The following is a 57,250-nucleotide window of genomic DNA, read 5'->3' as shown; positions in this document are numbered from 1 at the left end:
CGTTGGCGATGAAGTCTTTACGCATCTGTTCCAGCTGATGGATGCGCGTCACGTCGCGCACCAGCATCAAGTGTTCGTTGTTGCCATAACGGGTGATGTACAGCTGAATGCGCAGGCGATCATTGATCGGCGAAGGAATTTCCAGCGGTTCGGCGTAGCTGTCCTGCTCGAAGTATTCCTTGAAGCGCGGATGGCGCACCAGATTGGTCACGGGCTGGCCACTGTCCTGTGGGGTCTTGAGGCCAAGCAGGGTTTCGGCGGCGCGGTTCCACCATTCCAGGTTGCCATCGCTGTCGAGCATGATTACCGCATCTTTAAGCGCAGCGGTGGATTCCTGGACCCGGTCGATCACCGCTTGCAAGCGCCCGCGCACTCGTTGGTCGCGGCGTTGCAGGTGGTAAATGCTGTCGAACACTTCGCCCCACAGGCCATAGCCATCGGGCGGTGCTTCATCGGGTTTGTGCAGGCGTAGCCATTCGTGCAAACGCAGCAGTTGCTTGAGGGTCCAGGCCAGATAAAGGCCCAGGCCCACGGCGAGGCTCCAGCCGTAGAAGCCGGTGATCAGGCCGATCACCAGGCAGGCGGTGACCAGCAACAGCATGTGGCGAATCAGGGTGCCATGCCAGTTTTGGTTCACGGAAAAATGCGTCCTTGTCAGCGAGTCTGGCGGTCGGCTCAGGCCTTGGTGGAAAACCGGTAACCGGTGCCGCGCACGGTTTGTACCAGATTTTCGTAAGCATCGCCGAGGGCTTTGCGCAGGCGACGGATGTGCACATCGACGGTGCGCTCTTCGACATAGACATTGCCGCCCCAGACCTGATCCAGCAACTGGCCGCGAGTGTAGGCACGTTCCTGGTGGGTCATGAAAAATTGCAGCAAACGGTATTCGGTCGGGCCCATCTCGGCGGGTTTGCCGTCGATGGTCACGCGGTGGCTGATCGGGTCCAGCAGCAGGCCGCCGACTTCGATCGGCGTCTCGCCATCGGTTGGCCCGGCACGGCGCAGCACGGCCTTCAGGCGCGCAACCAGCTCACGTGGGGAGAAAGGCTTGGTGATGTAGTCATCGGCGCCGACTTCCAGGCCCTGGATCTTGTTGTCCTCTTCGCCCTTGGCGGTGAGCATGATGATCGGGATGTCCCCGGTCAGCTCATCGCGCTTGAGGCGTCGGGCCAGCTCGATGCCGGACGTGCCGGGCAGCATCCAGTCGAGCAGGATCAGGTCCGGCTTGCGGTCGACAATGATGGCGTGAGCCTGCTGCGAGTTCTCAGCCTCCATGCAGTCATAGCCGGCCATCTCCAACGCAACGGCGATCATTTCGCGAATGGGCGCTTCGTCGTCGACGATCAGAATGCTCCTGCCAACCATGCCTTAATCCTCTTGTCATTTAACTGTCTTGCGCCGCATTAGATAACGGAATTATTGCAGTCGTGTGACAGTATTTTAGCCGTCCTGCGATTGGCGTGATCCTGAACTAAGCTCTAAGTCCGAATCCTGACAACCACAAGAGGAAGGTTTCCATGAATCACATTGCTCAATCCTGGAAGGCCCTGCTGGTCACGGCTGCGCTAACGCTGCCGTCCCTGGCCTTTGCCGCCGAACCGGCCATGATGAAGGACGGCATGATGGTCGACCACAAGGGTATGACCGTTTACACGTTCGACAAGGACACTGGCGGTAAGTCGATGTGTAATGCCGAGTGCGCCAAGATGTGGCCACCGATGATGGCTCCAGCGGGCGCCAAGGCCGAAGGTGAATGGACGATCATCAAGCGTGATGACGGCACGATGCAGTGGGCTTATGACGGCAAGCCGATGTACACCTACAAAATGGACATGAAGCCTGGCGATATGAAGGGCGAAGGTTACAAGGATATGTGGCACATGCCGAAGCACTGACCCGTGTAATCCGCTCCTCGGACCTGGTCACGGGGAGCGGATCTGCCCTCATTACCTTCAGTGCAACGCGTAATCCAGCACAATCCCCACGAAAATCGCCAACCCGGCCCAATGATTGTGCAAAAACGCCTGGAAGCAGCGCATCCGGTCCTTGCTGCGGGTGTACCAGAACTCCCACGCAAAACAACCCGCCGCCGCCAGCAATCCAAGGTGGAACCAGCCGCCGAGCTGGAATTTCGAACCCGCCAAAAGCAAACACCCCAGTGCCAATCCTTGCAGGGTCAGAATGATCGCCCTGTCGGCGTCGCCAAACAGAATCGCCGTCGATTTCACCCCGATTTTCAGATCGTCGTCGCGGTCGGTCATGGCGTAATAGGTGTCGTAGCCAACGGTCCACAACAAGTTGGCGATCCACAATAACCAGGCCGCCGCCGGCAATTCACCGGTTTCGGCTGTGAATGCCATCGGCATGCCCCAGGAAAACGCCGCGCCTAGCACCACTTGCGGGTAGTAGGTGTAGCGCTTCATAAATGGATAACTGAACGCCAGGGCCAAACCGCCCAGCGACAGCCACATGGTCTTCGCGTTAGTACACAGCACCAGCAAAAAGCTCACGCCCATTAGCACCGCAAAGAACACCAGGGCTTCTTTGGAGCTGATCTTGCCGCTTACCAGTGGCCGCTGTTCGGTGCGTTTCACGTGGCCGTCGACCTTACGGTCCGCCCAATCGTTGATCACGCAACCGCCGGCACGGGTCAGTACCACGCCGAGCACGAAAATCACGATATTGGCCAATGAAGGCGAACCTTCACCGGCAATCCAGAGTGCCCACAGCGTTGGCCACAGCAGCAGATAAATGCCGATCGGCTTGTCCATGCGGGTCAGCTGAATGAAATCCCAGGCCCGTGGGTTCAAGCGATTCAGGGACTTGAGCAGGCTCTGGTACATCAGCAATTCTCCGGATGGGCGCGGGCGGCGTTCCATAAGGTCGGCAGGAAGATCTCGGCCACCAGCACGCTCAAGGCGCCGCGGTCGAAACGCGAGCGCCGGCCCCATAATTCAGGCGCCTGAGCATCCATCGGTAGCCATGCCTGAGGATAGTGACAAACCTCAATGGCCCGGCGCTGAAATGCCTGATCACAAAACAGCAATTCGCCCAGCGAACGGCTGCCCAATTCATCCATATGCAACCCGTCGCCCTGCAACGCGCTACGCGCTGCCACGCTGCGGGCAAACACCCAGGCTTCACCGTGCCCGCGCAGATACACCTCGCGCACCCAGCCTTCACTGCCTTCGGCCAGCTCCAGCGCGGCACATTCATCGGCGCGCAGCGGTTGCCAGCCTTCGAACAGCGGCGTGACGCTGAAGCCATCATTAGACAGACGGATCAGGCGCCGGGTCAGCGATCCTTCATCGAACAACCAATCGAGCGTAGACGTGTCGGGGAGGGGCGTCAGTTGGCTTCGAGAGAGCCAGAGCGGCGTCGGGGAGGGGAATTTTGAGTGCGGCACAGTGAGTCATTATTGGCAGCAAATGAGGCGGCGAGCTTACCATGTCAGACGACGCTTTTGATTGAACCGGCCTGCCGTTGCGCCGAACAGGCTTGCATCTGCCGGGCGCGATCAGTACAAAACGCCCTGAGCCGGACGGCAGCGCTCCACCTATCGACCGTTCGCGCCGGCAAAAGCCTGAATCCCGAGGAAATACCTGAATGAAAAAGTGGCAATGTGTGGTCTGCGGCCTGATCTATAACGAAGCCGAGGGCTGGCCGGACGACGGTATTGCGGCGGGCACACCGTGGCAGGACGTGCCGGAAGACTGGCTGTGCCCGGACTGCGGCGTGGGCAAGATGGATTTCGAAATGATTGAAATCAACTAAGACAAGCAAGGAGCAAGGAATGAACGCACCTGTCGTGATCGTCGGCACTGGGCTGGCTGGCTACAACCTGGCCCGGGAGTTTCGCAAACTCGATGGCGAAACCCCGCTGCTGCTGATTACCGCAGATGATGGGCGCTCCTACTCCAAGCCGATGCTCTCCACCGGCTTCGGCAAGAATAAAGACGCCGACGGCCTGAGCATGGCCGAACCGGGCGCCATGGCCGAGCAATTGAAGGCCGAAGTGCGCACCCACACGCGCATCAGCGGTATCGATCCAGGCCACAAACGCCTGTGGATTGGTGAAGAGGCGGTGATCTACCGCGACCTGATCCTGGCCTGGGGCGCGGAAACCGTGCGGGTGCCGATCGAAGGCGACGCGGCCGAAGCCGTTTTCCCGATCAACGACCTTGAAGACTACGCACGTTTTCGCGCGGCCGCGGCCGGCAAGCGCCGGGTGTTGCTACTGGGCGCCGGTTTGATCGGCTGCGAATTCGCCAACGACCTGATGCTCGGTGGTTACGAGGTGCAACTGGTTGCACCGTGCGAGCAGGTCATGCCGACCTTGCTGCACCCGGCGGCGGCCGCTGCGGTCCAGGCCGGGCTAGAAGGCTTGGGCGCGCGCTTCCACCTCGGGCCGGTGCTCAATCGCTTGCAGCGAGTGGCGGACGGCCTGGAAGCGCACCTGTCCGACGGCCAGGTCATCCCTTGCGATGTGGTGGTGTCGGCCATCGGTCTGCGTCCGCGCATTGACCTGGCGGCCGCTGCCGGGCTGCAGGTCAATCGCGGCGTGGTGGTGGACCGTCACCTGAAAACCTCTCACGCCAACATTTACGCCCTGGGCGACTGCGCCGAGGTCGACGGGCTGAATCTGTTGTACGTCATGCCCCTCATGAGCTGTGCGAGAGCGCTGGCCCAGACCCTCGCCGGAAACCCTACGGCGGTGAGTTATGGCCCGATGCCGATCACCGTGAAAACACCGGTCTGCCCATTGGTGGTTTCGCCACCACCGCGGGGCGCGGAAGGCGTCTGGACGGTCGAAGGGCAGGGCGCGGACATCAAGGTGCTGTGCCGCGACAGCGCCGGCCAATTACTGGGCTATGCCCTGACAGGCGCGGCGGTGATGGAAAAACTCGCCCTGAACAAAGAGCTTCCCGCCTTGCTGGCGTAAATAGCGGTCGTTCTGTCGGAATCACCCCGCTTTTGCCCCCACAAAGGTCGCGGGGAGACTGGCGCCGCTCTAAAGCGCGTGCCATTCTCACTCCCGTCTGCCGCAGAGTAGAGCACCTGCGGCGCCTTAGGCGCTGTTCCAACGAGAACAGCACGGACATAACAACAAAAAACCGTCAAAGGGGCTTCACTAATGCGTAAACCAGAACTCGCCGCTGCAATTGCGGAAAAAGCAGACCTCACCAAAGAACAGGCCAACCGCGTCCTCAACGCCGTTCTCGAAGAAATCACCGGCGCTCTGCACCGCAAAGACAGCGTCACGCTGGTGGGCTTCGGCACCTTCCTGCAACGCCATCGCGGTGCCCGTACGGGCAAAAACCCGCAGACCGGTGAGCCAGTCAAAATCAAGGCCAGCAACACTGTTGCGTTCAAGCCAGGCAAGTCGTTGAAAGACAGCGTTAATCCGTAACACGCACCGACTTCCCGCATAGCGGGTGAGCGGGATAAAAAATGGGCACGCCAACGAGGTTGGGTGCCCATTTTTTCTGTCTGGCGGATCAGCCGACTCGGCTTTGTTTCCTGGCAAGAATCGCTGCTATTTCCGGCTCATTCAGGTGGTCCAGCGCTCGCTCCACCAACAAATGCACCCCATCGGCCAAGCGGCTGAGCGACAGGGCTACGGAGCGGCGTGAACCGTCCACGTCGTCGGCGAGGTCGGCGGCGATGGCGCTGATGGACAAGATATCTTCCGAGGCATTGGCGAGGAGGGCTTCAGTGTTGATGCCCGGGCAGACGCTGAAGAGTTGGCCTTTGCGTTTCGGTGGCTTTGGTTCGGCTGGCGGGAAGTGGTGGTCGAGGGCGCGTTCGGTGGCGTCGTTGAGTTTTTTTGAATCGGGGCTTTCGTATGGGGAGACCGGATCGGTGTCCGGTGGGTTGGGTGTAACTTTAAACATGATCTTCAATTCCTTGAGTGATGCTGACACCACTTCGCCGACTAAACGAAGGGGTGGCAGCTGTACGCAGGTTAGTCGGACCGGGGAATTGAAGAAGCCGGCGCACCCGAAGGTGCCCTACGCACAGCTACCATCAAATGCAGGTAGGAAATACCTGTCTGACGGGCGCTTGTACAACTTCAATTACCAGCGGGCGACTAAACCCGACCACTGACGATCAGTGACCCGAATCAAGTTACCGACCGGCCCCAAAGCGCACAAGCCGGCGGATTCTGGCGTAGCTGTAGGCAACGACGCAAGGTGTTGTAGCTTGCAGGAAGTAACCTTGAGGCGTTTTAAACAAGTGCGGGCAGGCACTAGAGCGTTTTGGGTCCTCAGGCACGGAGTTGAGTGAACCTTGAGTAAAGAACGCAGGTATCAGAGAAAATTCGCCTCGCCATTTTTTGGATCAATCTCTTGACGCGGGGCTACTGCCAAGAGGAAAAGTCAGAAATATATATTTCATTTAGAATCAAATCCATAGGTATGTCCTTAATGCTATCGGCTATCTCATCATAAGGAGCGGGTAATACATAGGAAAATCCAAAGTCATCATCGATAATTACTGAGCCATTAAAAACCCGTTGGCGCTTGGTAAGTTTTTTTATTTGGCCAAAAGACATTCCTGTAGAAAGTACATCTCTGTAAAGTCCTTGGTAATGTACATTGCAGCCAATTGAGAATATTGTTCCATCAGAAAGAGTTGCTATAGTGATGGTATTATTTACTACATAAGCCACCCTCGTTTCACCGTCTGGTAGGTTATAGTTTTTTATCTTGATACTATACGTTCTATATAATTCATCGATATAGCTGGAGATGTTTCCCCCTAATATGATGTTTGCTATGGAGTGCTTGGGTTTTATATCTGCTGTGAAGTCAATCATATTTAAGTTCCACCATTCATGAGAGTGCCATTAACATAAGCTGGAGAGTCTTTTGTTAGGTCGAACCGCCCCATATCCGGATCATAAAGCCGGAGCGTGTTGAGTGCAGCCAGGTCTCTCGGTAGAAGAACTTATTCCCGTTTTTTATCCAAACATGCATGTTATGGTTTTCGCTAAAAAGTAAAGCCGGAAGTTGTTTAGCTCTTCCGGCTCCTTTTCTAATCTAGTCTAGAAAGTCATCGTTTTCCAAATAATAAGTAACTGCTTTCAGTAGTTCTTCTTTGCTGGCGTTTGGATGATGTTCTGTTTTATTTTCAATGATCGCTTTGAGTATTGGAGACTCAAGAAATGTTCCGCATTTGTCATCGAACTCCATTTCTTCGTCGTCATTTTCTGCAAGGTAATATTTTTTATTTAGGATGTCGTTTTTTGACTCCAAATCAAAATCAGTATCCACATATAACCAGCCGACATTGGGTAGGTCATTACATTTTTGCAGAAGTTCGTCAAAGCCATTAATGGTTATCATAAGTACTCCTTATTTTCGACATTTCGTACCGCCGCCCCATTTATTTCGACCGCCTTTACCATCAGGGTGGTAGATTTTATGATACGTTTTATGATCATTGAAGTCGGCTAGCTGTAATGAGCCTGGTTTGTTTCCATGATGCCAAGTCATATTGGCTGGGGAGGTTCCTCTGAACGTCCCATTCGGTCGTGGTTGCACATGCTCTACAGTGCCAGGGTATTTAGTTTGCATTTGACGTTTAAAGTCCGGATCTGTTTGCATTCGTTTGTAAACAGATTCATTTGCGCGGCTAAAGTGCTCTGCGTCAGTCATTTTGTATTCGGACGCGTTCAGTGAGTGCTCATGGAATACATGATATTTCCCTAGGTCGCGAGATCCTTCACCATTGTATAGCCCAAGCGGATCTATCCAGGTCAGGGGGTTTGGGGCATAACTGTAAAAATTCAGTCCTCCCGCCAACCCAATCGGATCCGGCGTAGTAAACCGCCCCACATCCGGATCATAAAACCGGAACGTGTTGTAGTGCAGCCCAATCTCCCGATCCAGGTATTGGCCCTGAAACCTCAGGTTCTGCTCTTCGATGTAGTACGGTTCGCGGACCTCTTTAACGGTATTGCCCCAGACCCGATAAGTGGCCTGCCAGACGGTGTGGCCGTCGGTTTCCGAGAGTAGTTCGGGGAGGCCGTTGAGGTCGTTGTGGTAGTAGCGGATTTTTTGCAGCGGGCCGGTGCCGTCGACGCGGGCCAGGGGTTCGTAGTATTCGTCCTCGTATAGAAAAAGGCTGATTTAATCGCAATAAATGTATAAGTTCAAATTTTCATCGTAGGTTTTATTTAGGAACTTGATTAAGTTGTTCAACTCGCCTGAATTTGGTTTTCCGGTTTTCATTGCGTTTTCAATTTCAATTATCAGAGGTTTTATTTCGCCAAAAAGTATGCTGGTGTCGGAGTAGTAATCGGAAAATTTATGTATTTTCGGGAAGTCTTTTTTGGGTTTTGCGATGCTCAGCAGAATATCGTGTGCGTTTTCACTCAGAGAAAATACGGAGGTTTTTTCATTGATGCTTTTTTGACTTTCTGAAGCCATAAAATCGAGTGGCATAGGGGTACCTAGTTTTTAGGACGGGAAGGCTGTTACCACTTCGCCGTGTTTATTGAGGATAACAGTCATTTTATTTTGATGCTCAACGATGCCGGTTTGCTTGTTGGTGCGAGATCCAACGGGTTTTCCGAAATCATATTCGTATTTTGTATTGCCCTGCTTATCTTTCTGATAAGTCTCTGTGCCTCGTTTAATTGTTTTGTTCACCATGCGTTTCAATTTTTGCTCGTTGCCGACAGTAAACTTGCTCTTATGCGACCAGCGTGAGCCCGGAGTTCTAAAGTGACGCTCGTAAACATGTTTCCAACCTTTCTTTGTCCATTTCGGTCCGCTGCCACAAGACTTGAGTCCAAGCGGGTCTATCCACCCAAATGGATTGAGTACATATTGATATAGATTGATTCCCCCGGCCAACCCAATCGGATCCGGCGTCGTAAACCGCCCCACATCCGGATCATAAAACCTGAACGTATTGAAATGCAGCCCCGTCTCCCGGTCCAGGTACTGACCCTGAAACCGCAGGTTCTGCTCTTCAATGTAATACGGCTCACGCACCTCTTCTAACGTGTTGCCCCACACCCGATAAGTCGCCTGCCAGACGTTGTGGCCGTCCGCTTCGGTGAGTTGTTCCGGCAGGCCGTTGAGGTCGTTGTGGTAATAGCGGATTTTTTGCAGCGGGCCTGTCCCGTCAACCCGGGCGAGGGGTTCGTAACCTTCGTCTTCGTAGAGGTAGAGGCTGGTCTGTTGATGGCGATGTTCCTGCAATAAGCGCAGGCCGTCCCAGGTGAAGCGGGTTTCTCCCAGTGGATAACCGTTGCTGTCGTGCTCGGTTTTTTCGATGCGTCGGCCCAGCGGGTCGTAGGTCATTCTGAGCACGCTGCCGTTGTCATTGCGCACTTCAATCAACCGGCTTTCGGCGTCGTAGGCAAAGCGTTGCAGGCCCCATTTAGCGCTGCGTTTTTCGATCATCCGGCCAAACGCGTCATATCGATAACGCTTGTCCTGATAGGTCAGCAGTTTGTTGTGCACCACCAACCCGGTGCCGGGTTGCGGGCCGTCCAGCAGGTTGGCGGCGGCGTCGTAGGCGAAGGTTTCGCGCTGGCCGTGCAGGCTGTCCTGGCTGGCGATGATGCGGCCGGTGGCGTCGTAGTGCAGCAGTTGGCGGTGTTGCGCAGCGGGTTGTTGGTCGAGTTTACCGATCAGGTTGTCGGCGGGGTCGTACTCGAAATGTTTCTGCACGGCGGCCGGCATCAGCGAGGGTTGGCTGGTGTGTCGGCGTTGGCGTGAGCGTAAACGGCCGCTGCGGTCGTATTCGCTGCGGGTGCTGATCTGGCCTTGGGTGCGCAGCACTTCGCGGTGCAGGCGGTCGCGTTCGAAGTCGCTGATGACCTGGCCGTCGAGGTTGATCTGATGCAGGTGGCCGCTGCCGTAGTAGAGGCGATTGAGCCAGCGGCCGTCGGGCAGTTGGGTCTGGATCAGGTTGCCGAGTTCGTCGTAGTGGTGGTGCAGGCTGCCGGCTGCGCTTTGTTCTGCGAGCAACTGGCCGAGGGCGTCGTAGGCGAAGCTCAGGGTTTGTGCGTTGCTGTGGTGGTCGGTGAAGGTGACGGCAGTGAGCTGGTCCAATGGGTCGTAGGTGTAGTCGGTGCGGCCATCGTCGGTGATTTTGGCGATCAGCCGGCCGACGGCGTCGCGTTCCAGTCGATGAACGATGGGGGCCAGAGGCGTCTCGGGGACGATGGCCAAACCGTTGCCGAAAGGCGCCGGAACAGCCGTCACCGCCGAGACGTTATCCAGCAGGTCATAGGTGTAGCGCTTGGCGCTGCCATCCAGATCCTGTTGTTCGGTCAGCCGATCGCCGGCATCCCAGGCAAACCGATAACTTTCGCCGTTCTCATTGATCAGAGTTTGCAGCCGCCCGTAGCTGTCGTACCCGAATTGCACCTGTCGGCCGTGGGCGTCGGTGCGCTGGCGCACCTGGCCGCGGCGGTTGTGTTGATAGAGCGTGGTGTGCCCGGCCGGATCGGTATAACCGGTCAACTGGCCGCTGACGTCGCGCTGATACTGCTCGGTGCGCCCGTCCGGCAATTGGCTGCTGAGCAATCGTCCCTGGGCGTCGTAGCTGAACTGGGTGCGTTCGCCGAGGGCGTCGGTGATGGTCTGCAGATAGCCTCGGTGGTCGTGGCTGAACCGCGTCGGGTAACCCGAGCAATCAATGTGTTCGACCAGTTGGCCGAACGGGTTCCAGTGCAGTTTCTTGCTTTTGCCAGTGGCGTCGATGATCTCGACGACCTGGCCGTGGGTGTCGTAGCGGTAGCGGGTGATGTGGCCCAGCGGATCGGTTTCGGCGATGCAGTTGCCGCGCTGATCGTAGCGATACTGCCAGCTGTTGCCGGCGGCGTCGGTGTCCACCAGCGGCAAAGCCCAGAGTTCAAGCCATAGGGTCGACTCGCTGCGTCCCAGAGGGTCGGTTTCGCCGATCAGGTTGCCGGCCTCGTCGTAGCTGTATTCATAGCGACCGCCCTGTGGGTCGGTGGCGTTGAGCAACTGGCGCTCGTCGTTCCATTCGAACTGCCAGGTCTGGCCGAGGTTGTCGGTGTATTCGGTGATCTGGTGCTGGCTGTTCCAGCGCCGCGTACTGACGCGTTGCAAGCTATCGGTGATGCGCGTGACACCGGTGCCGAGGTCATAGTCGAACCGGTAAGCGTCGCCCTCGTCGGTCCAGTGCCGGACCACGCGCCATTCCAGGTCTTCAATCAGCGCCCATTCATAGAAGCAGCGCAGCCCGGTGGGCAACTGGTGCTCGACCATTCGCCGTCCGGCGTCGTAGCTGAAGCGCCGTTGTACCTGGTCGGTGGCGTCGCGCACTTCGGCCAGATCGCCCGCTGCGTCGTAGCCATAGCTGGCGAGTACTTCGCGGTGTTGGTCGGGGTACAGGCGTTCAACCCGAGCCACGCGTTCGCGTTCGCGAATCAGCTCGACCTGCACCAGATCGAAGGTGTCGCGCAGTCGCACCAAGCGTCCGGTTTCGTCATAGTCGAGATGGATGCGGTTGTCATTGCGGTCGCCCAATTGATCAAGGCGTAGCAGCGCTGTATTGCCCGGCGTCGGATTGAACAAGCGGTACACACCGTCATCGCTTTCAATCAACAACTGCCCATTAACGTGGCGTCGAACACTCAGCCCTTCGCCCGCACTGAACACCGCGCCGCCCAAAGGGATCGAACCCATGTCGATGCGCCGGCCCTGTTCATCGATGTAGACCAGCGTTTCGCCACCCTCGGGGTGAGGCAGGATTTCCACCCGCACCTCGTAGGACACACTCCAACCCGCGCCAAACATCCCGTCGCGTCGCTCGTCACGGCTGTTGTAGAAGCGTTGCCAATCCATCGGCAAGATGCCGGGCAACACGAAATCCAGCTCTTCATCGCCCCCCAGCACCTTGGCCCCGGTCGCCGCATGCACCGGGTTCGACGAGCCCATGGCGGCGTTGGCCAGGGCGCCCATCGCGCTGCTGACGGCCATCGACGTCGCGCCACCGATCAGCATGCACGGCAATTTGCTGAAGAACTTACCCTTGCCACCCTTGAGCATCAGCAACGCAGTGACTGCCAGCCCTACGCCCGGGGTCTTGCCGCTGCGGATCTCACGTACCACCACCGAACCGCCGCCAATGGTCACGTTGGAGGAGATCAGCCCGGACGACACCACCTTGGCATCGCAGGTGCTGCGGTCGCCGCTGCGCACGGCGGGCTGGCCGTTGATGGTGACCTTGTCCGAGCCCTCGGCCATAAACTGCGGCGGCATTGGCGGATGCTTCATGCAGACGAGCAGGTCCAGCGGCTTGGGCACCGCGCCTGGCGCCGGGGTGGCAACGGTGGGGCGCCACATCTGGGAGAAGAAGCTTTCGGCCATGTCCAGGTAGCTGGCTTCGGCTTCCGGCTCGGGCATTTCCAGCTCGGTGCCGGCCGGCGCGACATGGGATGGGATCGCTCCGGCGGCGCGGGCGGCGGGAATGTTGTTGGTGAGGGTGTTGGTGGAGCCGGTGAGAATGTTCGCCTGCACCGTGGGTGGAAACAGCGCGTTGCTGAAGCTCTCGCACAGGTTACTCAAGCCTTTGTCGGCCCCGGTCTTGCTCATGGCAAGGCCGACGATCGTGCCCACCACCAGGCCGAGTACGAAGCACCCCAACCCGCCAGTGACGACGGTGATGCCGGTGGCCGCCACCACGGCAGCGGTGGCCAGCGCAGTGATCGCGATGTTGGCCGCGACCTCGAGCACGCCGCCGAGGATGTCGGCCATCATCGAGGTGTGATCGAGCGCGTCGCCCAGTCGGGCGGCCCAGAGTGCATCAGACATGCAAGGTGCTCATCAGGCCGGAACGTCGAACAACAGCGAACTCTTGATGGTCGCCCAATGCGCGGCTTCGGCATCGCCAAGTTTCTCGGCCTTCACGTAGCTCAGGGCGAGCATCTTGCGGGTGCCGGGCAACACCAGTGCCAACTGGTATTGGAAGACTTTGTCGTTGCCCTTGTTGAACTGGCTGCGCAACTCGATGCCTTCGACTTCCTGGCTGGCCCCCAGACGCACGGCAACGCCCGGTTGAAAACGCAAGTCTTGCACTTGTTTTTCCAGGCGCTTGAGCTGGTCGTCGAAGTTGCTTTGCAGGGTTTCGCCCTCGGCCAGCAAGCTGCGGCTGACAATCAGCGAAGTGCCCAGTTCAGGAAACTTGAGGATGTTGATCGACGCGTCTTGCAGTTCGCCTGCCGGCAGTTGGAACTGGAATTCATTGATTCGGTAAGTCATGGAACACAGATCTCGTGATTAGCCCTTGGGCTTGGGAAACGCGGCGTTGATGTTGGCGTCGATGCTGGCCTTGACGCCTTGGCCGTCAGGCGTGGCGCCAGCGCCGCCGCCGTTGTTCAGGTGCAGCACGCCGCCGGTGTTGAACTCGGCATCACCGCTGGCATAGAAGCTGATTTGCACGCCGGTCAGGTTGATCTGGCCGCTGGCATTGAGTTCCAGGATGCTTTCACCACAGACCAGCCGCAGGTTCTCGCCCACTTCAATGACGTAGCTCTGGCTGATGCTGTCGGTCTTGCGCTGGCCCACCGAAAGAATGTCTTCCTGTTTGACGATACGCAGGCGGTTGTTGCCAATGGTCACCGTCTCGTTATGCCCGATGCTCTTGTTGCGGTCGTGGCCCACCGAGTGGCTTTCATCCACCTCGACCACGATGTCCTGATTGCGCTCGGCATGGATGTACAGCTGCTCGGCGCCTTTCTTGTCTTCCATGCGGATTTCGTTGAAGTTCGCCGGTGTGCCGCCCTTGCTCGAACGGCTTTTCATGCCGCTTTGGGTGGCGTTTTCCGGCAAGTCGTAGGGCACGGTCTGTTCGGCGTTGTAGACGCGGCCGGTGATGATCGGCCGGTCCGGGTCGCCTTCGAGGAAGCTGACGATCACTTCCTGGCCGATTCGTGGGATCTGCATTGAACCCCAGTTTTTACCGGCCCAGGATTGCGACACGCGAATCCAGCACGAACTGTTTTCGTTGGACTGGTCGTGACGGTCCCAATAGAAATGCACCTTCACCCGGCCGAACTGGTCGGTCCAGATTTCCTCGCCCTTGGGGCCAACCACCAGTGCGGTCTGCGGGCCTTTGACGATAGGCCGGTGGGTGTTGGGCAGGGGGCGGTAGCTTTGTTGCGCGTCGATGCAGGTCAGGCTGCTTTCGAACTGAGCCGAAGCGCCAGCGCCGCCGGTTTCCCCGCTTTCCTGGGCGACGTAGTAACGGGCGCCGACGATCAGGTATTCGCGGTTCTGGTCCTGGCGGCTGAAGCCCGTGAGGCTGAACAAATGTCCCGACCCCAGGCCCCGGGCGTTGCCGGCGAACTCGACCTGTTCGTGCAAGGTCTGCAAGGCTTCGATGCGGGTGCGGGCGTAATGTTCGCCGTCTGCACTTTGCACATAGGTGCCGGGATAGTCGTACAGCGGATAGTCGCCGGCGGTGTGCGGACGAGGCATGGCCGAGCGCACGTCAATTCGCGCGCTGGGGCGCTGGAAGTCATAGTCGTTGAGTTCCAGCGAGCCTGGCTGGACTTCCTGGGCCAGGTGCCAGTCGTGAATGTGATCGCGTTCGCGCTGCTGTTCATTCTTGGGGTAGTAGGGCACCGAAGCGTAGCCGGGCACGCTGGTGTGGGCGCCATAGGCATCGGCCAACACCAGCACATGACGACCCTGTTCATGGCGGAAGAAGTAGTAGATCCCTTCCTGCTCCATCAGGCGGCTGACGAAATCAAAGCTGGTTTCGCGATACTGCACGCAGTATTCCCACTCGCGATAGGGCCGGCTCAGGGCATCTTCGAAGTCGGAAAAACCCAGGTCGCGAAACACCTGCTTGATGATCTGCGGGATGGTCAGGTTCTGGAAAATCCGGCAATCGGAGGTGCGGGTCAGCAGCCAAAGCCAAGGCCGCAGCGTGGCCTGGTAGCTGGCGAACTGGCCCTGGTCGACGTTCTGGCTGCAACGGGCAACTATGCCATGGAAATAGCGCTCGCCACCGCCGTCCAGTTGCAGGCTCAGGCACATGGGTTTGCCCAGCAACTGGTTGAGGTCGATGGCGTTGTCCAGCGAGTGCAATTGCAGCTCATAGTTGAACAGCCGCCCCAGCTCTTCGCCGCCGCCCATGTCCTTGAGCAACAGCACATCCGGCCCCAGGGGGCTGGTGATTTTTGCCAGACGTGAGAGTTGCTTGAATAGCATCAGTTATCCCGTAAACGTTTCGTTGCTTTCTTACTGCCGGAACCGGACTTAGTGTGGGAGCGGGCTTGCTCGCGAAGGGGCCATGACATCCAGCATCAATGTTGAATGTCAGTCCGCCTTCGCGAGCAAGCCCGCTCCCACATTGACCGTGTTCCAGACCGGTCAGGCCGCGTCGCTGAAGTCGTAGTGCAATTCGTTATCCCGGGCGCTGATCCGCACCCCTGCCAGCGCTTTGCCTTCGAGCATGCGGGTGAGGAACTCGCGGCTCATGTCCGGCAACAGACTGTTGGTCAGGATGGTGTCGATCATTCGCCCGCCACTTTCGGTTTCGGTGCAGCGGGAGACGATCAGGTCGATCACCGCGTCGTCGTAATCGAAGGCCACTTTGTGGGTGTTCTCCACGCGCTTTTTGATGCGGTTGAGTTGCAGGCGGGTAATGGCCTTGAGCATCTCGTCGCTGAGCGGGTAGTACGGAATGGTCACCAAGCGGCCCAGCAATGCCGGCGGGAAAATCTCCAGCAGCGGCTGGCGCAGGGCCTTGGCGATCTCTTCGGGCTCGGGCACGTTTTGCGGGTCTTTGCAGACCTGGGCAATCAGCTCGGTGCCAGCGTTGGTGGTCAGCAGGATCAAGGTGTTCTTGAAGTCGATCACCCGTCCTTCACCGTCCTCCATCACGCCTTTGTCGAAGACCTGGAAAAAGATCTCATGCACGTCCGGGTGGGCCTTTTCCACCTCGTCCAGCAGCACCACGCTGTAGGGTTTGCGCCGCACGGCTTCGGTCAGCACGCCGCCTTCGCCATAGCCGATATAGCCTGGTGGCGCGCCCTTGAGGGTGGACACGGTGTGGGCTTCCTGGAACTCACTCATGTTGATGGTAATGACGTTCTGCTCGCCGCCATACATGGCTTCGGCCAGGGCCAGGGCGGTTTCGGTCTTGCCCACGCCGGAAGTGCCGGCGAGCATGAATACGCCAATCGGCTTGCTCGGGTTGTCGAGGCCGGCCCGGGAGGTCTGGATGCGCTTGGCGATCATCTGCAAGGCGTGGTCCTGGCCGATGATGCGTTTCTTCAGGTGCTGGTCGAGGTTGAGCACGGTTTCCAGTTCGTTACGGGCCATGCGGCCCACCGGAATGCCGGTCCAGTCGGCGACCACCGAGGCCACGGCCTGGTAATCGACCGTCGGCAGAATCAGCGGGGTTTCCCCTTGCAGGGCACTGAGACGCTGTTGCAGGTCCACCAGTTTTTCGCGCAGGACGTGGCTGTCTTCACTGCCAACGTCGCGGTCTACCACGCCGACGCTTTCGCGCAGGGTGGTGCGGGTGGCGAGCAGTTCGTCCACCAGGGTTTTCTCTTCGGCCCAGCGGCTTTCCAGTTCGGCCAGGCGTTCGCGCTCGGCGGCCAGAAGGTTTTCGCTGTTGCTCTGGCGGGCGCCGACGACGATGCCGATGGCGTGCTCGCGGGCGATGATTTGCAGTTCGGTTTCCAGCGCCTCGATGCGGCGACGGCTGTCGTCCACTTCGGCCGGCACGGCGTGCAGGCTGATGGCGACCCGGGCGCAAGCGGTGTCCAGCAGGCTCACGGATTTGTCCGGCAACTGACGCGCCGGGATGTAGCGATGGGACAACTTGACCGAGGCTTCCAGGGCTTCGTCAAGGATCTGCACCTGATGGTGTTTTTCCATGGTCGAGGCCACGCCGCGCATCATCAACAGCGCTTTGTCTTCGGACGGCTCGGCGACTTGCACCACCTGGAAGCGGCGAGTCAGGGCCGGGTCTTTCTCGATATGCTTCTTGTACTCGGCCCAGGTCGTGGCGGCCACGGTGCGCAGGGTGCCCCGGGCCAAGGCGGGTTTGAGCAGGTTGGCCGCGTCCCCGGTGCCGGCAGCGCCACCGGCACCGACCAGCGTGTGGGCTTCGTCGATAAACAGGATGATCGGTTTTGGCGAGGCCTGGACGTCTTCGATGACCTGGCGCAGGCGCTGTTCGAATTCACCTTTCATGCTCGCGCCGGCCTGCAACAGGCCGACGTCGAGGCTGCGCAATTCCACATCCTTGAGCGCCGGCGGCACGTCACCGGCGACGATGCGCAGGGCAAAACCTTCGACCACGGCGGTTTTACCGACGCCGGCTTCACCGGTCAGAATCGGGTTGTTCTGCCGACGGCGCATGAGGATGTCCACCAGTTGGCGGATCTCTTCGTCACGCCCGACAATCGGGTCAAGCTTGCCGCTGCGAGCCTGCTCAGTGAGGTCGACGGTAAAACGCTTGAGCGCTTCCTGCTTGCCCATGGCGCTGGGGGCCATGGCGCCGCTGGCTTCACCAGGCACGCTGCCGGCGTTGAAACCATCACTGGCGCTGAGCGCATTTTCCGGCGAGTCACCGACGTATTCGTCAAAACGCTCGCTCAGGGCCTCGGCCTTGATCTTGTCGAACTCTGCCGACAGCCCCAGTAGCCCATGGCGCAGGCTCGGCGTCTTGAGGATGCCCAGCACCAGGTAACCGGTACGCACCTGGCTTTCGCCGAACATCAGGCTGCCGTAGACCCAGCCACGCTCCACGGCTTCTTCCACATGGGAGGACAAGTCAGTGATTGAAGTCGAGCCCCGTGGCAAACGGTCCAGGGCGTCGGTCAGATCCCGGGCCAGGCGCGCCGGCTCGATATTGAACTGACGGATGAGGCGGTGCAGGTCCGAGTCCTGCAATTGCAGCAACTGATGAAACCAGTGGGCCAGTTCCACATAAGGGTTACCGCGCAGCTTGCAGAACACGGTGGCGGCTTCGATGGCTTTGTAGGCCACGCTGTTGAGTTTACCGAACAACGCGGCGCGACTGATTTCACCCATGCTCTTGGCTCCTTGAGGTTTGTGAGGTGTTGGCCTGCTCGGCGTAATGCCGGGCCAGTATTAAGTCCTTGGCATCTTTTTCGGGCTTGCCCAGCCAGGTATTGAAACCCAGGCGGAACTGGCGATTGAGTTGCAGCGCCGGTACTTCGGGCTGTTTCAGAATCAGGTTCAGGTCCCAGTCCAGTTCATGGCCCAGGTATTCGGCCACCCAGGCCACCAGCTCATTGAAGGGTTGGCTACCGGGCAGCATGCTCATGTAGTCATCCAGCTTGAGTGGCCCCAGGCGAATGCGGAATTTGTGCTGGCGATCCCAGACGTAACGGCCCAGGCAAAAATCCACGCCCAATCGATGGGCGCTGGCGCCCACGCGGCTGCGTTCCGGCAGTTCCAGCCATTGGCCGACGTACTCTTCGATCTCCACCGGCAGGCCGAAGTACTCGCTGAGAATGGCCTTCAAACCATCCGGGTAGCGGGTTTGTGCCGACAGATGACCGCTGTAATGCAACTTCGCCGTGTCGGGGATCAGCCCTTGTTTGAGCAGGCTCGGCATGCCGCGGCCGCTCAGTGCTGCCAGGCGTGCCGACCAGTAGTCGTCGTCCGGGCGATCATGGCTGACCGTCGGCCGCGCTTCGGCCCAGGCCCGATAAAACAGGCTCAGCAGGCGGTGATGGAACACATCCAGGAAGCGCTTACTGGTGCTGTCGGCGTTGTTGCGCTGACGTTCGCGCACATATTCGGTGAGGTGCAGCGGCAACGGACCGTTGGGGCCGCCGAGGCCGAAAAAGAACTGCTCCAGGCGCGCCGGCGCACCGTCGACGCCCGGCTGTACCGACGCCAGGGTCGCCGGGGCGAAGGTGCAATCGGCCTGTTGCCCAAGACGCAGCGGATCATCGGCCAGACGCAACGAATGGCCCAGGCGCGGCAGTTCAGGCGATTCGCACTCGATGCGCCGCAACGCCTGGAAGAAGTCGTATTCCCAGGGTTCCTGGTGCATCGCGTCCAGGGTACTCACAGGGTCGGACGGCGTCCGGGCTTGGCTTTCCATCGCATGATCTCGCCGCGTTCGGTGGTACGGATCACCGTCTCGGTAAAACTGTTGATCGACACGTAGCGTGCCAGGAAGCGCTCGAACACTGCACCGAGCAAGAAGACTCCAGTGCCGCGAAACGCGTTTTCATCGAATTCCAGGGTGATCTCCAGGCCACGACCAAACACGATCGGGCCGGACATCGGCAGGCGTCGGGTGCAGGCCTTGCTGCTGACTTCGCGCAGGCCTTCAATCTGCAATTGCAACGCTGCATCGTTGCTGTCGCCGTACAGGCGCAGCAGTTCGCGCAGGGCGGCGGCGCCCTGGCCTTGTTCGCTGAGGGACAAGTAATTCAGCGACAGCTGGCTGATCAACCGCCATGCCTTGGCGTCGTGGGCATGGCTGGCGCGTGGACGGCTCGGGCCTGCCACGCAGCGCACCGCCGCCACAGGTGCGCTGTCGGCCAGGGTGAAGTCGGTCTTGCTGTTGCCCACACTCATGAACAGCGGCAGGTCGCGGTTGGTGCACAACGCTGTTACGCCCAGTTGGCGCAGGTCGTGGCGATAAGGCGCCTGCTGGCTGTCCACCAGGCTGACGAAGGTTTCGCTGCCGATATACGTCGAGCGCGGGCCGTTGCGCCGCTGTCCGCTGGACAGCACGCGGGGTTCGCGCCGCACCGTGTACCAGGCCTGATCGCGGCCGTAGCGAGACGGATCGCGTACCGCATAAAACGGCAAAAAAGGCTGCTCGGAGCCGCTGCCGTGGCCGGTGAGGGTGGTCAGGGAATGAATCTCGAAATCCATCGGCCGGGTGCGGTCGGCGATCACATGGTGTTCATTGACCCGTTCCGACAAGTGAATGCGATCCAGGCGCTTGGGAAACAAGTTGATGGCCGGGGTGCAGAACGGCAGAAACTGCGCGGCGCCGACGCTGCCTTCCAGGCTCGGATCGTGGCGGTCAAACAGCACGATCAATTCCAGTTCCTGGCCGTCGCAGCGTTTGACCGCCCGGCTCAGTTGGGTGAAGTCGACAAACAGAAAGCGGTGGGGCAGGGCGAAGTATTCCTGCAACAGGCGATAGCCCTGGAAGGCCCGCGGGACCACTGGCAGCGCGGCGTCGGTATCGTCGAACCCCTGAGAGCGCAGAGCGTCCTGTGGCAAGCGTTCCACCCAGTCGGCACCGGGCTGACGGGCGAACACGGCGCAGGCGTTGCCCAGCAGCTGTTCGTAGAGGCGGAAGGGCTGCTCGTCTGCTCCATTGAGGTACAGCGGCAGGTTGTCCAGGGCCAGACTGTTGAACGGTAGTTCGGCGCCGGTGCGCAGGGTCAGGCGCAGGCCGGCCTTGGCCTTGGGTTCACTGGCGGCCAAGCGCCCGAGCATGGCGGACGGGTTGCCGAAGTATTCGGCCTGGCTGACCTGCAGCGGCCACAACGTCACCGCGTGGGCGGTGCGGTACTCGCAGCAGGTTTGGGTTTCGCGGCCCAGGGCGGCGCGCAGGACCGTGTCCCGAGGCAGCGGGAAGCCGCTGCTCAGCGAGCCTTCATCGGGGTCGGCCTGCAATTGCACCACGGTCATCGATGGTGTCGGTGCCAGGTAATGGGGGTACGCGATTTCGAGCAGGTTATGAGTGAAGGTCGGGTATTCGGCATCGAGCTTGAGCTGTACCCGCGCCGTCAGATAAGCAAACCCTTCCAGCAAGCGCTCGACGTACGGGTCGGCGCAGTCCATGCCGGACAACGTCAGCCGACTGGCGATTTTCGGGTATTCCTGGGCGAACTCCGCCGCGCTTTCGCGCACGTGGTGCAATTCCTGGTTGTACAGTTCCAGCAGGCGCGGGTTCATGAGCGTCTCCGCTGTTCGGCGTTGATCACTCGCACATGGCCGGATTCCAGGTCCAGGTCGGTCTGCAGCATCAGGCGCAGCGGCACTGGCTGAGCCCAGAGATCGCCTTCGATCTCGAAACTCAGGGCGTTGTGGTTCATCTCGGCGGATGCCCGGGCCCGCACACGCAAAGTGTTCCGTAGAATTCGCGGTTCGAACGTAGCGATGGCCTGGTGGATCAGCGCTTCAAGCGCCGCGATATCGACGTTCGACACACAGTTGCCGGCCAGCGCCGGCAGCCCGAAGTTAACCACCGACGTGCCGGCCGGGGTGTGCAACGTCGCATCGGCGCTGAGCAACGAAGTAGTGTTGAGCAGCCACGCCAGGTCACGCAGCACCGAAGCTTTCAGTTGGGTCAGGGAGAGCACGCGCTTGTCGGCGCTTTCCTTGGGATTGCTCGGGTCGTCGTCGGTCAACCGGTCCAGCAGGGACGGTTGCAGGCGATCGCGGGTGGCGATTTCGGTTACCACGAGAAATGCGCCACGAAACTTTTCTGGTCCATGACGCCGGTCATACAGCCAGCACTATGGGCGACCTTCGACACTTCCATGGGCTGGTCTTTGATTTGGCGGATGGCCTGATACTGAGCGTCGCAATCACGGCTCGGAGGGGGCTCGGGCGTGGAATGCTCCACGATAATGATTTGGGCATTATTGAAGGTTTCGACCCGTGGCTGCCCCTTGCGGTCGACGCTCAGAAAACACGGCCACGGCATGTCTAGTTTCAAGATGCTTTGGTCCTGTTTGCGTAACGCACATTGCTGATCGTGGTTTTCCAGAGTCAATGTTTGTCCGGCAAAAATGACTTGATTGCTGGGTGCCGCGAGTTGATTTTGTTCGGCCCAGGCATTAGCGCTCAACAGGAGGCCGCTAGAGAGCAGAATCAACAGGGTTCGCTTAGTCATTTCAACCCTCAAAGCCAACCTGTCATGAGTGATACGCAAAGTCGTGGGCGATTGCATGTGAAGTCGCTTACCAAGTGAAAAGCGCTGTGTAGTCTTTCTGATCGCCTGCACCGCGCACGCAACTGGCACTGCGTGCGACGATCGAAGGTTCGAGCTGGCCGTTGATTTGACGAATGGCGCGGTACTCGGACCGGCATTCACGACTGTTCGCTGGGTCAACGTTCACATGCAGCACGATCACGATCGGTACGTTGTTGAAGGATTCAATGTGAGCCTTGCCCTGTCGGTCGACCGCAAACTGGCAAGGCCATGGCATTTCGAGGGCTAGCATGCTCTGATCTGGTTGACGCAACACGCATTGCTGCTGGTCGTTCTCCAGCATCAATCGTTGTCCGCCCAAGGTGACGACTTGATCCTCGGAAGCTGGAGTAGTTTGCTGGCCGGCACACGCCCACAGGCTCGACAACACGCAGCACAAGGCCGCCAGGTTTCGGCTGGATTTGATCATGTCAGCTCCCAGAACCAGATAGCTTTGGATCGGTAGGCAGGGTCGTTGTAGCGGCCAATGGTCAAACCACGATTCCATAGGTCGATATGATCGCCGGTGCGACTGTCCGGTGACTCTCCTACCTGCTGAAAACAATCCTTGAAGAAGATGAGCCCGGTCTTGTCTTGCAACTTGCGGCGTTCTTCGGCACTGCCACCGAGAATCTGTGGCCGCCCCAGATGATGCTTCCACAACCAGTTCGCCAGTGATTCGGCACCCCTGGCGTGCTCATGTGCACATTTGGGTTCGGTATAGGTGGATTTGTTGACCTTGATGGTCAGCTCTGCATTGAGCGTCATGCTCATGCGGATAGCACACTGGTTTGCCCAAGGCCCTTCACAGGGCTTTGCGTCCGGGTACTTAATCAACAGATCGGAATACGCTTTCCACAAATTAATAAACGAAGGCTTGGCCATGACTCAGACACCGGAGGGAAAAGGATTGGATTCGAGCAAGCACCAAAACACCCCCGGCGCATAACACCGGGGGCATCTTCGATTACACCTTGACGTTCTGACGGATGTTCCAGCCGAACTTGACCGGCCCGCCTTCCTTGGTGCCGTCGGCTTTTTGCGGCTGGTAGTCCACCAGCACCTTGGCGAAGTTCAGGGTGAGGTTTTCGGTCAGGCGATCATCGCTACCCGAGCCGCCGGTGCTCAGGGACGTGACCAGCACTTCTTCCAGGTTGATGATCATGTACTCGACCTGGCTTTCGCCGCCGGCCTTGCGCACGGTCAGCTTGACCTTGTCGATGTGCTTGCCGCTGGCGCAGTGCATCATCAGGTTCGGTGAGGCTTTGTCGACGTACTTGGTCAGCGACAGGTCCTGGATGTTCACCTTGCCGGCACCACCACCGCTGCCCACGTGCATATTGCCGGACTGAGACATGCCCCAGCTCCAGTTCAAGACGTCGATCTCGTCCTTGTGGGCCTTGTCCATGGACTCGCCCTTGATGTCGCCGATCTTGATGAAAATATCAACAGCCATGTTTTCTCCCTGTGTGGTCTCTACCACATTGTGTTTTGCTGATCGTTCCCACGCTCTGCGTGGTAACGCATCTGGTGACGCTCTGCGTCACTGGGACGCGGAGCGTCCCGGGCGGCATCCCCACGCAGAGCGTGGGAACGATCACATCAAGGCGGTGTTACGCGCCTTTGGCCGAAGGCAGCTTGGATACCAGGCGCAGCGACACGGTCAGCCCTTCGAGCTGGTAGTGCGGGCGCAGGTAGAACCTGGAGTTGTAGTACCCCGGGTTGCCTTCCACGTCCTCGACGATTACTTCGGCCGCAGCCAATGGGTGCTGGGCCTTGGTGGTTTCGGTGGAGTGCGCCGGGTCACCGTCGACGTAGTTGAGGATCCAGTCCTGCAACCAACGCTGCATTTCGTCCTTCTCTTTGAAGGAGCCGATCTTGTCGCGCACGATGCACTTCAAGTAATGGGCGAAACGGCAGGTGGCGAACAGGTACGGCAGGCGCGCAGCCAGGTTGGCGTTGGCGGTGGCATCCGGGTCGTCGTACTCGGCCGGTTTCTGCAACGACTGGGCGCCGATGAACGCGGCGAAGTCGGTGTTTTTCTTGTGCAGCAGCGGCATGAAACCGTTCTTCGCCAGTTCCGCTTCGCGGCGGTCCGAAATGGCGATTTCGGTCGGGCACTTCATGTCCACGCCACCATCGTCAGTCGGGAAGGTGTGCGCCGGCAGGTTTTCCACTTCACCGCCAGACTCCACGCCACGAATGCGCGAGCACCAGCCGAAGTGTTTGAACGAGCGGTTGATGTTCACCGCCATCGCGTAAGCGGCGTTGGCCCAGGTGTACTTGGAGCTGTCGGCACCGTCGGTGCTTTCTTCGAAGGCGAAGGCCTCCACCGGATCGGTCTTGGCGCCATACGGCAGACGCGCGAGGAAGCGCGGCATGGTCAGGCCGATGTAACGCGAGTCTTCCGATTCGCGCAGCGAGCGCCAGCCGGCGTATTCCGGGGTGGTGAAGATTTTGGTCAGATCGCGCGGGTTCGACAGTTCCTGCCACGAGCCCATGCCCATCACGGTCGGCGATGCGGCTGCGATGAACGGCGAGTGCATGGCGGCGCAGACTTTCGACAACTCGCCCAGCAACTCGACATCCGGCGGCGACTGGTCGAAGTAGTAGTCACCCACCAGACAACCGTAAGGTTCGCCGCCGAACTGGCCGTATTCTTCTTCGTACATCTTCTTGAAGATCGGGCTCTGGTCCCACGCGGTGCCCTTGAATTTCTTCAGGGTCTTGTGCAGGTCGGTCTTGGAGATATTGAGCACGCGAATCTTCAGTTGCTCATCGCTCTCGGTGTTGTTGACCAGGTAGTGCAGACCACGCCAAGCGCTTTCCAGTTGCTGGAAATCGGGGTGGTGGATGACCTGGTTGACCTGGGCGGTGAGCTTGGCGTCGATGGCGGCAATGATTGATTCGATCGACTTGATGGCGTCGTTGGACACCAGGTCGGTCTGCGCCAGGGCCTGTTCGGCCAGGGTGCGCACGGCGGTCTCGACGGCTTCGCGAGCGCGTTCGGTCTTGGGTTTGAATTCTTGCAGCAGCAGGGAGGCGAACTCGCTGGCTTCTTCGGTGGTGCTCAGTGTCTGAGCGTCTGCACGTACTGAATCGGTCATGATCATTCGTCCTGATTAAGCCTGAGGCTCGGCTGGCTTCGGCGCACTGGCAAGCGCCTGGAGCAGCGCCGGATCCTTGATGGCCTTCATGATGATTTCTTCGGCACCGGTCTTGCCGTCCATGTAGGTCAGCAGGTTGGCCAGTTGGGTGCGCGCTTCGAGCAACTTGTTCAGCGAGTCGACCTTGCGCGCCACGGCGGCCGGGCTGAAGTCGTCCATGCTTTCAAAGGTGATGTCCAGGCTCAGGTTGCCTTCGCCGGTCAGCTCGTTGGGCACATGGAACGCGACACGTGGCTGCATGGCCTTGAGGCGCGAGTCGAAGTTATCGACATCCACCTCCAGGAACTTGCGATCGGCCACAGGTGCCAGAGGCTCGGCGGGCTTGCCGGCGAGGTCCGCCATGACGCCCATGACGAAGGGCAACTGGACCTTTTTCTCGGCGCCGTAGAGCTCGACGTCGTACTCGATCTGCACTCGAGGCGCACGGTTGCGCGCGATGAATTTCTGAGAACTTTGCTTCGCCACGTTGCTGCTCCTGGTCGCTCAAGCGACGGTGTTGGCGTCATCGGTGGTACCGCTGACGTGACTGCGTGATCCGTTCGCTTTTATTCGCTGTCTGGTCCGCGCAGGTTTTCAAATTGGCTCATGCCGTCGGGAATCAGGTTGCGCACGATGGCCGCAAAGTCGGCGTGCACCAGATTCTTCGCCCGGTTCAACAGCACCGGCAGCGGGCTGGAGGGCTCATGACGGGTGTAGTACGCAAGAATCCGGTCCAGGCTGCGCAGCACGTCGTCGCGGTTGTTGATTTCGCCAGTACCGGTACTGCGCGGTGCGCTCGGTGCGGTGGCGTATTCAACCGGCGCGGTGCTGTCTTCGCTGATGGCATCGGGCAGGGGGCTGTCGCCGCTCTGCGGGGCGAACTGGCCGAGAATCTGCAGGGCCATTTTTAGCGGTTGCTTCAACGGGCCAAGGTCAACGCCCTGGGCGGAACCGATGTGTTCGCTGACCTGCTGCTCGATGGCCTCGGCGACACTGCGGGCCTCGTGCAAAGCGGCGCGGGTGATTTCCAGCTGTTCGGGATCGCTGTCCAGGAGTGCCCCGGCGAGCTGTTCGGCGCCGAGGTTTTCGTCAGGGAAGCTTTGCAGGCCGCTGGCATTGGCGGCAGCGCGCAGGCTGACAGCGCCAAAGGTTCGCGAACGGGCCAGGATGCTTTCGCGCAACAGGCGAATGGTGGCATCGGACGTCAGGCCGGCGAGGGCATTGATGCGCACGGTGGGGTCGTTGTTGTCTTCGGCATCCAGGCGCGGATGCAGGTCGGCCCAGTACTGTTTGAGCAATTCGCTGATCAGTGTCAGGACGCGGGCCAGGCCGGTGACGCCTTCGAGGGCAAGGGAACTTTGCAAAAGGAAATGGGTGATACGCAGGTCTTTGCTGCGTTGCAACAAATCCAGACTTTGCTGCTGGATGCTGCGCCATTCAGGGGGGGCGGCAGGCAATATCGAATCGCCCATGCTGCGCTCGGGCTGGCCTTGGGAATCGCGTTCCAGGCGCAAAAAATCCGCGTCATATTCCAAATCTTCGCCGCAAGGCGAAGTCGCGGAAACGGCGGCAAGCAGCAAAGGCACTTCCACTGAATTTGATCTCCATATCGCCCGACTGACAGTCGGGCTGTTCACACGTTAGTTCCAAGTGGAACTTCACATGTTTCCTTGAGTGTAATGGCCCTTTGGATACGCAGTGATCTTAAAGTGCCATCATTGATATTCAAGAAGTTGTGCATTTTTGGTGTAGTACTTATGGCTTGTCAAGGTAAGCTATTTCCTCTGTGTGACAGATGTGAAGTGCTTAACAACCCGCGCGACCGATAGGTCGAGGCAGGCACTGATGCAGGTTTTTTGTCAGGCAAGCCGGTTAAGATCAGCAATCATGCTGGTAAAAAGCCGTTTCAAGGTTGTTTTTGCAAGGTTGTCGGAGCGAGTCTGGCGGGAGTGAATCCCGATTCGCCCGCGCGCAAAGTGTTCAGCAAGGAGGCAAGATGTCGCTGTGTTTGACTATCACTAGTTATCACAAAATTACCCCTGGCCAGTGCCCTGAGAAATCCATGGATCAGGGCGCGATGGCAATCGGCCGTAATTCTGATAATGACTGGGTATTGCCCGATCCAGAGCGTTTGGTGTCTGGCAAACATTGCGTTGTTCAATATAAAGATGGCCGGTATTACTTAACTGATAACAGCACTAATGGTGTGGAATTGGTCAAGGCCGGTATTCGTCTGCGCAAGGGCAACAGCGAGCCGTTGCAAGATGGCGAAGTTATCCGCATCGGTGATTATGAAATCCAGGCGCGTATCGATTTCAGTCTGCCGGTGACCGACGGCAACCCTTTCGCCGATTCGTCCAGCAGCTTCGAGGCCCTGATGGGGCGTCAGGGCGCCGTCGTGAATACGCCGACGTCGTTGCCCGTGACACCACCTGCACATTTTCAGGGTGTATCGGCCATGGACACGATGCCGGACCTGTTCGACTTTCTGACGCCGACCAGCGTCCCGCCGGCCACCCAGCCCGACCATGTCCCGGCCGAGCAGCACGACTTCCGCCCACCAACCCCGATCCCCACCCCAACGCCCGTGGCCGGGCCTGCGCCGCTGGTGTCGGCCCCGGTGATTCCGGAAGATTGGGACCTGTTCAGCGACAAGCCTGCACCGGTGGCTATCGTCCCGCTGCCTGTTGCAGAGGTTGCGCCGCCACCCGTACCTCACATCAGGGTACCGATCGAACCGGCACCCCTTTGCGAACCGCCTGTGGCCGTCGTCGAACGCCTGGTCGATCCGGTCAGCCCGGCCGACAATTCTCAACCCGACCTGTTGCAAGCCTTTCTGCGCGGTGCCGGGCTGGATCAAGTGCGCCTGGACAAGGCTCAGGCCGAGGCACAAATGGAAAGCATCGGCCGCAGTTATCGGCTGATGGTCGAAGGCCTGATCGATGTCTTGCGCGCCCGTAGCAGCCTCAAGGGCGAGTTCCGCATTCAGCAGACGATGATTCAACCGGTGGAAAACAACCCGCTGAAATTCGCTCCCAACGTCGATGAAGCATTGCTGTTGCTGTTGCGCCACAGCAATCAGGCGTTCATGGCGCCGGACCTGGCAGTGCGCGACAGCTTTGATGACTTGCGTGCCCACCAATTGGCGGTGATGGCCGGCGTGGAAGCGGCGATCAAGCACCTGCTGGCGCGCTTCGAACCGGCGCAACTGGAAGAGCGCATGGGCAAGCCCGGTGGCCTGTCGAGCATTTTCAGTGGCTCGCGACAGGCCCAGTACTGGCAGCAGTTCACCGAGCTTTACAGCAATATTTCCCGCGAGGCCCAAGAGGATTTCCAGGACCTGTTCGGTCGGGAATTCAGCCGCGCCTACGAAGAACACAGTACAAGGCAGCGCCGCGGCTGAGCATCGCCATCGCATAGCGCCATTGATAGCAAAGAACGGAACAACGGATAGCTGAAACGTCATTGAGGACGCAGGATGATTCCCAGGTTTTTACTCGCAGTTGCCACCGCGCTTCTGCTGACCGCATGTGCCAAGGATGCGGCCAAACCCCAGCCCGAAGAGGCTGAGGCCGAGGCCGACACGGCCGCCATCGAATTGCACTTTCACGCCATTGCCGGGCTCAACCCCGGCGCCACTGGCCAGCCAGCCCCGGTCCGGGTGCGTATTTTCGAATTGAAAAATGCTGCCACCTTCGGCCGTTCCGATTATTTCGCACTGGCCGAACGGGCCCAGGCGACGCTCGGCGCCGATCTGATCGATCAGGACGAAGTGCTGATCCAGCCCGGCCAGCAGTTGAGCCTGCAGCGCGACCTCGACCCGGCCACCCGCCATATCGGCGTACTGGTGGGGTATCGCGAGCTGGATCAGTCGTTGTGGCGCGCGGTGATGAATGTCCCGCCGCGCCAATACACCGAATACCAGATCAGCCTCGACGTGCGTGCCGTGCGCAGCGCCGTCGTGGTTTCCCCATCCAGCCCTGCCCAATAAGCAATCGGAGCCCCCCATGTCCTGGAACAATCGTGTGGTCTGGTCGGAAGGCATGTTCATTGGAACGCAGCACTTTCAGCAGCATGACCGTTACCTGGAGAACCTCATCGACGCCCGGAGCCGTCCGTTGTCGGCCGGCGCCTGGGGGTTCTCCGAATTGCTGATCGACCAGGGCCTGCTGGCCCAGGGCAAACTGGCGATTATCTCGGCGCGGGGCCTGTTGCCGGACGGCACGCCATTCAACATTCCCCAGGATGACCTGGCACCGAGCCCGCTGAATGTCGATGACAACCTGCGCGATGGCTTGGTGTACCTGGCCTTGCCGCTCAAGCGCGCCGGTGCGCGTGATACGGTCGACGAAGGCGAAACCCTGGGCGCTGCGCGCTATGTGAGCCAGGTGCGCGAAGTCCGGGACGATAACGCGCCGTTCGAAAACCAGGCGCCGGTGGCCGTGGGCTCGAGGGCGCTGCGATTATTGGTAGCCCAGGATGGCATCAGTGACTACGCCGCCATCGGCCTGGTACGAATCAAGGAGAAGCGCGCCGACCGAGCTTTGGTGCTCGACGACTCCTACATCCCGCCGCTGCTGGATGTGGCCGCATCCAAGCCCCTGGCCGCGTTTCGCAGTGAACTGTTGGGCCTGCTTCATCAACGTGGCGAAGCCCTCGCCGGGCGGGTGGTGGCATCCGGTGCCGGCGGTGCCTCGGAGATTGCCGATTTCATGCTGCTGCAACTGGTCAACCGTGCCCAGCCGCTGATCCAGCACTTGAGCCAGTTGAGCCCGTTGCACCCCGAGCGGTTCTACAGCGAGCTGGTGAGTCTGGCCGGCGAGTTCTCGACCTTTACCGCTTCCGGGCGGCGGCCCCAGGAATACCCGCAATACCAGCACGATGACTTGGTGCTGAGTTTCGCGCCGGTGATGCAAGCCCTGCGTGAGGCGCTGTCGATGCTGATCGACAGCAAGGCCACGCCGATTCCGATCGTCGAAAAAGCCTACGGCGTCCATGTGGCGATGCTGGCCGACAAGTCCCTGCTCGACAGCGCCAGCTTCATCCTGGTGGTGCGCGCCGACGTGCCCGCTGAAACCCTGCGCAGCCACTTCGGCCAACAGAGCAAAGTCGGCTCGGTGGAGCACATCCGCAACCTGGTCAACCTGCAATTACCGGGCATTGGCCTGCTGCCGCTGCCGGTGGCACCACGGCAAATTCCGTATCACGCCGGCTCCACTTATTACGAACTGGACCGGGGCAGCGAGCATTGGCAGCAACTGGCCAACTCCGGCGGTTTTGCGTTCTACATCGCGGGGCAATTCCCGGGGCTGAACCTGGCTTTCTGGGCGATCCGAGGATAAACCGCAATGAGCAACGACGATCGTACCCAATTCATGCCGACACCCGGTGGCCGTGGCGCCGATCCGGTCCGCCCGGAGGCTGGTCGCGCCCAGGCCGCGCCACTTTCGATGCCGGCCGCGCCGCTTTTGATCGGCACGGCCGAAGGTCTCAACCCCCTGGAGAGCGCCGCTGGCCCGTTGCTGGCTTTGCTGACCCGCTTGCGCAACACCATTGCCCACCCGGCGCCGGCGAGCCTGCGGGCGCAATTACTGGCGTACCTGCGCCAGTTCGAGGAGCGGGCCGAGGCTGCCGGCGTGGTGCGCAACGATGTGTTGCTGGCCCGTTACGCCTTGTGCACCGCCCTGGATGAAGCGGTGTTGAGTACGCCGTGGGGTGGTGCCAGCGACTGGGGCAAACAGAGCCTGCTGATCACCGTGCACAACGAAGCCTGGGGCGGCGAAAAGGTGTTCCAGCTGTTGGAACATTGCCTGCAAAGCCCCCGCGAGCGTTTGTATCTGCTGGAGCTGTTGTACCTGTGCATGTGCCTGGGTTTCGAAGGGCGTTATCGGGTCATGAACGACGGTCGCAGCCAACTGGAAGCCTTGCGTGAACGCACCAGTGCGGTCATCCGCAGCGCCCGTGGCGATTATGAGCGTGAACTGTCGCCCCATTGGCGCGGCGTCACCGTGGCCCGCGACCGACTCGCGCAATTCATGCCGCCGTGGATCGCCGTGGCCATCGGCGTGGCGTTGCTGCTGGCACTGCTGTTCGGCCTGCGCTTGAAACTGGCCGCCGATGCCGAGCCGGTGTTTAAAAATATTCATGCGCTGGGCGAGATCCCGGTGCAGGCCATCGACCGTCCGGTGGTGCAACCGAAACTGATCGAGCGTCCCCGCCTGGCAGGCTTCCTCGCCGATGAAATCAAGGCCGGTCGGGTCGCTGTGGAAGATGCCGTTGACCGTTCAGTGGTGACCATCCGTGGCGATGAGCTGTTCGCCTCGGGCAGCGCCAGCATCGTCGACAATTTCCAGCCGCTGATGCTGCGCATCGCCGATGCCGTTCGCAAGGTCAAGGGCCAGGTCCGGGTGACCGGCCACAGTGATAATCGCCCGATTGCCACCTTGCGGTTTCCATCGAATTGGGCCTTGTCCGAGGCGCGGGCCAATTCGGTGCTGCAAATTCTTTCGGCCAAAACCGGCCAGCCCGAACGCTTCAGCGCCGAAGGCCGCAGCGACACCGAACCGTTGGCCTCGAACGCTACAACAGAGGGCCGCGCACGCAACCGTCGGGTCGAAATCACAGTGTTGGCGGAGGGGGTCGAGTGAAGGCGTTTTTCAGTTTTATCATCCGCTGGGTCATTCCGTTGCTGGGGCTGATCGCCCTGAGCCTGATCATCTGGTTTGTCGGGCCGCTGCTTGAATTGCTGGTGCCCGAAGGTCGGCGCTGGGCGTTGATCATTCTGGTATTCGCGGTGTGGATCGCCTACCGGGTGTTTCGCATTATCCAGGCGCGCCGTCAGGCCGCCGAAGTGATGCGCAGTCTGGCGGCGCAAACCCCGCCGGACCCGACCAGCATCGCCACCTCTGAGGAACTCGAAACCCTGCGTCAGCGCATGGACGAAGCCTTGGCGTTGTTGAAGAAGGCCAAGCTGGGCGGTGACGAGCGCCGTAACCTGTATGAACTGCCGTGGTACGTGATCATCGGCCCGCCGGGTTCGGGCAAGACCACGGCGCTGGTCAATTCCGGGCTGCATTTTCCGTTGGCGGCGCAGTTGGGCGCCGGGGCAGTCCGTGGTGTCGGTGGCACGCGCAATTGCGATTGGTGGTTTACCGATCAGGCCGTGCTGCTCGACACCGCAGGGCGCTACACCACCCAGGACAGCGACGCGACAGTCGATAAAGCCGCGTGGCTGGGTTTTCTCGGCCTGTTGAAGAAACAGCGGGCCCGGCGTCCGATCGACGGCGCGTTTATCGCCATCAGCCTCTCCGACCTGCTGCTGGGCAGCGACGCCGAGCGCGCTGCCCATGCCGCCGCGATCCGCCTGCGTATCCAGGAGCTGTACACGCAATTGGGTGTGCGCTTTCCGATCTACCTGATGCTGACCAAGCTCGATCTGGTGCCAGGGTTCATGGAGTATTTCGATACCCTGAGCAAGGAAGAACGAGCCCAGGTCTGGGGCATGACCTTTGCCCTGGACGACGGTAAAAGCAATGACAGCCCACTGGCCCATCTGCAAAGCGAATTCACCGGTCTGGAACAGCGCCTGAACGATCGTTTGGTGGAGCGTTTGCAACAGGAACGCGACCCGGCGCGACGCGATCTGATCTACGGCTTCCCGCAACAGTTCGGCGCGTTGAAGGATTGCCTGCAAAGCTTCCTTGAGGGCGTATTCAAACCCAACGCCTTTGAAGAACGGGTGCTGTTACGCGGGGTGTATTTCACCAGCGGCACCCAGGAAGGCAGCCCGATTGATCGGCTGATCGGCTCCATGGCCCAGAGCATGAACCTGGACCGCCAGCATCTGGCGCGGCAGAACGGCACCGGGCGCAGTTACTTCATCGAAAAACTCTTCAGCGCCGTGGCCTTTGCCGAGCGTGGATTGGTGGGGGTCAACCCGAAAGTCGAACGTCGGCGCAAGTGGATCGCCCGGGGCGTGCTGGCCTCGACCGTGGCCCTGGTGCTGGTGGTCGGGACCTTGTGGTGGGTCAGCTACCGCGCCAACCAGGCGTATATCGCGCAAGTCGATCAGAAAGTCGCGCCCCTGGGCCAGGCCGTGCAGAACCTCAGCCCGGCACAACGGGACGTGCTCGCGGTGTTGCCCTTGCTCAACGCGGTGAAGCACCTGGCCGACGATTCGCCGAACTGGGCCGAAGGCCTGGGCCTGTATCAGGGCGACATGCTTGAAGCCGAGTCTGGCAGCGTCTATCGCAAGTTGTTGATCGCGGTCTTCGCGCCACGCTTGCTCACGCGCATCGAAGAGCAACTGCACGGCGGCGGCAACTCGGACTTCCTTTACGAAGGCTTGAAGGCCTACCTGATGCTCGCCGACAGCGAGCATTACGATGCCGACTTCATCAAGGCGTGGATCGCCCTGGATTGGGATCGCAGCCTGCCGCGCGACTTGCCGGCCGAGCAGCGTCTGGCCCTGGAGGAGCACTTGCAGGCGCTGTTCGAACGCCATCCGCCCACCGCACGTCTGGACCCGCGCCTGATCGACGACCTGCGTCGGCAGTTGCAGCAGCTGCCAGTGGCTCAGCGTGTCTATGACCGGGTCAAGCGCCAGAAACTGCCGGACGGCATTCCGGACTTTCGTCTCAACGAAGCAGCCGGGCGCGATGCTGCGCTGGTGTTCAGCCGCAAGAGCGGCAAGCCGCTGGGCGAACCCTTGAGCGGCTTCTTCACGGCCAAGGGTTACCGCCAAGGGTTTTTGCTGACCAGCCTGAACCAGACCGGCACTCTGGCCGAGGAGCAGTGGGTGCTTGGTCGCGACCAGGCAGAACAACAGAACGTCGTCAGCTTGGCGGCCGACGTGCGCCGCCTGTATTTCCAGGATTACCAGCGTCAGTGGGACGCCTTGCTGGCGGATATCGACTTTGTGCCGATCACTAGCGTGGCTCAGGCTGCCGATGTGCTGCGGGTGATTTCCGGTCCGACCTCGCCGTTGAAAAAACTGCTGGTGGCGGTGGCGAAGGAAACCGATCTGCAACAGGAAGAGCGCCTGCTGGCCGCCAAGGGCGCGCCGGTGGAGGGCGGGGTCGACAAGCTCAAGGAGCGCTTGGGCAGCTTGCTCGGCCAGGAGCAGGCGACGCAACACACAGCGGATGCCAGTGAAGATCCAATCACCGCGCATTTTGCCGAACTCAACAGCATCGTCAGCAAAAACGACGGCGAGCCGGCGGCCATCGACGGCCTGCTGGCCGACATGAACGCCCTGTATGTGCAGGTCAGTGCCATGGTCGGCGCCAGCGGCGACGCCTTGCTCGGCGAAGCCAAGAACCAGGCCGCCGCAGCTGCCACGCGGGTCAGCCTCAACGCCGAGCGGCAACCGCCGCTGGTGCAAGGCCTGGTCAAATCGGTGGTCAACTCCACCACCAACAGCATGATGGGCGGGGTACGCAATCAACTGAACGCGGCCTGGACCAGCGAAGTGGTGAACATCTATCGCCAGTCGCTGGCCGGGCGTTACCCAATGTCGCCGGGCAGTGCGCGGGATGCGACCCTGGACGACTTCGGCCAGTTCTTTGGTGTGGGCGGGGTGATGGACAACTATTTCCGCAAATACCTGCAGCCGTACGTGGATACCTCGACCCAGGCCTGGCGCTGGCAACCGGGCGCCGCACAGAAGCTCGGCATCGCCCCGGGCGTGCTGCAAACCTTCCAGCGGGCAGCGACCATCCGGGATGCGTTTTTCCGTTCCGGCGGCACCCAGCCGATGGTGCGCTTCGAACTCAAGCCAGTGGCGATGGACGCCACCATCACCCAGTTTTTGCTCGACCTCGATGGCCAGCAATTGAGCTACGACCACGGCCCGAGCCGCCCCACCTCCATGCAATGGCCCAACCCCGGCAGCATCGGTGTGGTGCGGATCTCGATCATGCCGCCTTCAGCCAGCGGTCGTTCGGGTATCACCCTGGACGGGCCCTGGGCCTGGTTCCGTCTGCTGGAGCAATCGGACCTGACCGCCGGCAACTCGCCGGACCGCTTCAACCTGCGGCTGCGAGTCGACGGCGCCAGCGTCTCTTATGAGCTGCGGGCCAACAGCGCCTTCAACCCGTTCAAGAGCCGTGTACTCAGCGGTTTCAGCCTGCCGGAGCGTTTATGAGCACGCCGGGCTTCTATGGAAAGTTGGCCAGTCGCGGGGACTTTGTCAGCCGTGGCTTGCCGCAGAGTTTTATCGGCCCCTGGGATTCGTGGCTGGCGGCGGGCCTGCTCGCCAGCCAAAGCCTCGGGGACCGTTGGCTGGATGCCTATCTGGTCAGTCCGTTGTGGCGCTTCATGCTCGGGCCCGGTGTGTGTGGGCCGCAGGCCGCCGTTGGTGTGGTGATGCCGAGCATCGATCGGGTTGGCCGGTATTTTCCGCTGACCGTCGCGGTACTGCTGGATCACGACGCTGACCCGGCGTCGGTGGTAGGCGGCTCGGATGTCTGGTTTGAGCAAGTTGAGCAATTGCTGTTGAGCACATTGAGCGTGGAGGCGAGCTTCGAAGCCTTCGGTGCAGGGCTGGAGACGCTGGGCGGCCCGGCGTACCTGCCACGCGCGCCAAGCAGCCGTTTTGCCGGTTTGCATCGCTTTGATGTCAGCGACCCGAAGGCACGAATGACCGCGCTTGCCGAACTGGCCTGCGAAGGCGCAAGCCTGTGGTGGGGCCAGGGTTCGGAGCGTATCGCCCCTGCTTTATTGCGGTGCCAGGGCCTGCCGGCCGCCGCTGATTTTGCGCAATTTTTGCTCGGCCAAGAAGGTGTTGTGTAGATGTGTCCAAGCGTTGGAAAGACGTTCAAGTCTGCAAGCAAGAGCCATGTCGGTATGGTCCGCCAGGTTAACGAAGATGCTTGCCTGGACCGGCCGGAAAACGGCCTGTGGGTGGTCGCCGATGGCATGGGCGGGCACGCGGCGGGCGACTACGTCAGCAGCCTGATCGTCGATAGCCTGCGCAACGTTGCTGTAGGCCGCTCGCTGGATGAATACGTAGCGGCGCTGAAAACCGACCTGCTGCGGGTCAACGCCGCCGTGCGTGAAGAAACCGCCAACCGCGGCGTGACCATGATGGGCAGCACCGTGGTGGCGTTGGTGGCGCGTGACTTGCGCGGAGTGTGCCTGTGGGCGGGTGACAGCCGCTTGTATCGCCTGCGTGACGGCCTGCTCGAAGGCATCTCGCGGGACCACAGTTATGTTCAGGATCTGCAGGACAGCGGCCTGCTCAGCGAAGCTGAAGCCCGGGTGCATCCACGGTCCAATATTGTCACCCGCGCTGTTGGGGTAGGGGCGCAACTGGAGCTGGCGATGGTCGAGCTGCTGTTGATGCCTGGCGACAGTTACCTGCTGTGCAGCGATGGGCTGACCAAGACCGTCGAGGACCATGAAATCAGCGAGGTGCTGAGCCACGACGAACCCGGTGAAATCGCCAGCAGCCTGGTGTCCCTGGGCCTGATGCGTGGTGCTCCGGACAACATCACCGTCATCGTCGTGAAGGTGCCTTCATGAACCCCACCGTGAATATTCTGATCCCCGGCTATGACATCGACGGCGAGATCGGCGAAGGCGCCATGGCCAGCGTTTACCTGGCGACCCAGCGCTCGCTGGAGCGCAAGGTGGCGCTGAAGGTCATGGCCGCCGCGCTGGCGGCCGACCCGAGTTTCTGCGAGCGTTTCCTGCGCGAAGGTAAAACCCTGGCGCGCCTGTCTCACCCGCATACGGTCACCATCCATGACATCGGCCATGTCGGTGAACTGTATTACATGGCCATGGAATTCCTGCCCAACGGCACGCTCAAGGAGCGCATCGCCGCCGGCCTGACGCCGGAAAAGGGTCTGATCTATATCCGTCAGATCGCCTCGGCCCTGGGCTATGCCCATGGGCTGGGGTTGGTTCATCGCGACGTCAAACCGGCGAATATTCTGTTCCGTGCCGATGGCACGGCGGTGCTCTCCGACTTTGGCATCGCCAAGTCCATGGATGACCGCACCCAGTTCACCCAGGCCGGTTTCGCTGTCGGTACTCCCAGCTACATGAGCCCGGAACAGGCGCGCGGCCAGGATATTGATGGCCGAGCCGATCTTTATGCCCTGGGCGTGGTGCTCTACGAAATCCTCGTTGGCAAACTGCCGTATACCGGCAACGACGCACTCTCAACGGCCCTGGCACATTTGACAGAACCGTTGCCGGAGCTGCCCGTGCACCACGGTCGCTATCAAGAGGTACTGCGCAAGCTGTTGGCCAAGGATCCGGCCGAGCGTTTCCCGGATGCAGCGGCGCTGTTGCAGGCGCTGGATAATCTGCCTCGGGAATCGGTTGAAGCGACCACGATCCGGCCATTGCCAATTCCGGTAGTGCCGATTGCGGTGAGCAATGACCTGGCGGGACTGACGCCGGTGTCCATCGATATACCGACCGGTCCCGCGCAGCCACAACCTCGATCCAATCCTGTTCCGCCGACTGTGAAGCCGACGCCGTCGTCCACGGTCTCGGAGCAGCGAAAGGGGCCGGTGTTCGCACTCGCCGCCGTCGCGGTGGCCGTGGCGCTGGTCTTGGGCGGCGCGGGTTATTGGTGGCTGTCCGGTGACGGCGAAGCCGACGCCAAGGTGCCGGTGGTTTCAGCACCGCCCGCCAGCCCGCCGCCGACCGTGGCGCCACCCGTAAAACCCCCTGTGGCGACGGAGGTCGATGGCGGACAGCGGCCGCTGCTGATGGCCGGCAAAAAAACCTTGTTCCAGCGGGTACTCAGCAAGCCGGGGGCGAAAGTCGCCAGCGAACCGGGGGCCACCCCTGACAAGGCCTTGTCGGCGTTCTCGGTGCTTTACGTCTATCAGCGCAAAGAGGTTGATGGCAGCCCGTGGCTGCGTGTCGGTGCCGCCACCGACGGGCGCAGTGACGGCTGGTTGCCGGCCGCGCAAGTCAGCGACTGGAAGCAAAGCCTGGTGCTCAAGTTCACCGAACGCTCCGGCCGTGCGCCGGTGATGTTCCTGCGTCAGCCCGGCGAAGTGGAGAGGCTGCTGGCTGATCCGTCGGCGGCAAAAAACCTGCTGCTCAAGGCCCAGCAGAATCGCGAAGACAACCAGCAGGTACTGGCCCTGGAACCGGCCGCCAGCGCGGTTCCGCAGAACCAGTTTTACCTGTTGCCGATCTTCGATTCCCGCGAGAGCTTCGATGAGAACGGCCAGCCGGTGCAGTTGCTGAACGTGGCGTCCATCGACCCCGGCAATGCTCCAAAGGCCGCAGCCAACAACACACCAATCACTACCGCTAACGCCGACGCATTCCGCACCGCCGTGGTGTTGGTCGTTGACACCACCGTGTCCATGCAACCCTACATCGATCAGGTCCGCGACGTAGTACACCAACTGCAAACCCGCATCGCCGAGCGGGGCGAGCAGGACAGTGTCAGCTTCGGCCTGGTGGGGTTTCGCAGCAGCACCCAGAAAACCCCGGGCCTGGAATACGTCGCTAAAACCTTGATCACTCTGGACCAGGGCCGCGACCCACAGCGCTTCATGGACATGGCGCGGCAGGTCAAGGCGTCCACGGTCTCCAGCCATTCGTTCAACGAAGATGCGTTTGCCGGTGTGATGGAAGCGGTCGAGGGCATGGACTGGTCCGGCTATGGCGGGCGCTTGATTCTGTTGGTCACCGATGCCGGTGCCTTGCGCAAGAACGACCCGTATGCCGCCACGCAAATGAACGAGGCCGAAGTGCGCCAAGCCGCGCTGGGCAAGCAGATCAAGATCTACGCCTTGCACCTGCTCAGCGATGCCGGCAAGAAAACCCATGGCGGTGCGCAAAGCCAATACCGCACCCTGACCGCCGACGCCAACCCGCAGATCGGCGACCTGTACATTCCGGTACCGGGCGCCGATGTGCGCAAGTTCGGTGAGCGGGTGGACGAGATCGGTTCGGTGTTTGCCGACCTGGTGCATCAGGTGCGTAGCGACAAGCCGCAAACCGTGCCGCTGCTGAGTGCCGCGCCGAGTCTGAGCGACAAATCGGCGGCCGTCGGCTACGCGATGCACATGGACTTCCTGGGGCGTAAAGCCGCCAGCCAGGCGCCGCAACTGGTCAGCGCCTGGACCGCCGACCGCGACCTGACCAACCCGGCACTGCCGGCGTTCCAGGTGTGCGTGATGCTGACCAAGTTGCAGCTCAACGACTTGCAACAATCGCTGAAACTGATCGTCGATGCCGCCCGCAAGACCCAGACCTCGCCGAAGAATTTCTTCCAGGAAATCGCCAGCGCCAGTGCCTACATGAGCCGCGATCCCTCGGCCTTGCGCAAGGGTGGCAACCTGGCCGATGGCGGGGTGCTGGGTGAGTACCTGGAAGGGCTGCCCTACCGCAGCAAGTCGCTGAACATGACCCAGGATTTGTGGCTTTCGCTGAGCGTGGCCGAGCAGGAGGATTTTATCGACGAGCTGGATTCGAAGATCCGCCTCTACGAAACCTTCCACAACGACTTGGCCAACTGGGTGCGGTTCGGCGATGCCGAGCCGGGTGATGCCTTGTATCGCGTTCCGTTGTCGACGCTGCCGTGATGCTGAACATGAGCGCAGTGCACAAACACCGGGGCACCGGCAGTCAACGCTACAGCCTGGTGATTCCACGGCTGCAACTGCATGCCGGTGAACAATTGGCGGTGGTCGGTCCCAGTGGTTGTGGCAAAAGCACGTTGCTCGATTTGCTGGCGCTGGTGCTGGCGCCGGATCAGGCCGGGCAGTTTGATTTTTCGCCCGGCCAAACCCGCACAGACATTCCCGGGCTGTGGCGTGCAGATGCGCAAAGTGCCTTGGCGGACCTGCGCCGCCGGCACTTGGGCTACGTGCTGCAAACCGGTGGCCTGCTGGAGTTTCTGGATGTGCGCGGCAACATCGACCTGTCACGCAAACTGCTCGGTTTGAAAGACGACGGCAGCGTGGATCGCCTGGCCGGGGCGTTGGATATCGTCGATCAACTGGGCAAGAAGCCGGGCGACTTGTCCGTCGGTCAACGGCAACGGGTGAGTTGCGCCCGCGCCCTGGCCCATGGGCCGCGTCTGTTGCTGGCCGATGAACCGACCGCCGCCCTCGATCCGCTAAACGCCGAACGAGTGATGCAGTTGCTGGTGACCCAGGCCCGCGAACATGGCGTGTGCTGCGTCGTCGCCACACACGATGAGTCACTGGCCCGCGCCAGCGGTTTGCAGGTGCGGCGCATCAGTTGTCATCGCGATGTCGATGGCGGTGTCACCGCCACCCTCGGGGAGGCCTGCTGATGCGCAGCGCGCTGGTGGCTTCCCTGGCCTGGCAGGATTACCGCAACGATGCGTGGCTGTCGGCCTGTTCGGTACTGGCGCTGGTGGCGGTGGTCGCGCCGTTGTTGGTGCTGTTCGGCTTGAAGTTCGGCCTGGTCAGCAGTTTGACCGAGCGCCTGGAAAACGACCCGGCCACCCGGGAAATCATTCCCTTGGGTGGCGGCCGGTTCAGTGCCGCGTTTATCGAACAATTGAGCCGGCGCAGCGACGTGGCTTTCGCCTTGCCGCGCACCCGGCAGATTGCCGCGACGGCGGATCTGACCGCTGGCGCTTCGACGGTGACCGTCGAAATGATCCCCACCGCCGCCAACGATCCCTTGCTCGTCAGTCTACCGGTGCCCCAAGGGCTGGATCAGGTGCTGCTCAGTCAGACCGCCGCCGAAAAGCTCGGGGCCAAGTCCGGTGATTGGCTGCAGGCCAGCGTCGGTCGGCAAGTAGCCGGTCGTGGAGAGGCGCAACGCACTCGCGTCCAGGTGCTGCGCGTACTGCCGCTGGAAGCCTTCGCCCGGGACGGCTTGTTCGCACCGTTGGCTTTGCTGGAAGCGGCTGAAGATTACCGGGACGGCCGCGCCGTTCCAGCGCTCGGTTGGCCAGGCGATGCGGTGGGCGTGACGGAACAGCGGGTGTACCCGGCGTTTCGTCTGTACGCCCGTCGTCTCACGGATGTCGAGCCGCTACGCCAGTATTTCGCTGCGCAGAATCTGCTGGTCTCGACCCAGGCCCAGGCCATCGCCCAGGTGCAATCGCTGAGCCGCAACCTGTCGATCGTATTCTGGATCATCGCCGGGTTGGCTTTGTCGGGAGCATTCGCGGCGATTTTTGCCGGTGCGCTGGCGGCGGTCGAGCGCAAGCGTCGAGCGTTGTCGGTGTTGCGCCTGCTGGGGTTTTCCACGGCGGCGCTGTTGCTGTTTGTTGTGTTGCAGGCGCTGTACAGCGCCGGCCTCGCGGCCCTGTTGAGCGCCGGGCTGTATGGCCTGGCGCAATCGGGCCTGAACCATTTATTTGCGCAGGCGCCGGGCGAATACGCCAGTCATCTGCTGGCGCATCACTACGCGTGGGCCTTGGTAGCCGTGCTCGGCGTCAGCATCGTGGCGGCGGCCTGTGGTGGCTGGCGAGTGGCGCGTATCCAGGCGTTTGAAGGAATCCGAGATGTATAAGTTATTGGGCGCCGCTATGGCGCTGAGTCTGGCCAGCATGGTCTGGGCGGATGAAAGCACAGACAAACTGGACAACCCCAAGCCGCTGGCTGACGACGTCAGCCTGCCGCTACCGTGCGAAGGGCAGATGGTGTTCCGTTACGTCTACATCCTGGCGCAAGGCACTCTGGACGACCGCGAGATCAGCCTCGGCTATCCCTTCAGCGAGGGCGAGGCCGGTTATCAACAGTCGTTCATCTCCGGTTACCGCCGGGACTTTATCAACGGCCAGTTCACCCTCAAGGATCTGCCCAAGGATTGGGACAAGACCATCACGCCGTTGATGCCCAAGACGGACGCCAAGACTCCGCTCAAGCCGATGCTCTATTTCATCGGCAAGTATGAAGTCACCGCCCGCCAATACGCCCAGATCATGGCCCAGGCGCAATCGTTGGCCAGCGGCGAGCCAGCACCGGCCTGTGAGGCACTGCAAGCGGAGGCGCCGCAAGGCATGGCCGGGCGTTTGCCCAAGGTGAAGTTGTCGCGATTCGAGGCCGAACGCTTCTCGGCGGTGTACAGCGCCTGGCTGATGAAATACCACAAGGACTTGCTGCCGATGAGCGGCCGCGGCACCTCGGCTGAAGACGGCGGGCTGGGTTTTGTGCGCTTGCCGACCGAAGTCGAATGGGAATTTGCTGCCCGTGGCGGGCAGGCCATCAGCCGTCAGGATCTGGAAGGGCGCCTGTTTCCCCGGCGCCTTGAGGGCAGCGAAAGCGACGGGCCACTGGCCGACTGGGCGGTGTTCAACCAAGTCGCTGGCGGCACTGGTCAGGCAGCGCGGTTGATGCCGATCGGCACCAAACTGCCGAACCCCATCGGCCTGTTCGACGTGATCGGCAATGCCGCCGAAATGGTCCAGGAGTCCTTCCAGCTAGTACACGCCGGACGCCGCCAAGGCACCTACGGCGGCTTCGTGGTCAAGGGCGGCAATTACCTGGAAGGCGAGGGCACCTTGTTCACCGGAATGCGTCGCGAGTACCCGTTGTTCGCCGCCGACGGCACCGAGCAAAGCAATGAAACCACCGGATTCCGGGTGGCGATTGGCGCGTTGTCGGCGCCACGTTCGCGCTACAAGGAATTGTTTGCCCAATGGCAGAAAGAAGGTCGGCTGGCTTCGCTGACCGATGCCATCGACGACGCCCAGGACCCGACCAAACGCCTGGACAGCATCATTGCTGCCAGCGTCGACCCGCGCCTGCAAGCGGAGTTGGGGCTGGTCAACGAAGAGCTCAAGCGCAACGTCTCGCTCATCGCCCAGCAGCGCGAAGAAGCGGCCGGCAACCTGATCCAGTCGGCGGCCCTGGTGGCCGAGACCGTCAACAACTACAACATTCGCCTGACCAATTTGCAGAAGAGTCGCCAGCAGGCCGTGGACGCCAAGGACGAGGCCAGCGCCAAGCTGTTCGCCACCGCCATCGACAATGGCCGCAGCGCGCTGGACGGCGCGGTGGCGATCTACATCGACAACCTGGCGACCGGCACGCGCTACACCGATGCCGTGATCCAGGCGCAGTTTCAACGCATCAAGGAAGAGTTGGAGCGCAAGCCGGTACTGGGCAAAAGCCTGGTCACGCGCGCAACGTTATTCGTTCGCCATGTCGGTGATTATCGTCAGCAACGACGAGCCGACCCGGCGGCGATATTGAAGGAATTGCTCGCATCGAACGCCCAGCGGTCTTGATCGTTCGTTGTACAGCGAGCTTGGAAGGGACTCAGGCGGCGGTGGGCCGTGCTGAGCTGGTCAAACTTAAAAGAGAACACAACTATGCTTTCCTCCCGTAAACCTTTTGCTTCGCTTTCCAAGCGTCACTTGCTGCTGATGGCCGTTGGCTTCAGCACCGTACTGACCGGTTGCGCCACGTCGCCGACCTCCAAGGTCGCCTCGAGCACCAAGGTCGAGTACTACCCAAACTGCTACGAGCCAGTGCAGCACCTGCGTGCCACTGATTCGAACATGACCAAGTCGGTCGTCACCGGCGCGGCCGTCGGCGCTGTCGGCGGTGCACTGCTGGGCGCCCTGACCGACTCCGAGAACCGTGGCCGCAACGCCGCCATCGGTGCAGCGGGCGGTGCCCTGGCGGGCGGCGCGGCCGGTTACTACACCGAGCGCCAGAAGCAGATCGCCGATGACAACCAGCGCATCGCGTCCTACGCCTCCGACGTCAACAAAAGCGCCGCCGACATCGACCGCAGCACCGCGTACGCCAAGACTTCGCAGCAGTGCTACCAGAACGCATTCACCAAACTGGTCGCCGACCGCAAGGCCAAGACCGTCAACGACACCGAAGGCCGCAAGCGCCTGGCGGAAATCGTCGCGGGCCTCAAAGAGTCCAACGACCTGATCGTCGCGGTGAACGGTAAAGCCAGCGAAGACCTGAACAACTACACCCAGGCCTACGAAAAAGACCTGCAGCAAGTCGGCGTACAGCGCACTGACGTGGTTACTGTGGCAACCGCCGACACCACGCCAGTCGTGGCACCGACCAAGAGCAAAAAAGCGGTGAAACCGGCGAAAAAACCGGTGCTGCCAACCGTGCCGAAAGAAGCGGTCACCACCGAGAAAACCCTGCAGACCGCACAAGCCAAACAGGCGGAAAGCAAGCAAGTGGCTAGCGCAGGCACCACTCAAGTCAACAGCATGTGCAAGAACCCGGACCTGGGCGACTGGGCACCGGTGCCTTGCCCGAATGCTTGATTGAGTTTTCTGTAAGTCTTTGATCATTCCCACGCGCTTTGCGTGGGAGTGATCTGTACTGGCTACACCTTGGCGCTGTGCGCCGCCATCTCCTGCGCTTGCAAATGATCAAGCGCTCGTTTCACCGGCAAAGCTACACAATCGAATCAATATCCAGATGAAATGGCGTGCCTACGGCATGCCCTCCGGTCATTGCCGCAATGGCTGCGTCGTGGTCTTCGGCCACTGGTGGAATCATCGCCAACTGTTCCTGAACGATGTTTTCCGGATGGGCTTTCCAGCGCAGCAGATTTTCCTGTACCCACTCGGGCTGGTCGGCGTAGCTGCCATAAACATCAGCGTCGATGACTGTCCGCTTGTGCAGAGCTAGCAGACGGGCCTTGGTTTGGCCGATCTGTTCGACTTCTTTTTCAAGATCCCTTATCGCTTGGGCATCTCGCTGGGGATTGGCATGAGCACGGGAGAGTTTTTCGATTTTCGCTTTGAGTGCACTCAGCTGTCCTGAGACATTTGTCAGGGCGTCGCTGACCCATTGGAATTCAGTCAAAGTCACCAGCGAGCGTTTTTTTTCCAGCGCTTCCTGCCAGCGGCGCAGGCTGGCCCAGCAGCCGGGAATGTAGCTGCCGACCATAGAGTGATGGCCTCCATCTATCACCTGCCGCAGAAAGTTGCCGCGCTTCGGTAAGCCATCAGTCTGTCGCAGCGCTTCGGCGTAACCATGATCGTTGATCGTGCTGCAACCCGGTTCCCAGAGGATGGAGGACCTGTGACCTTCGCCAAATTCCACCGGCATGAAGTGACGTAACTGACCGTGATGCCCATAGGGGGCACCCGTGAAGTTGATAATCCCGCCTAAAAAAAATGCCAAACCACCCACCGGGTGAAGGGCAAGTACCGCCCCATGGGTGGCGTACATCGGAACGCGGTTGGACGGCGTGTTCATCCAGGTGGAAGGAACGCTCGGTACGGGGTCGTTGTGGAAAACGATGCGATGGTGGTTCAGTGGTTTTGCAGCTTCGATAAAGGTTGAGTCGGCGGTGCGGGGGGCGCCGTAGGTGTAAAGCACAATTTCCGGTTGATACCGATTATTGCGTCGCAGCATCTCAGCCAGTAACAGCGCTACCGCACCGCCGAGACTGTGTCCGCAAATCACCAGCTTTTGCCCGCTGTAGAACTTTTCCAAATACTTCACGGCAAACGTGTAGGCCACCTTCGCTGCCCGATAAAAACCGTTGTGCACTTTGCCATCCCCTTCCTCGAAGGGTACTTGGTGTGCATCCGCATCAAGCCAGGCGTCAGGTACTTTCTCACTGGTTCCCCTGACACTGATCAATATCAACTCGTCGTGATGGGTGATGAAAGCCTGTGTGTCCGAGCTTTCCTCTAGATTGCGATCATCAAGGAAATGCAGCTTGGCCGGGTTTTCCTGCTCATCACCCAATTTAGGGTCGTTAACCTCTGGGTACAACTGCGGGTCGAACGGCACCACTTCCAGACGTTTGGAGTAGGGCACCTCTTCATACAGCGGGTAGTACTTCTTCGTCTGCGAGGGATCGACTTTCCACAACTCATCAAATTGCGGCAGGGCATGACCGAACCAGTTGCCACTGCTGGGCCGCAGTGGAAATGTCACACTATCCGTTTCGACGGGTTGGGTATTCGGGTCTTGACCAAAGTCGGTGTAACTCAACGTCGACATCAGTGCCAGTTGATAGAGGTTTAGTGCGCAAAACTCGTTGCCAGTCGACAACATCGGCCGCAGCGCCCTCATCGGACGGACTTCCAGCACATGATGTTTGTTCGGCAGTAAGGCGATGCCTTTTGGCTTGGGCGGCGGCGGGGCAAACCCCAGTTCGGACATGCCCATGTCTGCTGGGGTCATGACAGCGCCCATTCCTCCATCCGTGGCACCTTTATTCTGAGGCGTGAATGATCTGGTTTTTGCGGGCTGTCGGAACAGCGTGTGTAACACCGTGTTGGGTGGGGAGCTGCGTGAGGCCAAGGGCGGCAAATGCGCAACGTGCTTGACCAGTTCGCTCACTTCAACCTGGTAATAGGCATCGGGATCTGCGAGGTCCTTCGCTGGATTTGCCAGAGTGCGTACGCCTGATTTGTCGACAAAGCGGGTTTTTTCGGCGCGTACTTGTAGTTCGGTGATGGGGAGCGGGTAGTGCGGTCTTTCACGTAAAAACGAGTATGTTTTTTCACTCCCTTGATATGGCTGATTCAGCTTGAGTAATACCGGGCCACAGAAGTGGTTGTCTACCTTTCCGGCCCCAGTTGCATCGAGCTTTCCGGTGTAGACGGCATCTTCGTAATCAGTAACCTCGTAGGGCAAACCGGCATAAGGCTTGCCATCACCGAACTCGTCCACTAATTGAAAGCTCGTCGAATGACCTCGCAGTGGGCAAGCGTGGATATTACCCCCCATAAATGGCACATCACTTACCGCTAAAGATTCAATACTCATGGGATTTGTTCCTTGTTTTCCGTGCATCCCGGGTAAATGGTGCAAGTCCGTTCATCCACCAACTTGAAGGTGCTGAAATCCTCGTGATTACCGAAGCAAAACGCGTATTGGTCTTCGAAGTTGTCGCCCATGCAGCGTTTCCATCCACCGGGCACTTTCACCCAAGTATCACCAATCGCAGGTAGTTCTTCCTTGGCCAACTTGATCTTCAGCCTCACGGTTTTGCCAGGTAGCTGGTCCAGCGTGTATGCCGTGAAAGGACGACCTCGGGCGACATTTCCCTGTTCATCCATTTTTTTGCAGGTAAGCAGTTTTATCAGGTAGCGTTTGGGGCCGACTGTTCGAAAAGCCCACTGGCATTCACCAAAGAACTCACCTATGCCGTCAGTGTTGAAAGTGCCCATTTGTCGCTCTAACAACTCTGGACGCACGGCAATTGCGGCATAGTCAGTGCTTCTATCACTTCGTTCCGGGCCAAAGATGCCCGTCACCTCGACCTCCACACGGTTCAACGCCAGCGGACAGCCGCTCACGGTTCTGTAAAGCGGGATCTCGGAAGTCGCTTCGTATTCCATGTAGACCTTGTTGAAACCGAGCTGAGTACCTTTCCCGCCCGGCACGGTGCACGTCTGCCCTTGGGCGGGCTCGTAGCTGGCTGTCAGTTCGTACTTGAAGTCAGGCGGAAAATCGGGAACGAAGGTGAAGCTGTCCGACTTGCCGAGCGCGGAACAACCCAGTGTCAGGGAGAGGCAACTGCCGAGGGTCAGGCTTTGAAAGATCCGTTTCATACAGGCGCATTTCCCTGCCAATAAAGCACTTGCTCATACACCCGCTCAAAATGCGCCGCTGGGTCCTCTTCCGGCTTCGGTTGCCATGTCCTGAGCGGCAAGTACCCCGGTGTCTTCAAGCACTGAGTCAACAAAAAATGCACCTGCTCGGGTTGCTGCCAGCCCCACAATCGGGCCAATTGAATCTGGCCCCATAACCAGTCATCCACATTCAGCTGTGTGGCGAGGGTAGCCAGGGCTTCGGTGTGCTCGCGGATGAGGTAGCGGCGAGTGTTATCGAACTGCACGTTCGCGTAGACAATTTCCGGTGTCGGGGTTTTCAACCAGGCCGGAGCGAGCGGCAGTGGATGTTCGCCGGGGTCAGGGTTGTCAGTGACGGTCCATTGTTCAGCGTGCCAGTAGCAGACGCTGGCGATCGGCCCAAGGTACTCAGCGCGCTGCTCAGGTTGCAGATAGGTTAGGGCGCGCCCCAGTACGCGATTATCGTGGAAGCGATACAGCGCCTGATTCGGTCGCTCACCGACTACCAACCGGTCGCGCCAGTGAATAACCAACGCATCAAGGTCAAAGTTGATCGCGCTCGCCAGCCAGCCCCAATGACGCTCGGGCGAATCGAGCAGCGCCTGGATGAGCGGATGTTTGACGGTGCCAATATGGAAAAGAAAAGGGCCTGCTGGCGCCATTGAGTTGGCTGCCGTACCCACATACAAATTGCGGTACTGATCGGCTCCCAGTTCCTTGGCCAACGCCATGCGCTCGTCGAGTTGACCGTCAGTGTCGAGCATCAGATAGAGATCCCGCCCGGATCGCGATTGTTCGTGTAGCCATTGTTCGAGTGCATTCATGCGACTTCTCCAATGCTGCATTGGCCAGCGAGACAAGCCTCGCAAAGCGGGCAGTAGTCCGCCGCCTGCTGGCGGGCGGCGGTGACGATAGACAGTGGGCTGGCGATGACGGGATTCGGATTGCTGGTCACAGCCTGAAGCGCCTGTAGTGGCGCAATACCCGCCAGTGGCGCACCGCCCTCGACCATGGCCACGCTGCTGAAAATCCCGCCGGCGTTGATGACGATGTGGTGACCACCCGCCTTGAGCGTCAGGCTCATGCCGGCATCGATCACCACATTAGTGGCGGTGACATGCGTCTGTTGCCCGGCCTGAATCACCAGCGACCCCGCGGATGTCGTGCTGCTATTGCCGCTGATAGTGATCAGTTCATCACCGCCGATCACCGTGCTGCGCACGCCCTGGGTGGTGTGGAATTCCTCGCCCTTGATTAGGCTGGTGCTGTTGTTGTCCACCTGCTCGAAACGGTCGTTGCTGATCAGGCTGCGGCTGTCGTTGAGGATCAGTTGCTCGATGTCGCGTTGGGCGCGCAGGTAGATTTTTTCCTGCCCTGTGCGGTCTTCAATCGACAGTTCGTTGTAGCCGCCACTGCGCGGCGAGCTTTGGCTGCGCAGAACTGTTCTGGTCTTGTTCTCGGGCAACTGATGAGCGACGGACGTGACCTTGTTGACCACGCAACCTGTGATCAACGGTTGATCCGGATCGCCCTCCTGAAATGTCACGACCACTTCCATGCCGACGCGCGGGATGGTCACCGCCCCAAAACCTTCGCCCGCCAAACTGGATGCAACCCTTAACCAGCAACTGCTTTTTTCGCTGTTGAGTTCTGCCCGATCCCAAGGAAACTCGACACGAACCCTGCCGTACTCATCGCAAAAGATTTCCTCTCCGGGCGGCCCAGTGACACGCGCGGTCTGACAGACCAGCGCAGGTTTTCGCGCAGGCATCGGTGGCCGATAAAACACATCCCAGGGAATCGCGCTGAAGCGGTTGCGGTAACCCTGGGTAAAACCGTCCTCAGGTTTGGCAGCGCTGGTAACTGACTCTTCAAGCACCTGGGGTTGTTTTCCAGCGTGAGTGACACTGAGCAACAGCCATAGATCGTTGTAGGTTTTGCGTGGATGCTCGCTCAGGCTGAAAAAATGGCCGCTACGCAGGATCGGCTGGTCGCTTTCGCCTTCGGCCAATTGGTAATCGGTACGGTGCCGTTCCAGTGCCTGCCGGGCGAGCTGTGTACCGCGTTTTTCGCTCTCGAAAAACAGCGGGTAGCGATAGTCTTCAAGCTCAGGAGTGAACTCGGCGGTGAAGCGACTTTCCAGCAACAGACTCGGGCGTTTCAGGTCGTAGTGTCGGCGGGTGGTCGTGCTGGGGCGGGTGCTGAAGCGCAGGGAGAACTGGCTGACCACCGAATGCTCCGCCACCAGGCCGGAGTCTTGCTGATAAGGGGTTTCGCCCAGCGTGGGGAAGAAGGTCTGGTCGTCGGTGAACACCAACAGGTGGCCTTCCCGGGAATGCTGGTGGTGCCAGGCGATGCCATCCTCGGCGCACAGCCGCTGAATGAACTCAAAATCACTTTCCCCGTATTGAGTGCAGTACTCGCGCTCGTGATTCGTTCCGATGTTAAAGGTGAACGCATCGGCCTGAATGCCATGCCCCTCAAGGACCTGAGCGATGATTTGCGGCACCGTCAGGTGCTGAAAAATCCGTTGGTTGTGGCTGAACTGCAAGTAGTAAAGCGCGGGCACCAGGGTCAGGTGATAACGGGTCAGGCGTTTACCGGCTTCACCGACGAGCGCATCTTCGATACGGCCATGAATGCCTTCGCCATTGAGACCGAACTGGAGAAACGCCGACTGGCTGAGCAAGCTTTCCAGATCGAAGTCAGGGTATTCGCTAACCAGCTCGATCTGGATCGAATACAAGGTGCTGATGGCTTCAGTGCCTCCAAAAGCCAGCACTTTGAAATCGTTGCGAACCGTTGGGATCAACAACGTGAAATGAGCAGCATTGGCCGGGGCGAACATGCGCTTATCCTTTTGCTTTCCGTGGCTCGTCCTTGAGCCGAAAGAGGAGACAAATCGCGGTGCCCAAGCCATGCCCGGCGTGAGCAAACGCAAACTGTCCAGCACGCTAACAACAGAGAAAAAGAATGAATGTCGGACTCGTCCAGAAAGTACGTCAGAGTTTTCCGCATTTCAGAATGTTGCGGCAGCAATGTGTGAATGGCTTTCGATACTTCTGTAAGAAGTTTGAGGCGAACTGAGTAGGTATTTGTAGAAAAATGGGTGAAACACAGAGTGCCATCATTTTGGCGGCACACCATGTTGCTTATTGTCAGTTATCGCTATGTCCATGGATGACTGTAACTTTTAGGAAAGCTCCTACATTTTTTATGTTTTATTTTTGTCATGCTGGGTTCCGTTTCAGGGTGTGAGTGTCCTGTGATTATTGGCGGGGTTGATAAACCGCTCTGGCTCAATGGTTGCGGGGGTGATGCGTCGAAGGTGGGGAGGTAAAAACCGGCATCAGGGAATCCCCTGTCCCCTATAGGGTGATCTCCTACAGCAACAAAAAAGACGCAGTTTTATTGTTTAATCGGGTGCTTGCAAATGGCCATCATTGTGAATAGGATGCGCGCCTTGAAAGAGCGCGAACTCAATTGGATGAGACTTATCGCAGCTCTTTGATACTGTCCGGCGCCATTTCAACTCCAATGGCCGCATGACTGTAATTCTAATTAAAGGTCACGGATGTCCTACTCAAGCAAACTTTCCGCTCATTACCTTGAACTCGCAAAAGCCTCTGTTTCAATAGAGAATTTCGCGGGTGAGGACGTTCGCTTTTCGAGCGAATATGAGGCGTTGGAAAGTGAGCTGGGTAAAGCCTCGTCCATGCACGAAAGCGGTCAGATCGACTGGCTGAAAATCCGCGAAAACAGTGAAAACCTGCTGCGCACGCAATCCAAGGATTTGCGTGTCGGCGCCTGGTTGACCTGGGCGATGTACCAGCGTGAATCCTTCCCGGGGTTGCTGGCCGGCCTCGGTTTGCTGCACCACCTCTGTGAAAATCACTGGGCCGAAATCCACCCGAACAAGGCCCGAACCCGCGCCGCAGCCATCAGCTGGTTGGTGCCGCGTCTTGAGCAGGTGCTAAACGAAAACGTCGCGATCAAAGAGCAGCTGCCGCTGTTCCGCCGTCTGGTCGAGCATCTTGAAGGCCTCGACGCCGCGTGCACCGAGCATTTGGGCGACGACGCGCCGTTGCTGCTGCCGATTTCCCGTCGCTTGAAAAACATGGTCCAGCGCGCCGCCGACAATCAGCCGGAGCCCGGTGTGGTGGGGGCCGCGGTGGCTCAGGTCAAGCAGGCCGCGACCCAGCTGTTCACCCCCGGCGCGCCGATCGACAACGAAAAAGAAGCCCACAAGGCCCTGCGCGCCCAGCAAGAAAACGCCCGTCCGTTATGTGCCTGGTGGCTCAAGCAGAAAGCCACCGACCTGCGCGCCCTGCGCCTCAATCGCACGCTGCTGTGGCTGCCGATCGACGCGGTGCCCGAGCGTAACGCCGAGCAGATCACCGTTCTGCGCGGGCTGCCGGCGGACAAACTCAAGGCCTATCAGGACCGCTACGACCAGGGGAAATACGCTGATCTGCTGGTAGAGCTGGAGGCGAGCCTGGCGAAGGCGCCGTTCTGGTTCGATGGCCAACGAATAGTCTGGGAATGCCTCCAGGGGCTGAACGCCGAGATGGCGATGCGCGAAGTGGAAATCCACTTCGCGCTTTTGGTTCAGCGCCTGCCCGGCATCATCGAATTGCGTTTCCATGACGGCGCGCCGTTCGCCGATCCGGCCACCCGCGCCTGGATCGGCGCCCACGTTATGCCGCACCTACAAAGCGCCAGTGCGCCACGCAAAGTCGAGGTCGCCGATACCCAGCCGGCCTGGGAGCTGGCCCTTGAAGAAGTCTTGCCGGTTCTGCGCAAGGACGGTCTCAAGGCCGCCGTGCAGATTCTCAAGCAGGGCTTGCAAAGTGCCCACGGCGGACGGGTTCGATTCTTCTGGCAGTTCGCCCTCGCGCGGCTGTGTTTCATGGCCAAGAAATACGAACTGGCCAAGACCCAACTCGAAACCCTGGACCAAACATTACAGGACTCAGGCCTGCACGCCTGGGAGCCCGATCTTGCGCTGGAAGTGCTGCATTTGCTGCATAGCTGCTGCGAGTTGTTACCGCAGAACCATGCAGTGCGTGAACGCAAGGAAGAGATTTATCGCAGGCTGTGCCACCTCGATCTCGAAGTGGTACTCGAATAGGCCCCCGGGCCACAACCGCAAGGAGAAAAGCCATGGCCAAAGAAGGCTCGGTAGCCCCCAAGGAACGCATCAACGTCACCTTCAAACCCGCCACCGGCGGTGCTCAGGAAGAGATTGAACTGCCGCTGAAACTACTGGCAATCGGTGACTACACCCACCGCAAGGACGAACGCAAAATCGAAGATCGCAAGCCGATCAGCATCGACAAGATGACCTTCGACGAAGTGCTGGCCAAGCAAGAGCTGAGCCTGACATTGAGCGTGCCGAACCGTCTTCAGGAAGAAAGCGACACTGAAGAACTGGCCGTGAAACTGCGCGTCAACTCGATGAAGGACTTCAACCCGGCCTCGCTGGTCGAGCAAGTGCCAGAGCTGAAAAAACTGATGGAACTGCGCGACGCGCTGGTGGCCCTCAAAGGCCCGCTGGGTAACGCGCCTGCGTTCCGCAAAGCCATCGAAGGCGTGCTCGCCGACGACGAATCCCGCGGTCGCGTACTCGGTGAGCTGGGTTTGAACGCCACAGCCCAGGACGCCTGAGCCCCCATCAGCCAAGGAAGCCAACACAATGAGCACTAGCGCAGCACAGCAAAAAAGTAACGAGAACGGCGAATACAGCATTCTCGACAGCATCATCGCCGAAACCCGCCTGACGCCAGACGACGAAGCCTACGACATCGCCAAACGCGGTGTGTCGGCGTTCATCGAAGAGCTGCTCAAGCCGCAGAACAACGGTGAGCCGGTCAAGAAGGCCATGGTCGACCGCATGATCGCCGAGATCGATGCCAAGCTCAGCCGTCAGATGGATGAAATCCTCCACCACCCCGACTTCCAGTCCCTGGAATCGTCGTGGCGTGGCCTGCAGTTGCTGGTCGACCGCACCAACTTCCGCGAAAACATCAAGATCGAAATCCTCAACGTCTCCAAGGACGACCTGCTGGACGACTTCGAAGATTCGCCGGAAGTGATGCAATCGGGCCTGTACAAGCACATCTACACCGCTGAATACGGCCAGTTCGGTGGTCAGCCGGTGGGCGCGATCATCGCCAACTACTACATGTCCCCAAGCTCGCCGGACGTGAAACTGATGCAGTACGTGTCCAGCGTAGCCTGCATGTCCCACGCGCCGTTCATTGCTGCCGCCGGCCCAAAATTCTTCGGCCTGGAAAGCTTCACCGGCCTGCCGGACCTCAAAGATCTGAAAGATCACTTCGAAGGCCCGCAATTCGCCAAATGGCAGAGCTTCCGCCAGTCGGAAGACTCCCGTTACGTGGGCCTGACCGTGCCGCGTTTCCTGCTGCGTAACCCGTACGACCCGGAAGAAAACCCGGTCAAATCGTTCGTGTACAAAGAAACCGTCGCCAACAGCCACGAGCACTACCTGTGGGGCAACACGGCCTACGCGTTCGGCACCAAGCTGACAGACAGCTTCGCCAAGTTCCGCTGGTGCCCGAACATCATCGGCCCGCAGAGCGGTGGCGCGGTTGAAGACCTGCCGTTGCACCACTTCGAAAGCATGGGCGAAATCGAAACCAAGATTCCGACCGAAGTATTGGTTAGCGACCGTCGTGAATACGAACTGGCCGAGGAAGGCTTCATCTCCCTGACCATGCGCAAAGGCTCCGACAACGCGGCGTTCTTCTCCGCAAGCTCGGTGCAGAAGCCGAAGTTCTTCGGCATCAGCGCAGAAGGCAAGGCTGCAGAGCTGAACTACAAGCTCGGCACCCAACTGCCGTACATGATGATCGTCAACCGCCTGGCTCACTACTTGAAAGTGCTGCAGCGCGAGCAACTCGGTTCGTGGAAAGAACGTACCGACCTCGAGCTGGAACTCAACAAGTGGATCCGCCAGTACGTGGCCGACCAGGAAAACCCAAGCGCCGAAGTCCGTGGCCGTCGTCCACTGCGCGCCGCCCAGATCATCGTCAGCGATGTTGAAGGCGAGCCGGGCTGGTACCGCGTCAGCCTGAACGTGCGCCCGCACTTCAAGTACATGGGTGCCGATTTCACCCTGTCGCTGGTTGGCAAGCTGGACAAAGAGTAAGCGGAGCCTGACTCATGACTGGATATGGCAGCCTTTTCGAACGCCTGGGTGGCGACGCAGACAAACGCGTCGGCTGGAGCCGCGAGGTCTCTGCCATGGCGTCCGTGGCTGCCCATCTGGCCAAGATGCTCAGCACCCGAGCGGGCAGCGTGCAAACGCTGTCCGACTACGGGCTACCCGATCTCAATGACATGCGCCTGAGCCTGCACGACTCCCTGAGTCAGGCCCGTTTGGCCATCGAAAATTTCATCGAAGCCTACGAGCCACGCCTGAGCAATGTGCGTGTCATCTCCCTGCCGCGTGACAACGATCAGCTTCGCCTGTCCTTCAGCATCGAAGGCCTGCTGGAAGTTGATGGTTTCAAGCGCCAGGTCAGTTTCGCCGCGCGCCTGGATGGCAGCGGTCAAGTAAAGGTCAATTAAGGAGACTCCGATGTCCGGCAAACCCGCAGCACGTGTATCCGACCCCACCGCTTGCCCGCTCCCCGGCCACGGCACCAACCCGATCGTCGCTGGTTCCGGCGACGTGTTCTTCGACGGCCTCGCGGCCGCCAGCCAAGGCGATGCCTCGGCGTGTGGTGGTGCGATGGTTGGCGACCTTGCGACGACTGTTTTGATCAATGGTAAACCGGCGGCGACTGTGGGCTCAGCCGGCACTCATGGCAACAAGGTTACGGCCGGGTCCGGGACGGTAATTATCGGGAACTCGCATTCGCCGGCGCCGTTTGTGGCGCCGCTGCCGGTGGAGATCAAATGGCCGTTCGACGAGCACTTTGTAATCAATTGCAAAGACACCGGTGAGTCATTGGCTGGCGTTGCGTACACGCTAAAAACCGCTTCAGGAAAGATCATCAACGGTATTACCAGTGCTGATGGAAAGACTCAAAAAATTTCTTCCGGTCACGCTGAAGCTGTGGAGTTGGTGATTGAGCAGCAAACCGAAGTGATGATCGCGTAAGTATTTCGTTGTTTTTTTAGAAGTGAGTTTTTGACTCTGGGTTTTAAATTAAGGGTTTTGAAATGGCAGACACAGTAGTGGCATCTAGCTTGACTCCAGCGAGCAACAAAACTGGGCAGTCTACTGCTGTGCGTCATTTTAAAGTGAGCGATATTCCTGCTGCGATGGATAAGATGAAGTGGCCTGTGGCCGCGGCATTGATGCGTCACTGGTTTAAGGGTGAGCCATGGAAGAATGCCAGTGGCGGGATGGAGAAAGAAGAAAAAGAGCGTACTAGACCAGTGCCTGATCAGTACATCGAAGAAAATATAGTCAAGATGGACTGGGTGCTTAAATTTAAGAAGCCTAGTGAAACGCGTCAAGTGTTAAAAGAGGCATGGAATAACGAAAAAGCCATGCCTGAAATCCGCACAAAAATACTACGGACATTCGGCAAGTCTGGGCCAGGTTGTTATCCAGTGAAGTTCAATGGTAAGGGGCGTGCAGCCGAGAAATTCGGCTATTTTAATTCGCGATCTGTTAATTTCAGTCAGTTAGGTGGCGGTGAATTGGATGAGCTGCGTGGAGCATTGGCGAATTTCAATATGCGGGTTATCGCCGAAGGCGTTGTAAACGTCTTTGATAAGAAAGTCGTATTCGTCGCGGATCGCCTGGGTTACTACGTCGAAGATAACTATGATTTTAACGACGGTGACGATTTTGTCAGCCAACCTCTCGGATATTGGAATTTTGATGGTGTCGCTGGGGTTCTCGACGCTAACGCGCAAAACATGGCAATTGACCAAGAGACCGCTGGAATCGCGCGGTCATCCATATTCGGGATGAGTGAAGCATCAGAAAGACGGTTTGTGGAAGCAGCAAACAAACGATATTTCTTTATTCAGAACAAACATTTTGTGGAATACAGAAAGCTTCACTCCAAGGGTGGGGACTTCAGGCTTTTTTCTGATATTTTTTACGAAAGTATTGCTCCTGTTTCTATTGAGCTGGTGAAAAACTGATGAGCTCAAAGAAAATAGCTTTGTCACTATCCTTTTTGGTAATCGCGATCAGTGTTTTTTCTGTTTCGCTGAATAGCGTGCTTGAACGCAAGGCTAGTAGTTTTGTAGTTAGTGAATCAGGTAACTATCTAATTGAAAATGTGCCTGTTAGAGGTTTGCTCGTGCCCTTCGATGATTTGGCGTACTTGCGAATCACCGACAAAAGAGATTCAAACACAGTGTTTCGATCTCCTTTGTATTCGCGCAGCACTGTGGATATGAGTTCCCACGAGGATGATGTGATTGTGGGAATTGTCTGGATCGATTTTTACAAGCGCGATCAGCATTTTGGTATCAGGGTTCCGGACTGGAAAACGCATTGGCTCAATAGTTTTATCAGTAATACCCCATATGAAATTGTTGGGGGTGATTGAGGTGAGCGTCAGGGCGCTGGGAACGAAAAAGGGGACTGTCCCTAATATCCCCATAAACATGGCTGTCTTGTTATGTGGCTTGTTGATCGCTACTGCAATCATTGTGGTTGAAGTTTTAGCTCGTGCGCCAGACG

50 protein-coding genes and 2 pseudogenes (2 of these 52 only partly in view) are annotated in these 57,250 nt (G+C 59.5%); 24 read left to right on the top strand and 28 right to left on the bottom strand.

Features of this window, described 5'->3' with window-relative positions; genetic code table 11:
• On the bottom strand, positions 1-601 hold the 5' portion of the coding sequence (phoR, locus tag IB250_RS18130) for a phosphate regulon sensor histidine kinase PhoR (protein ID WP_263864805.1). 686 nt of this gene lie to the left of the window's left edge; only the first 601 of its 1,287 coding nucleotides appear in the window; it begins with the start codon at positions 599-601; the stop codon falls past the left edge of the window.
• 74 nt (positions 602-675) lie between these two features.
• Positions 676-1,365 (bottom strand): phosphate regulon transcriptional regulator PhoB, encoded by a 690-nt coding sequence (gene phoB / locus IB250_RS18125; RefSeq protein WP_046045002.1) that lies wholly within the window; start codon positions 1,363-1,365, stop codon positions 676-678.
• Between the two features lie 152 nt (positions 1,366-1,517).
• Between phoB and IB250_RS18120 the strand changes: the two genes are divergently transcribed.
• Positions 1,518-1,895 carry a hypothetical protein gene (locus IB250_RS18120; protein WP_192345111.1) on the top strand — a complete coding sequence of 126 codons (378 nt, stop codon included), beginning with the start codon at positions 1,518-1,520 and terminating at the stop codon, positions 1,893-1,895.
• 57 nt (positions 1,896-1,952) lie between these two features.
• Here the strand turns inward: IB250_RS18120 and ubiA are convergent, their stop codons facing one another.
• The gene (gene ubiA / locus IB250_RS18115) at positions 1,953-2,843 is read right to left on the bottom strand and encodes a 4-hydroxybenzoate octaprenyltransferase (RefSeq protein ID WP_192345110.1); all 891 of its coding nucleotides are present in this window, start codon (positions 2,841-2,843) and stop codon (positions 1,953-1,955) included.
• Positions 2,843-3,406, bottom strand: coding sequence for a chorismate--pyruvate lyase family protein (locus IB250_RS18110; RefSeq protein ID WP_192345109.1), 564 nt, complete (start codon positions 3,404-3,406; stop codon positions 2,843-2,845). The genes ubiA and IB250_RS18110 overlap by 1 nt, the downstream gene beginning before the upstream one ends.
• A gap of 200 nt (positions 3,407-3,606) precedes the next feature.
• Here IB250_RS18110 and IB250_RS18105 point away from each other — a divergent pair, with 200 nt between their 5' ends.
• The 3 genes from IB250_RS18105 (at position 3,607) to IB250_RS18095 (ending at position 5,410) form a co-directional block, all read left to right on the top strand.
• Entirely contained in the window at positions 3,607-3,774 is a 168-nt protein-coding gene (locus IB250_RS18105; protein ID WP_007896465.1) for a rubredoxin, read from the top strand.
• A gap of 19 nt (positions 3,775-3,793) precedes the next feature.
• Complete coding sequence (locus tag IB250_RS18100; RefSeq protein ID WP_192345108.1) at positions 3,794-4,942, top strand: NAD(P)/FAD-dependent oxidoreductase; 1,149 nt, start codon at positions 3,794-3,796, stop codon at positions 4,940-4,942.
• 192 nt (positions 4,943-5,134) lie between these two features.
• The gene (locus IB250_RS18095) at positions 5,135-5,410 is read left to right on the top strand and encodes an HU family DNA-binding protein (protein WP_003213368.1); all 276 of its coding nucleotides are present in this window, start codon (positions 5,135-5,137) and stop codon (positions 5,408-5,410) included.
• Between the two features lie 88 nt (positions 5,411-5,498).
• Here the strand turns inward: IB250_RS18095 and IB250_RS18090 are convergent, their stop codons facing one another.
• From IB250_RS18090 to tssA (IB250_RS18000), 20 genes and pseudogenes are all read right to left on the bottom strand, one after another.
• The gene (locus IB250_RS18090; protein WP_192345107.1) at positions 5,499-5,894 is read right to left on the bottom strand and encodes a DUF6124 family protein; all 396 of its coding nucleotides are present in this window, start codon (positions 5,892-5,894) and stop codon (positions 5,499-5,501) included.
• Positions 5,895-6,361: 467 nt separating this feature from the next.
• Positions 6,362-6,820 (bottom strand): hypothetical protein, encoded by a 459-nt coding sequence (locus IB250_RS18085; RefSeq protein ID WP_192345106.1) that lies wholly within the window; start codon positions 6,818-6,820, stop codon positions 6,362-6,364.
• A 223-nt stretch (positions 6,821-7,043) separates the two neighbouring features.
• Positions 7,044-7,349, bottom strand: a complete 306-nt coding sequence (locus IB250_RS18080) for a hypothetical protein (RefSeq protein ID WP_192345105.1) — start codon at positions 7,347-7,349, stop codon at positions 7,044-7,046.
• Between the two features lie 9 nt (positions 7,350-7,358).
• Positions 7,359-7,508 (bottom strand): annotated as a pseudogene (locus tag IB250_RS29070) (HNH endonuclease); the annotation flags it as partial.
• Positions 7,509-7,742: 234 nt separating this feature from the next.
• Positions 7,743-8,132: pseudogene (locus IB250_RS28720) on the bottom strand (RHS repeat-associated core domain-containing protein); the annotation flags it as partial.
• Positions 8,133-8,135: 3 nt separating this feature from the next.
• Positions 8,136-8,450: a hypothetical protein gene (locus IB250_RS18070; protein ID WP_192345104.1), complete on the bottom strand. Its 315-nt coding sequence runs from the start codon at positions 8,448-8,450 to the stop codon at positions 8,136-8,138.
• 15 nt (positions 8,451-8,465) lie between these two features.
• The gene (locus IB250_RS18065; protein ID WP_225603609.1) at positions 8,466-12,806 is read right to left on the bottom strand and encodes an RHS repeat-associated core domain-containing protein; all 4,341 of its coding nucleotides are present in this window, start codon (positions 12,804-12,806) and stop codon (positions 8,466-8,468) included.
• A 12-nt stretch (positions 12,807-12,818) separates the two neighbouring features.
• Positions 12,819-13,253: a DcrB-related protein gene (locus IB250_RS18060; protein ID WP_008007718.1), complete on the bottom strand. Its 435-nt coding sequence runs from the start codon at positions 13,251-13,253 to the stop codon at positions 12,819-12,821.
• A gap of 18 nt (positions 13,254-13,271) precedes the next feature.
• Positions 13,272-15,209: a type VI secretion system tip protein TssI/VgrG gene (gene tssI / locus IB250_RS18055; RefSeq protein ID WP_123500813.1), complete on the bottom strand. Its 1,938-nt coding sequence runs from the start codon at positions 15,207-15,209 to the stop codon at positions 13,272-13,274.
• Positions 15,210-15,371: 162 nt separating this feature from the next.
• Positions 15,372-18,050 (bottom strand): type VI secretion system ATPase TssH, encoded by a 2,679-nt coding sequence (gene tssH, locus IB250_RS18050; protein WP_192345103.1) that lies wholly within the window; start codon positions 18,048-18,050, stop codon positions 15,372-15,374.
• The gene (gene tssG, locus IB250_RS18045; RefSeq protein ID WP_192345102.1) at positions 18,043-19,095 is read right to left on the bottom strand and encodes a type VI secretion system baseplate subunit TssG; all 1,053 of its coding nucleotides are present in this window, start codon (positions 19,093-19,095) and stop codon (positions 18,043-18,045) included. Before tssG ends, tssH begins: the two co-directional genes overlap by 8 nt.
• Complete coding sequence (gene tssF / locus IB250_RS18040; RefSeq protein ID WP_192345101.1) at positions 19,059-20,918, bottom strand: type VI secretion system baseplate subunit TssF; 1,860 nt, start codon at positions 20,916-20,918, stop codon at positions 19,059-19,061. The genes tssG and tssF overlap by 37 nt, the downstream gene beginning before the upstream one ends.
• Positions 20,915-21,427, bottom strand: a complete 513-nt coding sequence (gene tssE / locus IB250_RS18035; RefSeq protein WP_192345100.1) for a type VI secretion system baseplate subunit TssE — start codon at positions 21,425-21,427, stop codon at positions 20,915-20,917. The genes tssF and tssE (IB250_RS18035) overlap by 4 nt, the downstream gene beginning before the upstream one ends.
• A complete protein-coding gene (locus IB250_RS18030) occupies positions 21,421-21,861 on the bottom strand; it encodes a hypothetical protein (RefSeq protein WP_192345099.1) in 441 nt (146 codons plus the stop codon). The genes tssE (IB250_RS18035) and IB250_RS18030 overlap by 7 nt, the downstream gene beginning before the upstream one ends.
• A 67-nt stretch (positions 21,862-21,928) precedes the next feature.
• Positions 21,929-22,369, bottom strand: a complete 441-nt coding sequence (locus tag IB250_RS18025; RefSeq protein ID WP_192345098.1) for a hypothetical protein — start codon at positions 22,367-22,369, stop codon at positions 21,929-21,931.
• Entirely contained in the window at positions 22,366-22,824 is a 459-nt protein-coding gene (locus IB250_RS18020) for a T6SS effector amidase Tae4 family protein (protein ID WP_192345097.1), read from the bottom strand. The genes IB250_RS18025 and IB250_RS18020 overlap by 4 nt, the downstream gene beginning before the upstream one ends.
• Before the next feature lie 82 nt (positions 22,825-22,906).
• Complete coding sequence (locus IB250_RS18015) at positions 22,907-23,395, bottom strand: Hcp family type VI secretion system effector (RefSeq protein WP_007894494.1); 489 nt, start codon at positions 23,393-23,395, stop codon at positions 22,907-22,909.
• Positions 23,396-23,552: 157 nt separating this feature from the next.
• The gene (tssC, locus tag IB250_RS18010) at positions 23,553-25,046 is read right to left on the bottom strand and encodes a type VI secretion system contractile sheath large subunit (RefSeq protein ID WP_007894498.1); all 1,494 of its coding nucleotides are present in this window, start codon (positions 25,044-25,046) and stop codon (positions 23,553-23,555) included.
• A 15-nt stretch (positions 25,047-25,061) separates the two neighbouring features.
• Complete coding sequence (gene tssB / locus IB250_RS18005) at positions 25,062-25,571, bottom strand: type VI secretion system contractile sheath small subunit (RefSeq protein ID WP_007894500.1); 510 nt, start codon at positions 25,569-25,571, stop codon at positions 25,062-25,064.
• Between the two features lie 80 nt (positions 25,572-25,651).
• Positions 25,652-26,677, bottom strand: coding sequence for a type VI secretion system protein TssA (gene tssA, locus IB250_RS18000; protein ID WP_192345096.1), 1,026 nt, complete (start codon positions 26,675-26,677; stop codon positions 25,652-25,654).
• Positions 26,678-27,081: 404 nt separating this feature from the next.
• On the opposite strand from tssA (IB250_RS18000), the gene tagH reads away from it, so the two are divergent.
• From tagH to tagQ, 12 genes are all read left to right on the top strand, one after another.
• A complete protein-coding gene (gene tagH, locus IB250_RS17995; protein WP_192345095.1) occupies positions 27,082-28,488 on the top strand; it encodes a type VI secretion system-associated FHA domain protein TagH in 1,407 nt (468 codons plus the stop codon).
• A 75-nt stretch (positions 28,489-28,563) separates the two neighbouring features.
• A complete protein-coding gene (tssJ, locus tag IB250_RS17990) occupies positions 28,564-29,076 on the top strand; it encodes a type VI secretion system lipoprotein TssJ (RefSeq protein WP_192345094.1) in 513 nt (170 codons plus the stop codon).
• 16 nt (positions 29,077-29,092) lie between these two features.
• A complete protein-coding gene (tssK, locus tag IB250_RS17985) occupies positions 29,093-30,427 on the top strand; it encodes a type VI secretion system baseplate subunit TssK (protein ID WP_192345093.1) in 1,335 nt (444 codons plus the stop codon).
• Positions 30,428-30,433: 6 nt separating this feature from the next.
• Positions 30,434-31,732 carry a DotU family type VI secretion system protein gene (locus tag IB250_RS17980; protein ID WP_192345092.1) on the top strand — a complete coding sequence of 433 codons (1,299 nt, stop codon included), beginning with the start codon at positions 30,434-30,436 and terminating at the stop codon, positions 31,730-31,732.
• Complete coding sequence (tssM, locus tag IB250_RS17975) at positions 31,729-35,229, top strand: type VI secretion system membrane subunit TssM (protein WP_192345091.1); 3,501 nt, start codon at positions 31,729-31,731, stop codon at positions 35,227-35,229. The genes IB250_RS17980 and tssM overlap by 4 nt, the downstream gene beginning before the upstream one ends.
• The gene (gene tagF / locus IB250_RS17970) at positions 35,226-35,876 is read left to right on the top strand and encodes a type VI secretion system-associated protein TagF (RefSeq protein ID WP_192345090.1); all 651 of its coding nucleotides are present in this window, start codon (positions 35,226-35,228) and stop codon (positions 35,874-35,876) included. Before tssM ends, tagF begins: the two co-directional genes overlap by 4 nt.
• Positions 35,877-36,608, top strand: coding sequence for a PP2C family protein-serine/threonine phosphatase (locus IB250_RS17965; protein WP_192345089.1), 732 nt, complete (start codon positions 35,877-35,879; stop codon positions 36,606-36,608).
• Positions 36,605-39,649, top strand: coding sequence for a serine/threonine-protein kinase (locus IB250_RS17960; RefSeq protein ID WP_192345088.1), 3,045 nt, complete (start codon positions 36,605-36,607; stop codon positions 39,647-39,649). Before IB250_RS17965 ends, IB250_RS17960 begins: the two co-directional genes overlap by 4 nt.
• Positions 39,649-40,365 carry an ABC transporter ATP-binding protein gene (locus tag IB250_RS17955; RefSeq protein ID WP_192345087.1) on the top strand — a complete coding sequence of 239 codons (717 nt, stop codon included), beginning with the start codon at positions 39,649-39,651 and terminating at the stop codon, positions 40,363-40,365. The genes IB250_RS17960 and IB250_RS17955 overlap by 1 nt, the downstream gene beginning before the upstream one ends.
• Positions 40,365-41,561: an ABC transporter permease gene (locus IB250_RS17950; RefSeq protein WP_192345086.1), complete on the top strand. Its 1,197-nt coding sequence runs from the start codon at positions 40,365-40,367 to the stop codon at positions 41,559-41,561. Before IB250_RS17955 ends, IB250_RS17950 begins: the two co-directional genes overlap by 1 nt.
• Complete coding sequence (locus IB250_RS17945) at positions 41,554-43,281, top strand: formylglycine-generating enzyme family protein (protein WP_192345085.1); 1,728 nt, start codon at positions 41,554-41,556, stop codon at positions 43,279-43,281. The genes IB250_RS17950 and IB250_RS17945 overlap by 8 nt, the downstream gene beginning before the upstream one ends.
• Positions 43,282-43,365: 84 nt before the next feature.
• Entirely contained in the window at positions 43,366-44,295 is a 930-nt protein-coding gene (gene tagQ, locus IB250_RS17940) for a type VI secretion system-associated lipoprotein TagQ (protein WP_192345084.1), read from the top strand.
• A gap of 133 nt (positions 44,296-44,428) precedes the next feature.
• Here the strand turns inward: tagQ and IB250_RS17935 are convergent, their stop codons facing one another.
• Genes IB250_RS17935 through IB250_RS17920 form a run of 4 tightly spaced genes read right to left on the bottom strand, consistent with a single transcriptional unit; the run spans position 44,429 to position 50,422 of the window.
• Complete coding sequence (locus IB250_RS17935) at positions 44,429-46,765, bottom strand: lipase family protein (RefSeq protein WP_192345083.1); 2,337 nt, start codon at positions 46,763-46,765, stop codon at positions 44,429-44,431.
• Positions 46,762-47,553 (bottom strand): hypothetical protein, encoded by a 792-nt coding sequence (locus tag IB250_RS17930; protein WP_192345082.1) that lies wholly within the window; start codon positions 47,551-47,553, stop codon positions 46,762-46,764. Before IB250_RS17930 ends, IB250_RS17935 begins: the two co-directional genes overlap by 4 nt.
• A complete protein-coding gene (locus IB250_RS17925) occupies positions 47,550-48,398 on the bottom strand; it encodes a DUF4123 domain-containing protein (protein ID WP_192345081.1) in 849 nt (282 codons plus the stop codon). The genes IB250_RS17930 and IB250_RS17925 overlap by 4 nt, the downstream gene beginning before the upstream one ends.
• The gene (locus IB250_RS17920) at positions 48,395-50,422 is read right to left on the bottom strand and encodes a type VI secretion system tip protein VgrG (protein WP_192345080.1); all 2,028 of its coding nucleotides are present in this window, start codon (positions 50,420-50,422) and stop codon (positions 48,395-48,397) included. The genes IB250_RS17925 and IB250_RS17920 overlap by 4 nt, the downstream gene beginning before the upstream one ends.
• Before the next feature lie 726 nt (positions 50,423-51,148).
• Here IB250_RS17920 and tssA (IB250_RS17915) point away from each other — a divergent pair.
• The 8 genes from tssA (IB250_RS17915) to IB250_RS17880 form a co-directional block, all read left to right on the top strand.
• Positions 51,149-52,705, top strand: coding sequence for a type VI secretion system protein TssA (gene tssA / locus IB250_RS17915; protein ID WP_192345079.1), 1,557 nt, complete (start codon positions 51,149-51,151; stop codon positions 52,703-52,705).
• A gap of 32 nt (positions 52,706-52,737) precedes the next feature.
• A complete protein-coding gene (gene tssB, locus IB250_RS17910; RefSeq protein ID WP_123499384.1) occupies positions 52,738-53,241 on the top strand; it encodes a type VI secretion system contractile sheath small subunit in 504 nt (167 codons plus the stop codon).
• A 28-nt stretch (positions 53,242-53,269) separates the two neighbouring features.
• Positions 53,270-54,745, top strand: coding sequence for a type VI secretion system contractile sheath large subunit (gene tssC / locus IB250_RS17905; RefSeq protein ID WP_019580436.1), 1,476 nt, complete (start codon positions 53,270-53,272; stop codon positions 54,743-54,745).
• A 14-nt stretch (positions 54,746-54,759) separates the two neighbouring features.
• Positions 54,760-55,167 (top strand): type VI secretion system baseplate subunit TssE, encoded by a 408-nt coding sequence (tssE, locus tag IB250_RS17900; protein WP_007894554.1) that lies wholly within the window; start codon positions 54,760-54,762, stop codon positions 55,165-55,167.
• 10 nt (positions 55,168-55,177) lie between these two features.
• On the top strand, positions 55,178-55,702 hold the full coding sequence (locus tag IB250_RS17895; protein ID WP_192345078.1) for a PAAR domain-containing protein: 525 nt from the start codon (positions 55,178-55,180) through the stop codon (positions 55,700-55,702).
• Between the two features lie 62 nt (positions 55,703-55,764).
• Positions 55,765-56,703: a DUF6402 family protein gene (locus tag IB250_RS17890; RefSeq protein ID WP_192345077.1), complete on the top strand. Its 939-nt coding sequence runs from the start codon at positions 55,765-55,767 to the stop codon at positions 56,701-56,703.
• Complete coding sequence (locus IB250_RS17885; RefSeq protein WP_192345076.1) at positions 56,703-57,116, top strand: hypothetical protein; 414 nt, start codon at positions 56,703-56,705, stop codon at positions 57,114-57,116. The genes IB250_RS17890 and IB250_RS17885 overlap by 1 nt, the downstream gene beginning before the upstream one ends.
• A protein-coding gene (locus IB250_RS17880; protein WP_192345075.1) for a hypothetical protein crosses the window boundary here: on the top strand, positions 57,094-57,250 show its start. The gene runs 308 nt beyond the window's last position; the window shows 157 of its 465 coding nt (coding positions 1-157); the start codon lies at positions 57,094-57,096; its stop codon lies off the right edge, out of view. The genes IB250_RS17885 and IB250_RS17880 overlap by 23 nt, the downstream gene beginning before the upstream one ends.

Source organism: Pseudomonas sp. PDM09 (genome assembly GCF_014852305.1).
Classification (GTDB): Bacteria; Pseudomonadota; Gammaproteobacteria; order Pseudomonadales; family Pseudomonadaceae; genus Aquipseudomonas.
This window is presented reverse-complemented; position numbering and strand designations above follow the sequence as displayed.

What these genes read in the sequence shown, in the direction of transcription:
- IB250_RS18095 (WP_003213368.1), top strand. Translation starts at nt 5,135, where the DNA reads ATGCGTAAACCAGAACTCGCCGCTGCAATTGCGGAAAAAGCAGACCTC.
- tssB (WP_123499384.1), top strand. Translation starts at nt 52,738, where the DNA reads ATGGCCAAAGAAGGCTCGGTAGCCCCCAAGGAACGCATCAACGTCACC.
- IB250_RS17945 (WP_192345085.1), top strand. Translation starts at nt 41,554, where the DNA reads ATGTATAAGTTATTGGGCGCCGCTATGGCGCTGAGTCTGGCCAGCATG.
- IB250_RS18065 (WP_225603609.1), bottom strand. Translation starts at nt 12,806, where the DNA reads ATGTCTGATGCACTCTGGGCCGCCCGACTGGGCGACGCGCTCGATCAC.
- IB250_RS17980 (WP_192345092.1), top strand. Translation starts at nt 30,434, where the DNA reads ATGAGCAACGACGATCGTACCCAATTCATGCCGACACCCGGTGGCCGT.
- IB250_RS17930 (WP_192345082.1), bottom strand. Translation starts at nt 47,553, where the DNA reads ATGAAACGGATCTTTCAAAGCCTGACCCTCGGCAGTTGCCTCTCCCTG.
- IB250_RS18090 (WP_192345107.1), bottom strand. Translation starts at nt 5,894, where the DNA reads ATGTTTAAAGTTACACCCAACCCACCGGACACCGATCCGGTCTCCCCA.
- IB250_RS18070 (WP_192345104.1), bottom strand. Translation starts at nt 8,450, where the DNA reads ATGCCACTCGATTTTATGGCTTCAGAAAGTCAAAAAAGCATCAATGAA.
- tssA (WP_192345079.1), top strand. Translation starts at nt 51,149, where the DNA reads ATGTCCTACTCAAGCAAACTTTCCGCTCATTACCTTGAACTCGCAAAA.
- IB250_RS18120 (WP_192345111.1), top strand. Translation starts at nt 1,518, where the DNA reads ATGAATCACATTGCTCAATCCTGGAAGGCCCTGCTGGTCACGGCTGCG.
- IB250_RS18025 (WP_192345098.1), bottom strand. Translation starts at nt 22,369, where the DNA reads ATGATCAAATCCAGCCGAAACCTGGCGGCCTTGTGCTGCGTGTTGTCG.
- IB250_RS18060 (WP_008007718.1), bottom strand. Translation starts at nt 13,253, where the DNA reads ATGACTTACCGAATCAATGAATTCCAGTTCCAACTGCCGGCAGGCGAA.
- tssE (WP_007894554.1), top strand. Translation starts at nt 54,760, where the DNA reads ATGACTGGATATGGCAGCCTTTTCGAACGCCTGGGTGGCGACGCAGAC.
- IB250_RS17965 (WP_192345089.1), top strand. Translation starts at nt 35,877, where the DNA reads ATGTGTCCAAGCGTTGGAAAGACGTTCAAGTCTGCAAGCAAGAGCCAT.
- tssH (WP_192345103.1), bottom strand. Translation starts at nt 18,050, where the DNA reads ATGGGTGAAATCAGTCGCGCCGCGTTGTTCGGTAAACTCAACAGCGTG.
- IB250_RS18020 (WP_192345097.1), bottom strand. Translation starts at nt 22,824, where the DNA reads ATGGCCAAGCCTTCGTTTATTAATTTGTGGAAAGCGTATTCCGATCTG.
- IB250_RS18085 (WP_192345106.1), bottom strand. Translation starts at nt 6,820, where the DNA reads ATGATTGACTTCACAGCAGATATAAAACCCAAGCACTCCATAGCAAAC.
- IB250_RS18015 (WP_007894494.1), bottom strand. Translation starts at nt 23,395, where the DNA reads ATGGCTGTTGATATTTTCATCAAGATCGGCGACATCAAGGGCGAGTCC.
- tssC (WP_019580436.1), top strand. Translation starts at nt 53,270, where the DNA reads ATGAGCACTAGCGCAGCACAGCAAAAAAGTAACGAGAACGGCGAATAC.
- IB250_RS17895 (WP_192345078.1), top strand. Translation starts at nt 55,178, where the DNA reads ATGTCCGGCAAACCCGCAGCACGTGTATCCGACCCCACCGCTTGCCCG.
- IB250_RS17920 (WP_192345080.1), bottom strand. Translation starts at nt 50,422, where the DNA reads ATGTTCGCCCCGGCCAATGCTGCTCATTTCACGTTGTTGATCCCAACG.
- tssK (WP_192345093.1), top strand. Translation starts at nt 29,093, where the DNA reads ATGTCCTGGAACAATCGTGTGGTCTGGTCGGAAGGCATGTTCATTGGA.
- tssJ (WP_192345094.1), top strand. Translation starts at nt 28,564, where the DNA reads ATGATTCCCAGGTTTTTACTCGCAGTTGCCACCGCGCTTCTGCTGACC.
- tssG (WP_192345102.1), bottom strand. Translation starts at nt 19,095, where the DNA reads ATGGAAAGCCAAGCCCGGACGCCGTCCGACCCTGTGAGTACCCTGGAC.
- IB250_RS17960 (WP_192345088.1), top strand. Translation starts at nt 36,605, where the DNA reads ATGAACCCCACCGTGAATATTCTGATCCCCGGCTATGACATCGACGGC.
- tagH (WP_192345095.1), top strand. Translation starts at nt 27,082, where the DNA reads ATGTCGCTGTGTTTGACTATCACTAGTTATCACAAAATTACCCCTGGC.
- IB250_RS18105 (WP_007896465.1), top strand. Translation starts at nt 3,607, where the DNA reads ATGAAAAAGTGGCAATGTGTGGTCTGCGGCCTGATCTATAACGAAGCC.
- phoB (WP_046045002.1), bottom strand. Translation starts at nt 1,365, where the DNA reads ATGGTTGGCAGGAGCATTCTGATCGTCGACGACGAAGCGCCCATTCGC.
- IB250_RS18100 (WP_192345108.1), top strand. Translation starts at nt 3,794, where the DNA reads ATGAACGCACCTGTCGTGATCGTCGGCACTGGGCTGGCTGGCTACAAC.
- IB250_RS17955 (WP_192345087.1), top strand. Translation starts at nt 39,649, where the DNA reads ATGCTGAACATGAGCGCAGTGCACAAACACCGGGGCACCGGCAGTCAA.
- IB250_RS17935 (WP_192345083.1), bottom strand. Translation starts at nt 46,765, where the DNA reads ATGAGTATTGAATCTTTAGCGGTAAGTGATGTGCCATTTATGGGGGGT.
- IB250_RS17925 (WP_192345081.1), bottom strand. Translation starts at nt 48,398, where the DNA reads ATGAATGCACTCGAACAATGGCTACACGAACAATCGCGATCCGGGCGG.
- IB250_RS17890 (WP_192345077.1), top strand. Translation starts at nt 55,765, where the DNA reads ATGGCAGACACAGTAGTGGCATCTAGCTTGACTCCAGCGAGCAACAAA.
- tssI (WP_123500813.1), bottom strand. Translation starts at nt 15,209, where the DNA reads ATGCTATTCAAGCAACTCTCACGTCTGGCAAAAATCACCAGCCCCCTG.
- IB250_RS18030 (WP_192345099.1), bottom strand. Translation starts at nt 21,861, where the DNA reads ATGACTAAGCGAACCCTGTTGATTCTGCTCTCTAGCGGCCTCCTGTTG.
- tssF (WP_192345101.1), bottom strand. Translation starts at nt 20,918, where the DNA reads ATGAACCCGCGCCTGCTGGAACTGTACAACCAGGAATTGCACCACGTG.
- IB250_RS17885 (WP_192345076.1), top strand. Translation starts at nt 56,703, where the DNA reads ATGAGCTCAAAGAAAATAGCTTTGTCACTATCCTTTTTGGTAATCGCG.
- tssC (WP_007894498.1), bottom strand. Translation starts at nt 25,046, where the DNA reads ATGACCGATTCAGTACGTGCAGACGCTCAGACACTGAGCACCACCGAA.
- tagQ (WP_192345084.1), top strand. Translation starts at nt 43,366, where the DNA reads ATGCTTTCCTCCCGTAAACCTTTTGCTTCGCTTTCCAAGCGTCACTTG.
- IB250_RS18080 (WP_192345105.1), bottom strand. Translation starts at nt 7,349, where the DNA reads ATGATAACCATTAATGGCTTTGACGAACTTCTGCAAAAATGTAATGAC.
- tagF (WP_192345090.1), top strand. Translation starts at nt 35,226, where the DNA reads ATGAGCACGCCGGGCTTCTATGGAAAGTTGGCCAGTCGCGGGGACTTT.
- ubiA (WP_192345110.1), bottom strand. Translation starts at nt 2,843, where the DNA reads ATGTACCAGAGCCTGCTCAAGTCCCTGAATCGCTTGAACCCACGGGCC.
- IB250_RS17950 (WP_192345086.1), top strand. Translation starts at nt 40,365, where the DNA reads ATGCGCAGCGCGCTGGTGGCTTCCCTGGCCTGGCAGGATTACCGCAAC.